General features: G+C 65.0%; 51 protein-coding genes (2 of these 51 running past the window's edge). 22 read left to right on the top strand and 29 right to left on the bottom strand.

The window, feature by feature from the left end; genetic code table 11:
* From V3388_RS02525 to sufB, 5 genes are all read right to left on the bottom strand, one after another.
* On the bottom strand, positions 1–170 hold the 5' end (the start) of the coding sequence (locus tag V3388_RS02525; RefSeq protein WP_336365942.1) for a HesB/IscA family protein. It extends 190 nt beyond the left edge of the window; 170 of the gene's 360 nt are visible here — the first part of the coding sequence; it begins with the start codon at positions 168–170; its stop codon lies off the left edge, out of view.
* A gap of 13 nt (positions 171–183) precedes the next feature.
* Positions 184–1,437: an aminotransferase class V-fold PLP-dependent enzyme gene (locus tag V3388_RS02530; protein ID WP_442915599.1), complete on the bottom strand. Its 1,254-nt coding sequence runs from the start codon at positions 1,435–1,437 to the stop codon at positions 184–186.
* A gap of 5 nt (positions 1,438–1,442) precedes the next feature.
* Complete coding sequence (gene sufD / locus V3388_RS02535; RefSeq protein WP_336365943.1) at positions 1,443–2,729, bottom strand: Fe-S cluster assembly protein SufD; 1,287 nt, start codon at positions 2,727–2,729, stop codon at positions 1,443–1,445.
* A 10-nt stretch (positions 2,730–2,739) separates the two neighbouring features.
* Positions 2,740–3,513 (bottom strand): Fe-S cluster assembly ATPase SufC, encoded by a 774-nt coding sequence (sufC, locus tag V3388_RS02540; protein ID WP_336365944.1) that lies wholly within the window; start codon positions 3,511–3,513, stop codon positions 2,740–2,742.
* A 211-nt stretch (positions 3,514–3,724) separates the two neighbouring features.
* On the bottom strand, positions 3,725–5,173 hold the full coding sequence (sufB, locus tag V3388_RS02545) for a Fe-S cluster assembly protein SufB (RefSeq protein WP_336365945.1): 1,449 nt from the start codon (positions 5,171–5,173) through the stop codon (positions 3,725–3,727).
* A 493-nt stretch (positions 5,174–5,666) separates the two neighbouring features.
* On the opposite strand from sufB, the gene V3388_RS02550 reads away from it, so the two are divergent.
* Positions 5,667–5,981: a helix-turn-helix transcriptional regulator gene (locus tag V3388_RS02550; RefSeq protein ID WP_336365946.1), complete on the top strand. Its 315-nt coding sequence runs from the start codon at positions 5,667–5,669 to the stop codon at positions 5,979–5,981.
* 4 nt (positions 5,982–5,985) lie between these two features.
* Here V3388_RS02550 and fabB read toward each other — a convergent pair whose 3' ends face one another.
* From fabB to V3388_RS02570, 4 genes are all read right to left on the bottom strand, one after another.
* A complete protein-coding gene (gene fabB, locus V3388_RS02555; RefSeq protein WP_336365947.1) occupies positions 5,986–7,197 on the bottom strand; it encodes a beta-ketoacyl-ACP synthase I in 1,212 nt (403 codons plus the stop codon).
* 11 nt (positions 7,198–7,208) lie between these two features.
* On the bottom strand, positions 7,209–7,718 hold the full coding sequence (fabA, locus tag V3388_RS02560; protein WP_336365948.1) for a bifunctional 3-hydroxydecanoyl-ACP dehydratase/trans-2-decenoyl-ACP isomerase: 510 nt from the start codon (positions 7,716–7,718) through the stop codon (positions 7,209–7,211).
* A 105-nt stretch (positions 7,719–7,823) separates the two neighbouring features.
* Positions 7,824–8,975 carry an NnrS family protein gene (locus V3388_RS02565; protein WP_336365949.1) on the bottom strand — a complete coding sequence of 384 codons (1,152 nt, stop codon included), beginning with the start codon at positions 8,973–8,975 and terminating at the stop codon, positions 7,824–7,826.
* A gap of 25 nt (positions 8,976–9,000) precedes the next feature.
* The gene (locus V3388_RS02570) at positions 9,001–10,632 is read right to left on the bottom strand and encodes an antiporter (protein WP_336365950.1); all 1,632 of its coding nucleotides are present in this window, start codon (positions 10,630–10,632) and stop codon (positions 9,001–9,003) included.
* Positions 10,633–10,935: 303 nt separating this feature from the next.
* Between V3388_RS02570 and V3388_RS02575 the strand changes: the two genes are divergently transcribed.
* On the top strand, positions 10,936–11,499 hold the full coding sequence (locus V3388_RS02575) for a Yip1 family protein (RefSeq protein ID WP_336365951.1): 564 nt from the start codon (positions 10,936–10,938) through the stop codon (positions 11,497–11,499).
* A gap of 7 nt (positions 11,500–11,506) precedes the next feature.
* Here the strand turns inward: V3388_RS02575 and trhA are convergent, their stop codons facing one another.
* Positions 11,507–12,199, bottom strand: coding sequence for a PAQR family membrane homeostasis protein TrhA (gene trhA, locus V3388_RS02580; RefSeq protein ID WP_336365952.1), 693 nt, complete (start codon positions 12,197–12,199; stop codon positions 11,507–11,509).
* A 246-nt stretch (positions 12,200–12,445) separates the two neighbouring features.
* Between trhA and wrbA the strand changes: the two genes are divergently transcribed.
* The gene (gene wrbA / locus V3388_RS02585; protein WP_336365953.1) at positions 12,446–13,045 is read left to right on the top strand and encodes an NAD(P)H:quinone oxidoreductase; all 600 of its coding nucleotides are present in this window, start codon (positions 12,446–12,448) and stop codon (positions 13,043–13,045) included.
* Between the two features lie 70 nt (positions 13,046–13,115).
* Here wrbA and V3388_RS02590 read toward each other — a convergent pair whose 3' ends face one another.
* A complete protein-coding gene (locus V3388_RS02590; protein ID WP_336365954.1) occupies positions 13,116–13,826 on the bottom strand; it encodes a Crp/Fnr family transcriptional regulator in 711 nt (236 codons plus the stop codon).
* 212 nt (positions 13,827–14,038) lie between these two features.
* Here V3388_RS02590 and V3388_RS02595 point away from each other — a divergent pair, with 212 nt between their 5' ends.
* Positions 14,039–14,965: an AEC family transporter gene (locus tag V3388_RS02595; RefSeq protein WP_336365955.1), complete on the top strand. Its 927-nt coding sequence runs from the start codon at positions 14,039–14,041 to the stop codon at positions 14,963–14,965.
* A 7-nt stretch (positions 14,966–14,972) separates the two neighbouring features.
* On the opposite strand, the gene cadR is transcribed toward V3388_RS02595, so the two are convergent.
* The 6 genes from cadR to V3388_RS02620 form a co-directional block, all read right to left on the bottom strand.
* On the bottom strand, positions 14,973–15,437 hold the full coding sequence (cadR, locus tag V3388_RS02600; protein ID WP_336365956.1) for a Cd(II)/Pb(II)-responsive transcriptional regulator: 465 nt from the start codon (positions 15,435–15,437) through the stop codon (positions 14,973–14,975).
* A 102-nt stretch (positions 15,438–15,539) separates the two neighbouring features.
* Positions 15,540–17,069, bottom strand: a complete 1,530-nt coding sequence (locus V3388_RS02605; RefSeq protein WP_442915600.1) for an FAD-binding domain-containing protein — start codon at positions 17,067–17,069, stop codon at positions 15,540–15,542.
* Positions 17,066–17,224: a DUF2256 domain-containing protein gene (locus V3388_RS16375; RefSeq protein WP_442915601.1), complete on the bottom strand. Its 159-nt coding sequence runs from the start codon at positions 17,222–17,224 to the stop codon at positions 17,066–17,068. Before V3388_RS16375 ends, V3388_RS02605 begins: the two co-directional genes overlap by 4 nt.
* A gap of 91 nt (positions 17,225–17,315) precedes the next feature.
* A complete protein-coding gene (locus V3388_RS02610) occupies positions 17,316–18,257 on the bottom strand; it encodes a cation diffusion facilitator family transporter (protein WP_336365958.1) in 942 nt (313 codons plus the stop codon).
* Positions 18,258–18,357: 100 nt separating this feature from the next.
* Complete coding sequence (locus V3388_RS02615; protein ID WP_336365959.1) at positions 18,358–19,020, bottom strand: SCO family protein; 663 nt, start codon at positions 19,018–19,020, stop codon at positions 18,358–18,360.
* Positions 19,017–19,874, bottom strand: coding sequence for a cytochrome c oxidase assembly protein (locus V3388_RS02620; RefSeq protein ID WP_336365960.1), 858 nt, complete (start codon positions 19,872–19,874; stop codon positions 19,017–19,019). Before V3388_RS02620 ends, V3388_RS02615 begins: the two co-directional genes overlap by 4 nt.
* A 118-nt stretch (positions 19,875–19,992) precedes the next feature.
* Between V3388_RS02620 and V3388_RS02625 the strand changes: the two genes are divergently transcribed.
* The 7 genes from V3388_RS02625 (at position 19,993) to V3388_RS02655 (ending at position 28,488) form a co-directional block, all read left to right on the top strand.
* The gene (locus tag V3388_RS02625; protein WP_336365961.1) at positions 19,993–21,681 is read left to right on the top strand and encodes an HAD family hydrolase; all 1,689 of its coding nucleotides are present in this window, start codon (positions 19,993–19,995) and stop codon (positions 21,679–21,681) included.
* Positions 21,682–21,909: 228 nt separating this feature from the next.
* Positions 21,910–22,626, top strand: a complete 717-nt coding sequence (locus V3388_RS02630; protein ID WP_336365962.1) for a response regulator transcription factor — start codon at positions 21,910–21,912, stop codon at positions 22,624–22,626.
* 8 nt (positions 22,627–22,634) lie between these two features.
* The gene (locus V3388_RS02635) at positions 22,635–24,089 is read left to right on the top strand and encodes an ATP-binding protein (RefSeq protein WP_336365963.1); all 1,455 of its coding nucleotides are present in this window, start codon (positions 22,635–22,637) and stop codon (positions 24,087–24,089) included.
* A gap of 160 nt (positions 24,090–24,249) precedes the next feature.
* Positions 24,250–25,509 (top strand): ABC transporter substrate-binding protein, encoded by a 1,260-nt coding sequence (locus V3388_RS02640; protein WP_336365964.1) that lies wholly within the window; start codon positions 24,250–24,252, stop codon positions 25,507–25,509.
* A 53-nt stretch (positions 25,510–25,562) separates the two neighbouring features.
* Entirely contained in the window at positions 25,563–26,489 is a 927-nt protein-coding gene (locus V3388_RS02645; RefSeq protein WP_336365965.1) for a carbohydrate ABC transporter permease, read from the top strand.
* Positions 26,482–27,351 (top strand): carbohydrate ABC transporter permease, encoded by an 870-nt coding sequence (locus V3388_RS02650; protein ID WP_336365966.1) that lies wholly within the window; start codon positions 26,482–26,484, stop codon positions 27,349–27,351. The genes V3388_RS02645 and V3388_RS02650 overlap by 8 nt, the downstream gene beginning before the upstream one ends.
* A gap of 18 nt (positions 27,352–27,369) precedes the next feature.
* On the top strand, positions 27,370–28,488 hold the full coding sequence (locus V3388_RS02655; protein WP_336365967.1) for an ABC transporter ATP-binding protein: 1,119 nt from the start codon (positions 27,370–27,372) through the stop codon (positions 28,486–28,488).
* Between the two features lie 42 nt (positions 28,489–28,530).
* Here V3388_RS02655 and V3388_RS02660 read toward each other — a convergent pair whose 3' ends face one another.
* Together V3388_RS02660 and V3388_RS02665 are read right to left on the bottom strand one after the other, a co-directional pair.
* Positions 28,531–29,811, bottom strand: coding sequence for a transporter substrate-binding domain-containing protein (locus V3388_RS02660; protein WP_336365968.1), 1,281 nt, complete (start codon positions 29,809–29,811; stop codon positions 28,531–28,533).
* Positions 29,812–29,865: 54 nt separating this feature from the next.
* Complete coding sequence (locus V3388_RS02665) at positions 29,866–31,398, bottom strand: cryptochrome/photolyase family protein (protein ID WP_336365969.1); 1,533 nt, start codon at positions 31,396–31,398, stop codon at positions 29,866–29,868.
* A gap of 144 nt (positions 31,399–31,542) precedes the next feature.
* Here V3388_RS02665 and V3388_RS02670 point away from each other — a divergent pair, with 144 nt between their 5' ends.
* On the top strand, positions 31,543–31,920 hold the full coding sequence (locus V3388_RS02670) for a DUF488 domain-containing protein (RefSeq protein ID WP_336365970.1): 378 nt from the start codon (positions 31,543–31,545) through the stop codon (positions 31,918–31,920).
* A 3-nt stretch (positions 31,921–31,923) separates the two neighbouring features.
* On the opposite strand, the gene V3388_RS02675 is transcribed toward V3388_RS02670, so the two are convergent.
* Positions 31,924–32,640 carry a succinate dehydrogenase iron-sulfur subunit gene (locus V3388_RS02675; protein ID WP_336365971.1) on the bottom strand — a complete coding sequence of 239 codons (717 nt, stop codon included), beginning with the start codon at positions 32,638–32,640 and terminating at the stop codon, positions 31,924–31,926.
* Between the two features lie 246 nt (positions 32,641–32,886).
* Between V3388_RS02675 and V3388_RS02680 the strand changes: the two genes are divergently transcribed.
* Positions 32,887–33,915, top strand: a complete 1,029-nt coding sequence (locus V3388_RS02680) for a tellurite resistance/C4-dicarboxylate transporter family protein (RefSeq protein WP_336365972.1) — start codon at positions 32,887–32,889, stop codon at positions 33,913–33,915.
* Positions 33,916–33,933: 18 nt separating this feature from the next.
* Here V3388_RS02680 and narL read toward each other — a convergent pair whose 3' ends face one another.
* Complete coding sequence (narL, locus tag V3388_RS02685; RefSeq protein ID WP_336365973.1) at positions 33,934–34,593, bottom strand: two-component system response regulator NarL; 660 nt, start codon at positions 34,591–34,593, stop codon at positions 33,934–33,936.
* Between the two features lie 67 nt (positions 34,594–34,660).
* Positions 34,661–36,547 (bottom strand): ATP-binding protein, encoded by a 1,887-nt coding sequence (locus tag V3388_RS02690; RefSeq protein ID WP_336366454.1) that lies wholly within the window; start codon positions 36,545–36,547, stop codon positions 34,661–34,663.
* Between the two features lie 332 nt (positions 36,548–36,879).
* Between V3388_RS02690 and V3388_RS02695 the strand changes: the two genes are divergently transcribed.
* The 5 genes from V3388_RS02695 to V3388_RS02715 all read left to right on the top strand — a co-directional run bounded on the left by V3388_RS02695 (position 36,880) and on the right by V3388_RS02715 (position 44,647).
* Complete coding sequence (locus V3388_RS02695) at positions 36,880–40,620, top strand: nitrate reductase subunit alpha (protein ID WP_336365974.1); 3,741 nt, start codon at positions 36,880–36,882, stop codon at positions 40,618–40,620.
* Positions 40,617–42,176 (top strand): nitrate reductase subunit beta, encoded by a 1,560-nt coding sequence (gene narH / locus V3388_RS02700; protein ID WP_336365975.1) that lies wholly within the window; start codon positions 40,617–40,619, stop codon positions 42,174–42,176. The genes V3388_RS02695 and narH overlap by 4 nt, the downstream gene beginning before the upstream one ends.
* 10 nt (positions 42,177–42,186) lie before the next feature.
* Positions 42,187–42,900, top strand: coding sequence for a nitrate reductase molybdenum cofactor assembly chaperone (narJ, locus tag V3388_RS02705; protein WP_336365976.1), 714 nt, complete (start codon positions 42,187–42,189; stop codon positions 42,898–42,900).
* 20 nt (positions 42,901–42,920) lie between these two features.
* The gene (narI, locus tag V3388_RS02710; protein WP_336365977.1) at positions 42,921–43,598 is read left to right on the top strand and encodes a respiratory nitrate reductase subunit gamma; all 678 of its coding nucleotides are present in this window, start codon (positions 42,921–42,923) and stop codon (positions 43,596–43,598) included.
* Between the two features lie 242 nt (positions 43,599–43,840).
* Positions 43,841–44,647, top strand: a complete 807-nt coding sequence (locus V3388_RS02715; RefSeq protein ID WP_336365978.1) for a peptidylprolyl isomerase — start codon at positions 43,841–43,843, stop codon at positions 44,645–44,647.
* Between the two features lie 97 nt (positions 44,648–44,744).
* Here the strand turns inward: V3388_RS02715 and moaA are convergent, their stop codons facing one another.
* Positions 44,745–45,737 carry a GTP 3',8-cyclase MoaA gene (gene moaA / locus V3388_RS02720; RefSeq protein ID WP_336365979.1) on the bottom strand — a complete coding sequence of 331 codons (993 nt, stop codon included), beginning with the start codon at positions 45,735–45,737 and terminating at the stop codon, positions 44,745–44,747.
* Between the two features lie 220 nt (positions 45,738–45,957).
* Between moaA and V3388_RS02725 the strand changes: the two genes are divergently transcribed.
* Positions 45,958–46,398, top strand: coding sequence for an Rrf2 family transcriptional regulator (locus V3388_RS02725; RefSeq protein ID WP_336365980.1), 441 nt, complete (start codon positions 45,958–45,960; stop codon positions 46,396–46,398).
* Here the strand turns inward: V3388_RS02725 and V3388_RS02730 are convergent.
* Together V3388_RS02730 and V3388_RS02735 are read right to left on the bottom strand one after the other, a co-directional pair.
* Complete coding sequence (locus V3388_RS02730; RefSeq protein ID WP_336365981.1) at positions 46,386–47,480, bottom strand: fatty acid desaturase family protein; 1,095 nt, start codon at positions 47,478–47,480, stop codon at positions 46,386–46,388. The genes V3388_RS02725 and V3388_RS02730 overlap by 13 nt on opposite strands.
* A gap of 48 nt (positions 47,481–47,528) precedes the next feature.
* Positions 47,529–48,641, bottom strand: a complete 1,113-nt coding sequence (locus V3388_RS02735) for a ferredoxin reductase (protein WP_336365982.1) — start codon at positions 48,639–48,641, stop codon at positions 47,529–47,531.
* Between the two features lie 211 nt (positions 48,642–48,852).
* Here V3388_RS02735 and V3388_RS02740 point away from each other — a divergent pair, with 211 nt between their 5' ends.
* Complete coding sequence (locus V3388_RS02740; RefSeq protein WP_336365983.1) at positions 48,853–49,482, top strand: TetR family transcriptional regulator; 630 nt, start codon at positions 48,853–48,855, stop codon at positions 49,480–49,482.
* On the opposite strand, the gene V3388_RS02745 is transcribed toward V3388_RS02740, so the two are convergent.
* Positions 49,421–50,968 (bottom strand): WS/DGAT/MGAT family O-acyltransferase, encoded by a 1,548-nt coding sequence (locus V3388_RS02745; RefSeq protein WP_336365984.1) that lies wholly within the window; start codon positions 50,966–50,968, stop codon positions 49,421–49,423. The two genes, V3388_RS02740 and V3388_RS02745, sit on opposite strands and share 62 nt — an antisense overlap.
* Positions 50,969–51,101: 133 nt before the next feature.
* Between V3388_RS02745 and V3388_RS02750 the strand changes: the two genes are divergently transcribed.
* Both V3388_RS02750 and V3388_RS02755 read left to right on the top strand, forming a co-directional pair.
* Complete coding sequence (locus V3388_RS02750) at positions 51,102–51,497, top strand: CidA/LrgA family protein (RefSeq protein ID WP_336365985.1); 396 nt, start codon at positions 51,102–51,104, stop codon at positions 51,495–51,497.
* Positions 51,490–52,221, top strand: a complete 732-nt coding sequence (locus V3388_RS02755; protein ID WP_336365986.1) for an LrgB family protein — start codon at positions 51,490–51,492, stop codon at positions 52,219–52,221. The genes V3388_RS02750 and V3388_RS02755 overlap by 8 nt, the downstream gene beginning before the upstream one ends.
* A 34-nt stretch (positions 52,222–52,255) precedes the next feature.
* Here V3388_RS02755 and V3388_RS02760 read toward each other — a convergent pair whose 3' ends face one another.
* The 3 genes in view from V3388_RS02760 to V3388_RS02770 are tightly spaced (at most 39 nt apart) and all read right to left on the bottom strand, a layout consistent with a single transcriptional unit that may run on beyond the window.
* On the bottom strand, positions 52,256–53,809 hold the full coding sequence (locus V3388_RS02760) for a SpoVR family protein (protein ID WP_336365987.1): 1,554 nt from the start codon (positions 53,807–53,809) through the stop codon (positions 52,256–52,258).
* Positions 53,806–55,095 (bottom strand): YeaH/YhbH family protein, encoded by a 1,290-nt coding sequence (locus V3388_RS02765; RefSeq protein WP_336366455.1) that lies wholly within the window; start codon positions 55,093–55,095, stop codon positions 53,806–53,808. The genes V3388_RS02760 and V3388_RS02765 overlap by 4 nt, the downstream gene beginning before the upstream one ends.
* 39 nt (positions 55,096–55,134) lie before the next feature.
* Positions 55,135–56,680, bottom strand: the 3' portion of a protein-coding gene (locus V3388_RS02770) for a PrkA family serine protein kinase (RefSeq protein ID WP_336365988.1). It continues 377 nt past the right edge of the window; only the last 1,546 of its 1,923 coding nucleotides appear in the window; its start codon lies off the right edge, out of view; its stop codon occupies positions 55,135–55,137.

Here is a 56,680-nt window from a genome sequence, read left to right on the forward strand (position 1 = left end):
TGTACCCACTGGGTTTCGTACTTGAAGCCGGAGCAGCCGCTTTTCTTGATGGCCAGGCGGATGCCCAGGGCGCCCGGGGTCCTGTCGAGCTGGCGGCGCACATGGCGCACGGCGCTCGGCGTCATGGTGACGGTGATCGAGGCGTCCGGGGTGAAGACTTCGGCTGTCATGATTCCACCTCCCTCAGGCAAACAGGCGCTGGATCTTCTGCAGGCCGGCAAACAGCCGGTCCACTTCTTCCAGCGTATTGTAGAACGCGAATGAGGCCCGGGCTGTACCGGGTACTCCGTAGAGATCCATCAGCGGCATGGCGCAATGGTGGCCGGTGCGGATGGCAATGCCCTGCTGATCCAGCAACGTACCAATATCACTGGGGTGCAGGCCATCGATTTTAAAGGACATCACCGGCACTTTCTGGCGGGCGGTGCCAATCACGCTCATGCCCGGTACGGTCTCGACAAGCTGGTTGGCGCGGTCCAGAAGCGCCCGCTCGGCGGCTTCCAGGGCCGCCCGGTCCAGGCTATCCACATAATCGATGGCCGCGGCCAGGCCAATTGCCTCGGCGATGGCCGGGGTGCCGGCTTCGAATTTGTAGGGCAGCACGTTCCAGGTGGTGCGCTCGAACGAGACCCGCTCGATCATCTCGCCGCCACCCTGCCACGGCGGCATGGCCTCCAGCAGCTCGGCGCGGCCGTACAGCACGCCAATGCCGGTGGGGCCGAACAGCTTGTGGGATGAGAACACGTAGAAATCGCAGCCCAGGGCCTGCACGTCCGGCCGGAAGTGGGGCACGGCCTGGGCGCCGTCGAGCAGGGTAATCACGCCGCGCGCCCGGGCCCGGGCCACCAGGTCCGCCACCGGGTTGATGGTACCGAGCACGTTGGACACGTGTGTCAGCGCCAGAATGCGGGTCCGGTCCGTCAGGGCCGCGTCGAAGGAGGCCAGGTCCAGCTCGCCGGATTCGGTGATCTCCACTGGCACAACGCGGGCGCCGGTGCGTTCCGCCAGCATCTGCCAGGGCACGATGTTGGCGTGGTGCTCCATGCGGGTCACCAGAATTTCATCGCCTTCGGCCAGGCGCGACGCCAGGCCGTTGGCCACCAGGTTGATGGCCTCGGTGGTGCCCCGGGTCCAGATGATTTCCCGGGTGCTGCCGGCGTTCAGGAACCGGCGAACGGTCTCCCGGGCACCTTCAAACGCGCCGGTGGCCTCGTCCCCCAGGGTGTGGGCGCCCCGGTGAACGTTCGAGTGCATGGTCCGGTAGTAGCGGTCCATGGCGTCCAGAACGGCGATCGGCTTCTGGGCAGAGGCGCCGTTATCCAGGTACACCAGGGGCTTGCCGTGCACCTCCCGGGACAGGATCGGGAAATCCCTTCGGATGGCCTCGACGTCCAGCGCCGGCGCCATCGGTTGTGCGGTCTGGGTCGAATTCGCCATGGCCCTCAGGCCTCCTCGAACGTCTGGTCAAAGAACTGGTTGAGCCGCGCCTGCGTGGTGTCCCGCACGCTGCCCACGGGGATGCGGTCCACCAGCTCGTTGATGAACGCCATGGTCAGCAGTACGTTGGCTTCGCGACGGCCAATACCCCGGGACACAAGATAGAACAGCGATGTCTTGTCCAACTGGCCGATGGTGGCGCCGTGAGCGCACTTGACGTCGTCGGCGTAGATTTCCAGCTCCGGCTTGGTGTCGATTTCCGCGCCGGTGGACAGCAGCAGGTTCTTGTTGCTCATGTCCGCACTGGATTTCTGGGCGTCCTGATGAATGTGGATGCGCCCGTTGAACACCGCGTGGGACTTGTCCGCCGCGATGTTGCGATAGGTTTCGTCGCTGGTGCAGTGGGGTGCCACGTGCTCAATGTTGGTGTGGTTGTCGTAGTGCTGCTTGCCCTGGGTAACCACCACGCCATTGAGAGAGCACTCGGCGCCTTCGCCTTCGAGACGAACCCGCAAATCGTGACGACGCAGGTGGCCGCCGAAGCCGACGCAGTGGCTCTCGAACCGGGAGCTGCGCTGCTGGCGCACGCCGGTGGCCCCGATGTGCTGGACCGCCTCGCCTTCCATATTCAGACGCACGCTGGTGACCTGGGCGCCGTCGGCCAGCAGGAATTCGGTGACGGTGTTGACCATCACCGGCGCATCGCCCTGGGAAATGTACTCTTCCACCAGGGTGATGCGGCTGTTCCGGCCGGCGTCCACGAAAATGCGCGGGAACGCGGAGCCGCTGGCGTCTGCGGAAACCTCGTGCACGATAAACAGCGGCTGGTCCAGCACCGCATCGGGCGCGAGACGGATCAGCAGGCCGTCCTCGAAACGGGCGGTATTCAGCCGGGACATCTGCACCGCGCTGGCGTCCAGGGTGCTGTCGAGCTGGCCGGCCAGGCGCCGGGCCTCGTCCTCGGACAGGTCGTCGAAACTGGTGATGTGTATGCCCTTCAGGTCCGGATAGTCGCTCGCCTCGGGCAGCATGACGCCATTCAGAAACGCCACCTTGTAGCCGGGCACGGCGAGGCTGGTGCCGGTCTTGCCTTCAGCAGGCAGGGACAGGGCCATGCCGTCGGTGAGGGACAGGTGCCGGCTGGAATATTTCCAGTTTTCGGTTTTCCGGGTCGGCAACGGCATGTCCACCAGCGCGGTGCCGGCTTCCTGGCGCAGGGCCAGAAGCGGCGCCGGCAGCGACTGGCCGGTGGCGTGAAGGAAGGCGGTAGGGAGTGTCGGTGCTGCTTTCATTCCGATCTCCTCAGTTGGCACCGCTGTCGGCGGTGCTCTCATCGCGAATGCCCAGCCAGCCGTAGCCTTTCTCTTCCAGCTCCAGGGCCAGCTCCCGGCCGCCGGACTTGATGATCTGGCCGTTCGCCAGCACGTGCACGTAATCCGGCACGATGTGGTCCAGCAGCCGCTGGTAGTGGGTGACCATCAGGATCGCCCGGTCCTGGGCGCGCAGGGCGTTCACGCCGTCTGCGACGACCTTCAGGGCGTCAATGTCCAGGCCGGAGTCGGTTTCATCCAGGATCGCCAGCTTCGGTTGCAGCAGCAAGGCCTGCATGATCTCGTTGCGCTTTTTCTCGCCGCCGGAGAAGCCTTCGTTGACGCCGCGCTTGAGAAAGGCCGGGTCCAGGTCCACCTGCTTGGAGACCTCTTTGGCCAGCTTCATGAACTCGGCCGCGTTCATTTCGTCCTGGCCGTGGTGCTTGCGCATGGCGTTTACCGCGGTGCGCAGGAACTGCAGGTTGCTGACGCCGGGAATCTCCACCGGGTACTGGAACGCCAGGAAGATGCCTTCCCGGGCCCGCTCTTCGGTTTCCAGTTCCAGCAGGTTGTCGCCATTCAGGGTGATCTCACCCTCGGTGACCTCAAACGCATCGTTGCCGGCCAGGACCTGCGAAAGGGTGCTCTTGCCGGAGCCGTTCGGGCCCATGATGGCGTGAACTTCCCCGGCCTTGATCTCCAGGTTGATGCCTTTGAGAATCTCTTTGCCCTCAACCGAGGCGTGCAGGTTCTTGATGCTCAGCATGTGTTGCGTCTCTCTCGTTTAGCCGTCTGAATTCTGTTGCCCGCCCCTCGCTCGGGGGAGTCAGCCGTCGGGCGGGCCCTTCCGGGATACGCTGTGAATACGTCCCTGTACGCTCGACAAAATCATCCCTGATTTCGACGATCCCGAAAGGGCCCGCCCGACGGCTTCCGCAATACTTGGGTGCTTGCCGTCCTGATGGCCTGGGCTGGCGTCAGCCCACGGACCCCTCGAGGCTGACCTCAAGCAGCTTGCCCGCCTCAACCGCAAATTCCATCGGCAGCTCCTTGAACACCTCTTTGCAGAAGCCGTTCACGATCATCGAGACCGCCTGCTCCGGGTCGATGCCGCGCTGGCGGCACAGGAACATCTGCTCGTCGCTGACCTTGGAGGTGGTGGCCTCGTGCTCGACGATGGCGGATTTGTTCTGGCTCTCGATGTACGGAAACGTGTGGGCGCCGCAGCGGTCGCCGATCAGCAGGGAGTCGCACTGCGTGTAGTTGCGCGCGCCCTCCGCACCGGGGCCGAACTTCACCAGACCCCGGTAGGCGTTGGAGCTTTTGCCAGCGGAAATGCCCTTGGAGATGATGGTGCTCCGGGTATTTTTGCCCAGATGGATCATCTTGGTGCCGGTGTCCGCCTGCTGGTAGTTGTGGGTGAGGGCGACGGAGTAAAACTCGCCGACGCTGTTGTCACCGCGCAACACGCAGCTGGGGTACTTCCAGGTGACGGCGGAGCCGGTTTCCACCTGGGTCCATGAAATCTTGGAGTTGCGGCCGATGCAGGCGCCGCGTTTGGTGACGAAGTTGTAGATGCCACCCTTGCCGTTCTCGTCCCCCGGGTACCAGTTCTGCACGGTGGAGTACTTGATCTGGGCGTCGTCCAGTGCCACCAGTTCGACCACCGCCGCGTGCAGCTGGTTCTCGTCCCGCATGGGTGCGGTACAGCCTTCCAGGTAGCTCACATAGCTGCCCTCATCGGCGATGATCAGCGTGCGCTCGAACTGGCCGGTGTTGGCGGCGTTGATGCGGAAATAGGTGGACAGCTCCATCGGGCAGCGAACGCCCTTGGGCACATACACGAAGGTACCGTCGGAAAAGACCGCCGAGTTCAGGCCGGCGAAGAAGTTGTCGCCGTGGGGCACCACGGAACCCAGGTATTTCTTCACCAGGTCCGGATAGTCGCGAACGGCCTCGGAAATGGAACAGAAGATCACGCCGGCCTTGGCCAGCGGCTCTTTGAAGGTGGTGGCTACGGACACGGAATCAAACACCGCGTCGACGGCCACGCCCGCCAGTTTTTCCCGTTCATGCAGGGGAATGCCCAGTTTTTCATAGGTTTTCAACAGCTCCGGATCGACCTCGTCGAGGCTCTGGGGCATGTCTTCCCTGCGCTTGGGCGCGGAGTAATAGGAAATCGAGTTGTAGTCGACTTTCGGATAGCCAACGTGGGCCCAGTCGGGCTCCTGCATGTCGAGCCAGCGACGGTAGGCTTTCAGGCGCCATTCCAGCATCCACTCCGGTTCTTTCTTGATCGCGGAGAGGCGGGCGATGACGTCTTCGTTCAGGCCGGGCTCGAACGTATCGGCTTCGATTTCGGTCACGAAACCGTGCTCGTATTCCCGTTTGATCAGCTCTTTCACCTCGTTATCGGTGGTCGCCATGATCTGCTCCGTCATTCTCTCATCGTGGGCTCGTGGCCCTTGTTGGCCCTGCCGGACTCGTGCGGCAGGCTGGCGATTGGGGCTCGCGCAACAGGGACTCTTATTGGTGAGCGATTATACAATACCAGAGTAAATTAGTCAGGTATTTCGCCGGACGTGTGCGGATTATACCGTAATCCGGGGGCGGTAGACTAAGGCAACGCCGTTGATGGCCAGGCCGCTGCCTGGACCCACTCCCGGCTTCGGTGTCTCGCCCAACTGTGCCCGAACTTACGCGGTCCGGGTGTCTGCGGATCAAGCGCTCAGGGCGTTGAGACAATCGGTTCCCACGAGCATGGCTTGAAGTCACTCGGCGAACATGTGTACGCTCTGCCCTGTCTGTGCATTCTCTATGCACGCTCACCGCCATCAGCGAGGTCTGGCCGTGTCCTTTCCGTCCAACGCACCGTCACCGAGATCCACCGATTCTGCCGGGGCTGCAGGCCGGGCGCCGTTGGGCGTCCGTGTAAGGGGGCTCATCGCCGCGCAGCTGGATCGCGGGCGGGTGGGCGTCGAGGCGGTGGCGGCGCAGCTGCACATGAGCCGGTACACGCTGCACAAGAAGCTGAGACGGGAAGGGGTTACCTTTGCCCGGCTGCTGGAGGACGTGCGTCGCAAGCAGGCGCTGACCTACCTGCAGGACAAAACCAAGCCGCTGGTGGAAATCGCCGAGCAGCTTGGCTTCTCAGAGCTGAGCGCGTTCAGCCGGGCGTTCAAGCGCTGGATGGGCAAGTCCCCGGCGGAATACCGCGCCCTTCGATACTCCTGAACGATCAGACCTTCTTGAACACCAGCGTGGCGTTGGTGCCGCCGAAGCCGAAACTGTTGCTCATCACCAGGTCCAGGTTCTGGTTGTCCATGCGCTCACGGACAATCGGGAAGCCTTCGGCGCCCGGGTCCAGGTTCTGGATGTTGGCGGACGGCGCGATAAAGCCCTCCCGCTGCATCAGCAGGCAGTAGATGGCCTCGTGCACGCCGGCGGCGCCCAGGGCGTGGCCGCACAGGGGCTTGGTGGAGCTGACCGGCGGAATGCTGTCGCCGAAGGTTTCCCGGAGTGCCTTCAGTTCGGTGATGTCCCCGGCCGGCGTGCTGGTGCCGTGGGTGTTCACGTAGCTGATGTCGCCGTCCAGATTTTTCATGGCCTGCTTCATACAGCGCACCGCGCCTTCACCGCTCGGGGCCACCATATCGGCGCCATCCGAGGTGGCGCCAAACCCGACGATTTCCGCCAGGATGTTGGCGCCGCGGGCCTCCGCATGCTCCAGGGCTTCCAGCACCAGCACACCGCCGCCGCCGGAAATCACGAAGCCGTCCCGGTCCGCATCGTAGGTGCGGGAGGCCAGCTCCGGGGTGTCGTTGTACTTGGTGGAGAGGGCGCCCATGGCGTCGAACATCAGGCTCAACGTCCAGTGGATGTCCTCACCGCCGCCGGCAAACATCACGTCTTGGCGGCCCAGGGCAATCAGGTCCGCCGCGTGGCCAATCGCGTGGGCGCTGGTGGCGCAGGCGGAGGTAATGCCGTAGTTGATGCCGCGAATGCCGTAGGCGGTGGCCAGGGACGCGTTGATGGCGCTGCCCATGGTGCGGGGCACCCGGTAGGGGCCAACCCGGCGAATGCCCTTGTTCCGGTGCGTATCGATGGAGTCCAGCAGCTCCAGGGTGGAGGCGCCGCCCTGGCCGAAGATCAGGCCGGTGGTGTCCGCCTTGATGTGCTGGTCGTTCAGGCCGGACTGCTCGATGGCTTCCTGCATCGCCAGGTAGGTATAGCCGGAGGCCGGGCACATGAAACGCCAGATCTTGCGGTCGATCAGCTCCGGCAGGTTCAGGTTGATCTGCCCGGTGATGTGGCTGCGCAGCCCGTTGTCCCGGGCTTCTTCACTGAAGCCGATTCCGGACTTGGAATGCCGGAGGGAGTCGGTGACTTCTTTCTGGTTGGTGCCCAGGCTGGAGACAATCCCCATGCCGGTAATCACAACGCGACGCATCCTGTTAACTCCTAAAAATCATCGGTCGAGGTGAACATGCCCACCCGCAGGTCTTTGGCCGTGTAGATCTCCCGGCCATCCACTTCCATTCGGCCGTCGGCGATGGCCATGGTCAGCTTCCGCCGGATCACACGTTTCAGGTCCAGGCGATACGTGACCTTTTTGGCCGTTGGCAGCACCTGGCCGGTGAATTTCACTTCGCCGGCGCCCAGTGCGCGGCCCTTGCCTTCGCCGCCTCCCCAGGCCAGAAAGAACCCGACCAGTTGCCACATGGCATCGAGGCCGAGGCAGCCCGGCATCACCGGGTCATCCACAAAGTGTACCTTAAAGAACCAGAGGTCCGGGTTGATGTCCAGCTCCGCCACCAGGCTGCCCTTGCCGAACAGGCCGTCGTCATCGGCGATGTGGGTGACGCGGTCGATCATCAGCATTTCGTTGATGGGCAGACGCATGTCGCCGGGGAACAGTTTGCCGTGACCACACCGGATCAGGTCGTCTTTGTCAAAATGATCAGGTTTCATAATGCCTGTGTCTCGGTTACAGAATGATTTCCTCATACTTTACCGCGTATTTGTGTCAGGGCTATTGACCTTTAGTGGATGATTGTCCGCCATCGGGCGGCGGGATCAGCCCTCTCGGCCGTCCACCCGGGGCGACACCAGAACAATGCTGTAGCGCAGCAGGAACAGGGCGAAGGCCAGGCACCAGAGCACCGCGCTGGTGGTAACGCCCGGTGTCCAGGGCAGGGCCCCGAAGGCCGTTGCCACGCGAATCAAGGCGGCCAGATGAAGGCTGACGAACGCCGTGACCATGCCAGGGGGCAGCGTCAGCGGTCGGCCGGTATGGCCCAGGGATACCCGGGCCATCACGCCGAGGATCATCGCGCCGATGGCGCCGGTACCGGCAGCGTGGCTCCAGGCGCTGGCGGGCCAGCCGGCCAGGGCGGTGCCGGCCAAAAGCACCAGGGCCACGGGAATCCACAGCATGGACAGATGCAGAATCCACAGCAACGGCTCGGCCCGCACCCGCCACCCCTGCCAGCCGGCAAGTCGGGTGAGCATCAGCGCGGCGGCCACCAGAGCCAGCGCCGCCTGAGCCACCGGCCGGTGAGCGAGGGTGGCCACCAGCACCAGCAGCAGGCTGACCAGACTGGCCATATCCAACCTCGGGTGCACCCGCACCCCGGCCGGATCCAGCCCCCGCTGGCGCAGCCACCCCGCGGAGAAAGCGGGTGTGATCCGGCCGCCAATCACGCCGATCAGGGCCAGGGCAAGGATCAGCGCCCCCTGGGTGTAGCGGGTATCGAAAGTCAGCAGGAAGCCCGCCTGCATCAGCCACAGCAGGGCCAGTACCAGCAGGATGGGCAGTTGCCGCCACTGGTGGGCGCGGACAACGCGCCAGCCGGCGTCGGCCATCACCAGGGGCAGGAAAGCCAGGTTAATGGCTGTCGCCCACTCGGCGAACCCCGGCCCGCCAAACGCCAACGCCAGGCGGCCGGCCAGCCAGACGAGCCAGAGCCCGAACAGCGGGAAACCGTGCAGCCGGTTGGTCTGGGTCCACACGCACACGGCGGTAAGCAGGAAGCCGGCGATGGCGGCGGACAGCACGCCGAACAGCATTTCGTGCTGGTGCCAGAACAGGCCCGGCAGAGCCAGGGGCAGCGACCACTGGCCGGTGACCGCCAGCACCCACGCCGGTATGGCCAGCACGGCCAGGGCTGCGAGGGACAGGAAGAAGGCCCGAAACGGGTAGGCAAATACGGGGTATCGCGGTTTCACGGAGATCGGCTCCTGTTGGTTTGTCCTAGGGGTTGCGGATAGCGGCCCCCCGCCTCAGGTAAAACCCGTAATTGACCCCCATGCAGACCGCATAGAACACGGCGAAGCCGTACATCGCCAGTTCCGGCGTACCCGCCTGGATTTGCTCGCCCATCACCCGGGGCGCGATAAAAGCCCCATAGGCGGCCACGGCGGAGGTCCAGCCGAGCACCGGGCCTTTCTGCTGGGCGTCGAAGATCACTCCGATACTGCGGAAGGTGGAGCCGTTGCCGATGCCGCTGGCGGCGAACAGGACGATGAACAGGATCAGGAAGAGGGCGAAGTAGCCGGTCGGGTCCGGCGCATTGTAGGCCAGCATCATCACATAGCCGGTGGCCACGGACGCCACCACCATCACGGCGGAAATGAGTTGGGTGACGATGGCGCCGCCCATCTGATCGGCAATCCAGCCGCCGACCGGGCGGATCAGGGCGCCGACGAACGGCCCCATCCAGGCCCAGGTGAGGGCGCTGGGGGCGTTCGGGTTGGCCACACGCACCAGGGTGCCGTCGGCGCCGGCTTCGTTCAGGTGCCCGAAGATGATGCTGATGGACAGGGGGAGGGCGGCAGAGAACCCGATGAACGAGCCGAAGGTCAGAATGTACAGGATGGTCATGGCCCAGGTGTGGCGGTTGCGGAAGATCGCAAACTGGTTGCGGATGTTGGGGCGGATGTCACCGGGGATCAGCCGCAGCAAGCCCAGGGTGAGGGCGATGGTCAGCGGCAGCGCCAGCCACTGGCTCATCACCGAGAGCGCCCAGACTCCGGCCACGGAGGTCAGCAGGCCGACCCCGTAGAGGCCCAGGATCTTGCCGAACGCGGTCACGGGGCGCCCGGGATTGGGGGTCACCAGTCTCAGGTTGTTCATGCCGAACCAGCCGGCGAAGGCCAGGGGCACCAGGAACACCAGCCAGATAAAACCGGCGTTCTGTATCCAGGTGTCGGTGCCAGCGTCGATGCGGCCAATCAGCGTGCCGCTGGGGCTTTGCAATGCCAGCGGGTCACCTGCCAGAGCGCCGAACACGCCGGCGGTCATCACCAGGGGAATCAGGATCTGCATGGTGGTGACGCCAAAGTTGCCGAGCCCCGCGTTCATGCCCAGGCCGTAGCCCTGCTTGCTGCGGGGATAGAACCCGCTGATGTTGCTCATGGAGCAGGCAAAATTGCCGCCGCCGATGCCGGACAGCAGCGCCAGCCCCTGGAACACCACGAACGGCGTATCCGGCGTCATCAACGCCAGGCCGGTGCCCAGGGCCGGGAGCATCAGGAGAGCGGTGGTAAGAAAGATGGTGTTGCGGCCGCCGGCAATCTTGATCATGAACGAGGCCGGAATGCGCAGGGTGGCGCCGGACAGTCCGGCGATGGCGCTCAGGGTGAACAGTTGCTCCACCGAGAACGGAAAGCCCAGGTTCTGCATTTGTGCGGTGATCATGCCCCACATCATCCAGATGGCAAAGCCCATCAGCAGGCTGGGAATGGAGATCCACAGGTTGCGGCTGGCGATGCGCTTGCCGTCGGCCTCCCAGAAGGCCTCGTTCTCCACGTCCCAGTGTTCAATATCGGCGTTGAGCCTGCGCCGGGTCGGTGTGACTGCACTGTCGTATGCGCTTTTGGCCATGGCCCGAGCTCCCTGGTGGTCGATGCGTGCCGGTCGCTGGCACGGAGTCTGTTGGCCAATTGTGCAAAGTGATGCCCCCGCAAAAAATTGAGCTGGATCAAGGCGCCGGCCAATAAGTGCCGTTCTATACCCAAAGAGGTATGCCCCGGCGCCCGCTGGCGCATTAGGGGTAACTCTCTGTTATGAGGCGATTTTTTCGGTGATCGTGGCATCATGGGTGATGCTTGACCGGCCGGGACGGCCGGGCTAAAACCAACAGGAACCCGCCCTGGGGCGGTTCGCGATCAGACAGGAAGGTGGGTTATGACACTGACACAGATCCTTCGCCTGCCGTTTTCCGGCAATGGCCCGTGGTCCGAGCTCCGGCGCCTGAATCTCTCGGTGCCCTTTCTGGCGTGGGTGGTGGTGGTGCCCATGTCGTTCCTGCCGCCCGTGTTGCTCTACTACGCAGGCACTCACTACGGCGACGGTTTCCTGGCCGGCTTCGGCGGGAAGGAGTGGCGGTTTATCACCACCATCCTGTTTCTGGCGGAGCTGCTGACGTTCTTCGCCATGGGCTGGCTGATCCACGCGGTGCTGGCCGCCCATAAGCTGGAGGTGAGTTACCAGGACGCCTACACCCTGGCGGCGATGGCGCCGTTGCCCCTGTGGCTGTCGTCGCTGGCGCTGCTGGTGCCGGTGCTGGCGGTCAGCGTAGTGGCGGTGTTCGCGGGGCTGTTTCTATCCTGCGCGCTGGTGTATCAGGGGGTTCGCTCGATGACCCGGCGCAGTCAGAACGATGTGGTGGCCATGTCCGCCACCTACACCGTCATGGCCGCTTCCCTGCTGGCCTGGGGCATCCTGATGGCGATGGTCTGGGCGTTCTGACCGTGGCTCAGGCGCCGGTGTAGGGCAGTACGCCATAGTAGATGGCGCTGAAATGGCAGGCGCTGCCGCCGATGACGAACAGGTGCCAGACCGCGTGCATATAGGGAATGCGATCGGCCAGGTAGAAGATGACCCCGGCGGTGTAGACGATGCCGCCGGCAATGGTCAGATGCAGGGCCAGGGGGCTTAGGTTGGCCACCAGATCTGAGGACGCGAAGGTAATCAGCCAGCCCATGGCAACGTAGATGCCTACCCGTGCCAGTTTGAAACGGTTTTTGAAAATCACCTTCAGGACCACGCCCGTCAGGGCCAGCGACCAGATCACCGCGAACAGGGTCCAGCCGACGGTGCCGCGCATGTTCACCAGAAGAAACGGTGTGTAGGTGCCGGCAATCAGCAGGAAAATCGCGCAATGGTCCAGGGTCTTGAAGGCCCGTTTGAGCCCGGGGTGTCGGGTGCCGTGGTACAGGGCCGAGGCCAGGTACAGCAGGATCAGCGAGGCGCCGAAAATACTGAAGCTGACAATCTTCCAAACGTCGCCCAGCTGGCTGGCGGCGACAATCAGCGCCACCGTGCCGATCACGCTCAGCAGAGCGCCCAGCCCGTGGGTGGCGCTGTTCAGCCACTCCTCAATGCGGTCGTGCAGGGACTCTATCGTGCCGGGATGCGGGGGTGTGGCAGTGGGGTGTGTATCAGCCATGATCAATATCCGTGTTCGGAAGTGACTCGGGGTGGGCGGGGCTCGTCCATCGGTTGAGCGGACAGCCAGGCCGCCGACGCCGTTCAACTAAGGTACGTCAGCGTACACCTGTACGCAATGCTTCAGGATGAACATCCTGTGACCATGTTCAGAAATTCTGACAGAGCTGTCGGAAATCTTCCGGTTTCCCCGTTCGCCCGCGCGGACTAGTCTGAGAACCATACCTAACAGACAGGAGGTTTACCGATGGCGAAAATTCTTGTGCTCTATCATTCCATGTACGGCCACATCGAAACCATGGCGAACACCGTTGCCGAAGGCGCCCGCAGCGTCGACGGCACGGAAGTGGTCGTTAAACGGGTTCCGGAAACCATGCCGGACGAGGCGTTCCGCAACGCCGGCGGTAAGACCGACCAGGCCGCGCCGGTGGCCAAACCAGAAGAGCTGGCCGAGTACGATGCGGTGATTTTCGGCACGCCCACCCGGTTCGGCAACATGTCCGGCCAGATGCGTACTTTCCTGGACCAGACCGGCGGCCTGTGGGCCAACGGCAAACTGCACGGCAAGGTGGCCAGCGTATTCGCCTCCACCGGCACCGGTGGCGGCCAGGAGCAGACCATTACGTCCTTCTGGACCACGCTGGCCCACCACGGCATGGTGCTGGTGCCGCTGGGCTACGGCATTCCCGAGTTCTTTGACATCTCCGAGGTGAACGGCGGCACGCCCTACGGCGCCACCACCATCGCCGGCGGTGACGGCTCTCGCCAGCCCAGCGAGAAGGAGCGGACCATCGCCCGCTTCCAGGGCAAGCACGTGGCCGAGGTGGCCAAGCGCCTGCACGGCTGACCGAAGCCTGATTAACGGCTCATTTCGCCGCTTGCACCTCTCAGGGCGTCCCATTCGGGGCGCCCTGTTTTTATGTGTCCTTGCGCCGCCGGGCGCCGCTTTTCAGCCGGGAGAAGGTCGCCGGTACAACGCCGAGCCACGAGGCCAACTGGTTGTCCGGTACCCGCTTGACCAGCTCCGGATATTCCTCCACCAGCAGTTGATATCGCTCCGACGCCGACATGGTGTGCTTGCGGTATTCCCGCATACTGGTGAGTTCCGCAAGCTCTTCCGTCAGCGCCAGGGCAAACCGTGGCCACAGGGCCTCACCGTGGCTCTGCACGGCGGCGCGGAAATCGGCAAAGCTGGCCACCCAGACGGTGGCCGGCGTGGTCGATGAGAGACACAGGGTGTTGCGCACTGTCCGGGAGCGCCCGAACACCGGCCACACGAGGTCCCCCTCGGAGAAAAAGTGGTGGATGGCGGTTTTGCCGGCGGGGGACTCCCGAAACAGCCGCAAGATGCCGTACTGAATCAGGTAGACGTTGGCCCAGGGCTCGTCGTGGCGCTCCAGCGCGGTATCGGTTTCCACCCGGCGCTGGTGGAACAGGCGGCCGAGATCCGCCAGGAAACGGGCTTCCGGGGTGTGGGTTTTGTCCGAGGGACGGATGCCGAATACCCGGCTGAGTCCGTTCATCAAGGCGACTTCGGCGGGCGCGCTGGGCTGCTCCAGAATGTCCGGATGCCGTTCGCCCAGCAGGCAAGGCGCGGAAGCCAGATCAGAGCCGAACACGTCGTTCATCGTGCGCTTTCCCCCAGAAATGGTGCCAGAAACGGTGGTCGAAAAAAGTGGATACGGCTGATCCTATCAGAAACGCGAGCCGGCCATGACCTAAATCATTCGCCTAGGTCAAGTTACCGTCGGGGTGGCCTGCGCCGTTTGTCGGAATCGCTCGGCGCCGGGTCGACAGGGTACACTTACCGGCTTTACGAGCCCGCCTGCCCGGAGATGCCATGGCCGCCGCCCTCGCGTTGTTTCTCAAGCTGATTCCGCTGTACGTCACCGTGGCCCTGGGGTGGGTGGCCGGGCGCTACCTGGAGGCCAGCGGCCGGCACATCGCCGGCATCATGCTGTACATTGTGACGCCCTCGGTGGTGTTCTCCGGGGTCATGGCGGCGCCGCTGTCGCCGGAAGTGATCCTGCTACCGTTCATCACCTTCGGCTTTTCCTCGGTGCTCGGGCTGGTGCAGCTTCGCCTGGCCCGCCGGGTGATCCACGATGGCAGCGCCAGCCTGATCCCGCTGTGCGTGGGCTCCGGCAACACCGGGTATTTCGGTGTGCCGGTGGCCCTGCTGCTGTTCGGGCAGGAGGGCCTGGGGCTGTACATCGTGTGTATGCTGGGCACCACCCTGTTCGAGAACTCTGTCGGCTTCTATTTGGCCGCCCGGGGCCGGTATGACCTGAAAGACGCGCTCTGGCGCGTGGTCAAACTGCCCTCGGTGTACGCGTTCCTGGCGGCGGTGGCGCTCAACCTGTCCGGCGTGCGTATACCGGAGATCTTCGTGCCTCTGTTCGATAACCTTCGGGGCGCCTACAGCATCCTCGGCATGATGATCATCGGCATGAGCATCACCAGTTTCCGGGGGTTGGCGGGCAACCTGCGGTTTACCGGGCTGGCGTTCTTCGGCAAATTCGTGATCTGGCCGCTGGTGGCCATTGCCTTCTGGTGGCTGGATGCCAACGTATTCGGCATCTACGGCGAGGCGGTGCACCAGGCCATGTTCCTGATTTCCATTACCCCCATTGCCGCCAACACCGTGGTGATTGCCACCCTGCTGGACACCTCGCCCCGGCAGGCGGCGGGCACGGTTATGCTCACCACCCTGTTCGCCCTGGCGTTCATTCCGGTGATGATTTCGCTGGCGTTCCCGGCACCCTGACCCGGCCCTAGTGGCCGTGGCTGCCGGGAATGTGGTTGTCCCTGGCCGCCTGGTCGGCGGCTTCCTTATCCAGAGCGTCCAGCTCGGAATTCAAGCCATCCAGAATGCCGCACTCGGCCACCGTGCGCGGGTCTGAGCAGGCGTCTTTCAGGCGGGTCAGCACCCGCTCCAGGCTTTGCAACTCACCAATGCGGGCGCGAACGTGCTGCAGATGCCGGGCAATCAGCGCGTCCACCCCATGGCAGTCGGCGTCCGGCTGGTTGGTCAGTTGGATCAGCTCACGGATTTCGTCCTGGGCCATGTCCAGAGTGCGGCAGCGCTTGATGAACAGCAGCCGGTCCAGATGGGCGGGGCGGTAGTCCCGGTAACCGTTCGGGAGCCGGTCCGGTTCTGGCAGCAGGCCGATTTTCTCGTAGTAGCGCACGGTTTCCACGGGCACGCCGGCGCGGCGGGACATGTCTCCGATTTTCATAACGGCCTCGGGGTTCTCAACCTTGGATTCTCTCTCCGGCTCATGGCAGGCGCTCGGTATTCCAGCATACGTTGGCAGCCGGCGCGTGTCGTCTCCGCGCGCTCAGTCATCTCCGAACAGGGACATCTGGCCGCTGTCAACGGCGGGCTTGGGCGGTTTGGGGCGCCGCTGCACCGGTCCTTTTCGGCTGCCGTGTCGCTGCAGGACCCGGTCCGTCTCGGCCTGGCTGACGTGCCGCTGGCGGAACTCGCCAATGGCCCGGCGGGCGGCGCGGGCGGCCTGCTCGTGGTCGCACACCGGCGCCGGGTAGGTGTTACCACCGTAGCGATCCTGCTGGGCGCGGGTCATCAGCCAGGGGGTGTGGATCAGCTCGGCGGGCACGCCCGCCAGTTCCGGCAGCCATCGCCGCAGGAAGGTCCCGTCCGGGTCCAGCTTCCGGCTCTGCATCACCGGGTTGTAGATGCGCAGGGCATTGATGCCGGTCAGGCCGGACTGCATCTGGGCCTGGGGATAATGAATGCCGGGCTCAAAATCGGTGAACTGCCGGGCCAGGTGCAGGGCCGGTTCGCGCCAGTGCAGCCAGAGCTGGTAGCTGGCCACCGCCATCATCATGGCGCGCATGCGGAAGTTGATCCAGCCGTCGTGTCGCAGCGCCCGCATGCAGGCGTCCACCAGCGGCCAGCCCGTTTCGCCCTGGCACCAGCGGTCCAGTCGCTCGCGGTCGTTGGGGCCCGATTTCAGCCCTTCCAGCTCCCGGTGCATGGCCCGTAATTCCAGTTCCGGTTCGTCCTCCAGCTTCTGAATAAAGTGGCAGTGCCAGTGCAGACGGGAGCGGAAGCTGGTCAGGCTCTTCTGCTTGCGGGGCAGGGTGTTGCGGTGTTGCCCGGTGGCCTTGGCCTGCTGGTAAACCGTTCGCAGGCTCAGGGTGCCGAACGCCAGGTGGGGGCTAAGCCGGGAGCAGGCGCGTACGGCGGTCTCCGGGCTCGACATGTTGTACTGATAGCCCACGCAGCGGCGGTCCAGGAAAGACGCCAGCAGGCGCTCGGCCCGGGCGCTGCCGCCGGCCTGCCGGCCCGGGCAGGGGGCCGGGTCGGCCATCGCCGGTGCGGCCCAGCCGTCATCGGTTGGGGGCAGGCCCGCGGGCAGCGGTGGCAGGGCCTTGGGGGCCCGGGTCGGCGTCGCCGACATCAGCGATTGCCAGGCCCGGTCCCACCGGTCCCGGTCCGCCAGGCGTCGGACCACGCCAAACTGTTGCCACTCCTGCCAGTCGACGCCGTGGGACCGGCACCAGGCCTGCACCCGGCGGTCCCGGTCAAAGGTCCACTGGCCGCCCGTTTCCTCATGGCTGAACAGCCGTGTCATACCGGTGGTTCGATGGAGGCGCTCAAGCACCTCCGTGACCTCGCCGGTGGCCAGCCATAGATCACTGCCCAGGGCCCGGAGCTGACGGCGCAGGTCCTGCAGCGACTCGTTCAGGAAGTGCCACTGCCGGGCCGAGGTGTCTGGCAGTTGCCAATAGGCGGGCTCGATCACGTACAGGGGAATCAGGGGCTCACCCACGCGGGCGGCGGCGAGCAGGGGCTCGTGGTCCTGCACCCGCAGGTCACGCTTGAACCAGACCACAGTGGTCATGGGCGGTCGGCCTCGGCGCGGGTGCGCTGGCGCCGGCAGCGTTCGCTGCAATAGCGCACGTTGTCCCAGTCCTTCGCCCATTTGCGCCGCCAGGTAAACGGGCGCTGGCAAACCGGGCACTCTTTGCTGGGCAGGTGGGGTTTGTGGTGTGCCATGGCTGGGGTTCCGCTACCGGAGATTCCGTGACCGCTGTTGACGCAGGTTACGTGCAACGGCGGCCGCGGGATCACCCGGCCCCACGACGGCTCAGCAGTGCGCCGCGTTCGGGCAGCCGCTGGGCGCGCGCTCCCACTGGATGGTGGTGTGGCGGATGTTGAAATCGTGGGCGAGCAGGTGGTTGGCCTGTTCAATGACCTCGTCATCCTTGGCCGGGTCGGGCTTGACCAGATGCACGGTCAGGGCATTTTCCGTAGTGCTCAGGGCCCAGATGTGCAGGTGGTGCACCGAGTCCACGCCGGGCAGCTCGTTCAGGGCAGTGGACACGGCGTCCGGATCAATACCCCGGGGCACCGCATCCACCGCCAGGTTCACGGAGTCCTTCAGCAACTGCCAGGTACCAATGAAGATCACGGCGGCGATGGCCAGGCTGACCACCGGGTCAATCCAGTTCAGGCCGGTGCCCATGATCAGCAGGCCGGCAATCACCACGCCGACGGAGACGGCGGTGTCCGCGGCCATGTGCAGGAACGCGCCCCGAATGTTGAGGTCGCCCTCCTGGCCCTTCATGAACAGCACCATGGTCAGGCCGTTGATCAGCACGCCGATGCCGGCCACCACGATCACCGTGGTACCCGCCACCGGCGCCGGTTCCGCGAATCGGCGGATGGCTTCCCAGGCAATGCCGCCGATGGCCACCATCAGGAACAGGGCGTTGAACAGGGCCGCCAGAATGGTGCTCTTCTTGAGGCCGTAGGTGTTGCGATCGGTGGCCTTGCGGCTGGCCAGCCAACTGGCCACCCAGGCCATCAGCAGGCCGAGGACGTCACTCAGGTTATGGCCGGCGTCCGCCAGCAGGGCCAGGGAATTCGACAGCACGCCGTAGACCGCCTCAATCACCACAAAGGTGATGTTCAGGAGGACGGCGATGGCAAACGCCTTGTTGTAGGACGTGAAATGATCGGCGTGGCTGTGGCCGAGGCCATGACTATGGCCGTGATCGTGGCTGTGCCCGTGGTTGTGACTGTGCATGGCGCCTCCGGTGGTTGGGTCTGCACACGGTGTTGAATGGATGGCGCCGATTAAAAACCCTGTAGTTGATACAGAGTCAACCGGTAGGCGGTGCGGAGTATCAGCGTCGCGCCAGCGTCGCCAGATCTTCCTGTAATGCCTTCGAGCCCAGCCTGGCTGGCTGCAGCAACAGGCGGGCCTTGCCCTGGCCGTCGAAGGCGTACACCGCGCTGCTGTGGGAGACCTCGTACTGGCCGGCGGCATCGGCGTCCCCGTAGCCGAAGGTGGTGCGGTAGCGCCGGGCCAGGGCCCGAAGCTGGGCATCGGTGCCGGTCAGGCCCTGAATGCCCGGGCCAAACGCGCCGGTGTAGGCAGCCAGCCGGGCTGGGGTGTCGCGGTTGGGGTCCACGCTGACAAACAGCACCCGGTAGCGCGCCCGCTGGGCCTCCGGTAATGCTCGCAGGGCGCCCTGAAGGTCCGCCAGGGTGGTCGGGCACACGTCAGGGCAACTGGTGTACCCGAAGAACAGAAGGCGCAGCTGCCCGGCGCTGTCCGATGCGGTGACGGTGCGGCCCTGGGTGTCGGTGAGTTCAAATGCCAGCGGCGGCATCAGGCCATCCAGCCGGGTGCCGTGCCAGGTGGCTTCCTGGCCGGAACAGCCCGCCAGGGCCAACAGCAGAATCAGGCCGAGTCCAGAGCCACACCCAAACCCGGCCCGCCAACGGGATAGCCCCGGGCGCGCCGTGTGTTCAGGGGTGGGAAACCGGGTGATCGGTTTGGTCATGGCAGAGGCGCCTCCGTCAGGTAAGGGGCGTGGCGTCGGGCGTCGTCGTGGAGGGCGCGGCGCACCAGCAGCAGAATGCCCAGCACGCTCATCATCGCCGGTGGAATCCAGGTCAGCAGCCCGCCCAATAGCTGGTCTGTCGCCGGGGCCATGGGCCAGGCCCGGCCGCACACTTCGTAGACGTCATAGACGGTGCCCTGACTGAACACAATCCAGGCCCCCAGGGCCATTTGCGGAATGGCCACCAGGGCGAGAATCAGAATGCGCCGGCCATAGCCCAAGACGCCGGCCACCCGTTGGCCGGTGGCGGACCAGGGCGAGCGCGGGTCCAGCACCAGCCACCAGAACAGCAGGCCGTCCACCAGCATGCTCGTGTTCATCAGCCAGTACAGCGGCCGGGACAGCATGGCGACAAAATGCACCGGCGGCCACAGCCACAGGTAAATCAGCCCGACAAACAGCACCGGCGCCACCACCGGATGCTGCAACACCCGGTACGCCAGGATCAGCGGGCGGGCGCGACGGCGCAGGCCCGCTGGCAGCCGCCCGTGCCAGTAACGCAACACGGGCAAAGGGTTGGACAGCACCATCAGGAATGGGCCGAGGTGATGGAGCACCAGGTGCTGACCCCGGTGCACGAAGAACATGTATTGGGCGTAGTAATCAAACCGGGTCTGCATCACGGCGTAGCACAGCGCCAGGCCCAGCCAGAAGGTGAGCTGGCGCAGCCATCCCGGGCCCGCGCCGGGCGGCAGGTTCGCCGCGGCCCAGGCGTAGCCGGCGGCGGTGAGGGCAAACGCCACCAGCGCCAGGGGAGAGGGGTCGTAGGGCAGAATCCAGGCCAGGTCCGGCATCGGTCATGTCCCGTGTGCAATCCCGCCCGAGCGGCGGTATCTTCTGGAACAGATACCCTGAGTCTTGACCCGGGCCCGCCGTAATGCAAGAACGGCCCGCCCCGCAATGGAGGCGCCCATGGCGCGATTCAACGATTCGGTCCCGGTGCCGTCGGTGCTGATGTTCGACTGGCACGGCACCCTGGTGGACACCCACGACGCCATGTTCAGCGCCATGGAAGACATGCTGCCTCAGCTGGAAGACCTGGGGCTGGTGTCTCGCCTGCTGCCGGAAGACCAGTGCCGCACCCCGGACGACGCCCGCCTGGTGCGTTACATCCGCCTGTTCCGCCGCCTGCACCCGCGCATTCTGGCCGAGCGCCGGGTGTCCCGCACCGACATCTTCAACGCCATCTTCGGCGACGACCGGGAGGCCCGGCTGATTGCCCACCGGGCCTACAACGCCGCTTATCGCAAATATTTCGGCCAGGTCCGGCCATTCCAGCCTGGTGCCTATGAGTACCTGCGGGCGCTCAAGGCCATGGGCTTCCGGCTGGCGGTGTGCACCAACCGCAACCGGGAGTTCCTCGACCAGGAGTTGCGCACGGTTGACGAAGGCCGCTGGCAGGGGCTGTTTGACGCCACCGTCTGCGCCGACGACGTGACCGAATACAAGCCGGACCCGGAGGTGATCCTCCGGGGCCTGGCGCAGCTCGGCCTGCCCGCCGACGCCCGGGCCTGGTACGTGGGCGACAGCTTCGTGGACATGCGCACCGCCTACAACGCTGGCGTCAGCGGCGTGTTCTTCAACGGCGCCGGCTGGCCCCAGGACCGGATTGACGGATGGTTCACCCGCCGGGACGCCCCCGCCGCCATCCTCGACACTTTCGAGGACCTGATGGACCTGCTCGCCCTGCTCGAACGCCAGCACCCGGCGGCGTTTGCCGACACCCCGGCCCGGGTCCGGCCCCGGGCCTTCCCGCCACCGGAGCGGCCGGAACCCCGCATAGAACCAGACTGGCACCCGGCCGTGGCCCGGTTGATCCGGCCCTCGGTGATCCTGTTCGACTGGCACGCCACCCTGGTGGACACCCTGGACGCCATGTACCACGCCGTGGACGACATGCTGCCGGAGTTCCACACCCTGGGGCTGATGGAGCGCATGCTCGCCCCGGAGGACAGCAAAACCCCGGAAGATGCCCGCCTGGTGGCTTACGTGCGGGAATTTGCCCGCCTGCACCCCAAGGTACGCACCGACCGGAAAATCTCCCGCACCGACATCTTCGAAGTGCTGTTCGGCGAAGACCAGGCCGCCAAACAGGTAGCCCACGAGGCCTTCAACCGGCATTACCGGAACCACTACGGCACCGTGGAAGCCTTCGAACCCCGGGTCCGGGACGTGCTCGAAGGCCTGCGCCAGATGCGCATCCAGGTGGGAGTGATCACCAACCGGGACCGGGAGTTCTTCGAACACGAGCTGGACGCGGTGGACGGCACCGGCTGGACCGACCTGTTTGACGTGGGCGTGTGCGGCGATGACACACCCCTGCGCAAGCCGCACCCGGACCAGCTCCTGCTGGCGGTGCAGAAACTCGGCTACCCGGCGGACCCCAGCGTCTGGTACGTGGGCGACAGCACCACCGACGTGATCGCCGCCAAACGGGCGGGTTTGACCTCGGTGTTCTTCAACGGCGCCCAGTGGGACCAGCCCTGGCTCAACCGCATCTTCCCCGGCACCCACAAACACCCGGACAAGCCCGATGTGGTGGTCAACGATTTCTCCGAGTTCTGGGCGCTGGTGCTGGCCTGTGACGTGGGACCGCCGTAACATGCGGACTGTCACAGAGCCATCGGACAGGCCTTTCCAGAACCGTCCTCCGCCAAGGGTGGAGTGCGAAGCACTTCACGGGCAAGTCAGGGACGACTTGCCCAGGACCATTGGCGCGACGCAGGAGCGATTAGCGCCAAAGGGCGGAGGCCGAGCTTACATGGACGTATTTACAGCGGGTTCTGGAAAGGCCTGTCCGATGGCGCTTCCACGGATGAGTAGGGGCCTATGACTGACCAGAAAGCGTCCATTCTGGTGGTGGACGACGACGCCGCCATCCGCGAACTGCTGCACGAACACCTCACCCGGGTGGGCTACGACGTGCGCACCGCCGCCGACGGCGACGCCATGCGCGAAGCCCTGGCGGCCCAGAACGCCGACCTGCTGGTGCTGGACGTCATGATGCCCGGGGACGACGGCTTTACCCTGTGCCGGCAGATCCGTGAGCACTCCCAGGTGCCCATCATCATGCTCACCGCCAGCTCCGACGAAACCGACCGGGTGGTTGGCCTGGAACTGGGCGCCGACGACTACCTGGCCAAACCCTTCAGCGCCCGGGAACTGCAGGCCCGCATCAAGGCCCTGCTGCGCCGGGCCCGCTTTGCCCAATCGGACAACCCACGGTTCCTGCAGTTCGACCGCTGGCGCCTGGACACCCTCGCCCACGAACTGATCGACCGGGACGGCAACGCCACGCCCCTGTCCGGTGCCGACTTTGCCCTGCTCAGCCTGTTCCTGCGCCACCCCAACCAGGTGCTCGACCGGGACACCATCTCCGACGTCACCCGGGGCCGGGAATCCTTGCCCCTGGACCGGGTGGTGGACGTGGCCGTCAGCCGGCTGCGTCAACGCCTCGGCGACCAGGGCCGCAACCCGAAACTGATCAAGACCGTACGCGGCGCCGGCTACCTGCTGGCGGCCACGGTCAGCCCCGGGAGCGAATAGCCGTGCCGATGGGCCAGAGACTGGCCGCCCTGTGGCGCCGCTGGCTGCCGTCGTCCCTGCTGGGCCGGGTGCTGCTGCTGACCCTGCTGGCCATGGCCGCCGCCCAGATTGTCTCGAGTGCCGCCTGGATTGCCACCTTCCGGGCCCAGCAGGTGGAAGGCCTGGTGGCCACCACCCGCAACCTGGCCCAATCCGCCGCCGCCACCGCCCGGTTCTTCAACTCCCTGCCCACCGAGTACCGGCACATCGTGCTGGACCAGCTGCGCAACATGGGTGGCACCCGCTTCTTCGTGTCCCTGAACGACAAGCTCATTGCCATGAAACCGCTGCCGGACAGCGACCGCAAACGGCTGGTGACCGCGGAAGTCCGCTCCGTACTGCACCGTCGCCTGGGCAACCAGATCAACCTGCACGTGGAGTTTGTGGACCCGGCGGACGTGCGCATCCTCAACAGTGAACTGCCCCTGGACGCCCTGCCGCCCTCCTGGGCCCACTACGCGCTCACCCTGGAGCCCCTGAACCCGCCGGTGCTGGTGACCCAGATTGAAGTGTCCGAGGGCGAGTGGCTGTATCTGGCGGCCGCGCTGCCGGCACCCTATGTATCGCTGGATGACGAAAGTGTGCCGGACCAGCAGATCCTGTTCCTGGTGGTGATGATTGCCGTACTGTTCCCGGTGCTGGCCTGGCTGATCCGCCAGCAGACCCGGCCCCTGCGCAAGCTGGCCAAAGCCACCCGGGACCTGCCCCTGGACGACAGCCAGCCGCCTCTGGCGGAGCAGGGCAGCGCCGAGATTGTCGCGGTCACCCGCAGCTTCAACGCCATGCGCCGGCGCCTGCACAGCCACATGCGGGACCGGGAGCAGCTGTTCCGGGCCATTTCCCACGACCTGAAAACCCCCATCACCCGCCTGCGCCTGCGGGCCGACCTGATTGACGACGACACCATGCGCGCCCGGCTGGAGGGCGACCTGATGGAGCTGGAGCTGCTGGTAAAGGGCGCCCTGCAGTCCCTGAAGGACACCGACATTCACGAGAACGTCGAATCGGTGGACATCGAACGGCTGGTGGCCCGCATGGCCGAGGCCTACCGGGACGGCGACGAGGCCCTCGTGACCGTCCGCGGCCACAGCCTGCCTTACCGGGGCAAACCCCTGGCCCTGTCCCGCTGCCTGGGCAACCTGCTGGACAACGCCGTCAAATACGGCGAGCGGGCGGTGATTACCCTGGAGGATTCCGCCGACCGACTGCGCATCCGGGTGGACGACCGGGGCCCGGGCATCCCGGAATCCGCGCTGCCCCACATTTTTGATCCCTACTATCGCCTCGACCGCCAACACCAGGAAGGCCATGGACTCGGGCTTGGCATTGCCCGCAACATCGCCCACAACCACGGCGGCGAACTGGCGGTGGACAACCGCCCCGGCGGCGGCCTGCGGGTGACCCTGGACCTGCCCCGGCGCTGAACCGTCGGCCGCCCGCGCCCCTCATGTAACAGGACGGTTACATGGGTTTTTCAGTTTGATACGTCCGCCGCCCGCGCCTTGCCCTAGACTCGCTGTGTGATCCTTGACCGGTTGCCCTCGCGCTGCCGGTCGTCGCTGACAAAAATAACAAGGAGTCTGTATGAACCGCATGACCCGTACCCTTGGCGCTCTCGCGCTGACCTCCGCCCTGCTGCCGGTTGGCAACGCCCAGGCCGGTGAGGTGGAAGTGCTGCACTGGTGGACCTCCGGCGGCGAGGCCCGCGCGGCCGCCGCCCTCAAGGAGATGATGGAAGAGCAGGGCCACACCTGGAAAGATTTCGCCGTGGCCGGCGGTGGCGGTGAGGCCGCCATGACCGTGCTCAAGACCCGAGCCGTCTCCGGCAACCCGCCCGCCGCCGCCCAGATCAAGGGCCTGGATATCCAGGAGTGGGCCAAACTCGGCTTCCTGACCAACCTGGACGACGTGGCCCAGCAGGAAAACTGGGACCAGCTGATTCCCCCGCGCATCGCCGACGTGATGAAGTACGAAGGCCACTACGTGGCGGTGCCGGTGAACGTGCACCGGGTCAACTGGCTGTGGGTGAATCCGGAGGCGCTGGCCAAAGTCGACGCCAAGGTACCCACCACCCTGGACGAATTCTTTGCCACCGCGGACAAGCTCAAGGCCGCCGGCATCATCCCCCTGGCCCACGGCGGCCAGCCGTGGCAGGACGCCACCGTGTTTGAGGCCGTGGCGCTGGCGGTGCTCGGCGCCGAGGACTACAGCCGTGCGTTCGTGGACAACGACATGGACGTGATCAACAGCCCGAAGATGGAAGAGACCTTCGCTCAGTTCGCCAAGGTCATGAGCTACGTGGATGACAACGCCGCCGGCCGTGACTGGAACACCGCCACCGGCATGGTGATCAAGGGCGAAGCGGCCATGCAGATCATGGGCGACTGGGCCAAGGGCGAGTTCACGGCGGCTGGCCTGACCGCGGGCAAGGATTACCTGTGCGCGCCGGCGCCGGGCACCGCCGGTATCTTCAGCTTCAACGTCGATTCCTTCGCCATGTTCAAGCTGAACAACGAAGACAACGTGAAGGCCCAGAAGGACCTCGCCCGCACCATTCTCTCGCCCAAGTTCCAGGCCGTGTTCAACAAGGCCAAGGGTTCCATCCCCGTGCGCACGGACATGGACATGGCGAGCTTTGACGCCTGCGCCCAGGATTCCATGGACGCCTTCAAGTCTACTGCCAAGAGCGGGGGGCTGGTGCCCAGCGTGGCCCACGGCCTGGCCAATACCAGCTACGTGCAGGGTCAGATTTTCGATGTGGTGACCAACTTCGCCAACTCGGACAATCCGGACCCGGCCGAAGCCACCAACCAGCTGGCGGCCGCCATCCAGGCTGCCCTGTGACCTGACCGGGGCCACCGCAACGGTGGCCCCGCTGATGCTTCCGGAGAACCCCCATGGAACACATCCAACGTCATCCCGCGCGGGTGGCCAGGGCGCCGTCGCGCCTGCTGGACGGGCTCCAGCGCTGGCTGCCCAAGCTGGTGGTGGCCCCCACGTTTGTGCTGGTGGGCATCGGCGTGTACGCCTTCATGCTGTGGACCGGCGTGCTCTCGTTCACCAGCTCCAGCTTCCTGCCGGTGTACGACTTCGTCGGGCTCGACCAGTACGCCAAACTCATGAACAACGACCGCTGGCTGACCGCTTCTGCCAACCTGGGCATCTTTGGCGGGTTGTTCATCCTGAGCTGCCTGGTGATCGGCGTGCTGCTGGCTATCTTCCTGGACCAGAAGATCCGCCAGGAAGGCGCCATCCGCACCATTTACCTCTACCCCATGGCGCTGTCGATGATCGTCACCGGCACCGTCTGGAAGTGGATTCTCAACCCGGGCCTGGGCCTGGAAAAGCTCGTGCACGACTGGGGCTGGACGTCGTTCAGCTTCGACTGGCTGGTGAACTCGGACATGGCCATCTACACCATCGTGATCGCCGCCGTCTGGCAGGCGTCCGGGTTCGTCATGGCGCTGTTCCTGGCGGGCCTGCGGGGGGTGGATCCCGCCATCATCCGGGCCGCCCGGGTGGACGGCGCCAGTCTGCCGCTGATCTACCGCAAGATCATCCTGCCCAGCCTGCGGCCGGTGTTTTTCAGCGCCATCATGGTGCTGTCCCACATTGCCATCAAGAGCTTTGACCTGGTGATGGCGATGACCGCTGGCGGCCCGGGTTACTCCACCGACCTACCCGCCGTGTTCATGTACGCCAACACCTTCACCCGGGGCCAGATGGGCCTGGGCTCCGCCAGCGCCATGCTGATGCTGGGCGCCTTCCTGGCGCTGCTGGTGCCGTACCTGTACTCCGAGCTGAGGGAGAAACGCCATGACTGACGCCACCCGTTCCGGCCTGCGGCTCAGCCGCATCGGCATCTACGCGGTGCTGCTGCTGGCGGCCCTGGTGTACCTGGTGCCCCTGTTCGTGATGCTGCTCACCAGCTTCAAGACGCCCCTGGATATCCGCACCGGCAACCTACTCGCCCTGCCCACCGACTGGACCACGGTCGGCTGGAGCAAGGCCTGGTCCAGCGCCTGTACCGGCGTGGAATGCGAGGGCGTGCGCGGCTACTTCTGGAATTCGTTCAAGATGACGGTACCGGCGGTGCTGATCTCCACCCTGCTGGGGGCATTCAACGGCTACGTGCTGTCGAAGTGGAAGTTCCGGGGTTCGGACCTGTTTTTCGCCATGTTGCTGTTCGGTTGCTTTGTGCCCTTCCAGGTGGTGCTGCTGCCCATGGCCGCGACCCTGGGCAAGCTGGGCCTGGCCAACACCACCGCCGGCCTGGTGCTGGTGCACGTGATCTACGGCGTGGCCTTCACCACGCTGTTTTTCCGCAACTATTACGTGGCCATTCCGGACGCGCTGGTGAAGGCGGCGCGGCTGGACGGCGCCGGCTTCTTCACCATTTTCTTCCGCATCCTGCTGCCCATGTCGACGCCCATTTTCATGGTGTCGCTGATCTGGCAGTTCACCCAGATCTGGAACGACTTCCTGTTCGGCGTGGTGTTCGCCAGCGGCGACAGCCAGCCCATTACCGTGGCCCTGAACAACCTGGTGAACACCAGCACCGGGGTCAAGGAATACAACGTGGACATGGCCGCGGCCATGATCGCCGCGCTGCCGACCCTGGTGGTCTATGTGGTGGCGGGCAAATACTTCATCCGGGGGCTGACCGCCGGATCTGTCAAAGGTTGATCTGAAAGGACCCTCATCATGTCTGAACTGGCACTGCGAAGCATCCGCAAAACCTATCCCGGGGCGGCCGAAGAAACCCTCAAGGGCATCGACATCGAGATCGCCTCCGGGGAGTTCCTGATCCTGGTCGGCCCCTCCGGCTGCGGCAAGTCCACCCTGATGAACACCATCGCCGGCCTGGAATCCATTACCGACGGCGCGATTGTGCTGGATGGCACCGACATTTCCGGGGTGGAGCCCAAGGACCGGGACATCGCCATGGTGTTCCAGTCCTACGCCCTGTATCCGACCATGTCCGTGCGGGAGAACATCGCTTTCGGCCTGAAAATCCGGGGCCTGCCCAAGGACGACATTGAGCAGGAAGTGCAGCGGGTGGCGGACTTGCTGCAGATCTCCCACCTGCTGGACAAGAAGCCGGCCCGGCTGTCCGGCGGCCAGCAGCAGCGGGTTGCCATGGGCCGGGCCCTGGCCCGCCGTCCGCGCATCTACCTGTTCGACGAACCGCTGTCGAACCTGGACGCCAAACTGCGGGTGGAGATGCGCACCGAAATCAAAAAACTGCACCAGCGCCTGAAAACCACCATCGTCTATGTGACCCACGACCAGATCGAAGCCATGACCCTGGCCGACCGCATCGCGGTGCTCAAGGACGGCGAACTGCAGCAGCTGGGTACCCCGAAAGAGGTCTACGACACCCCGGCCAACCTGTTCGTGGCGGGCTTCATGGGCTCCCCGGCCATGAGCTTCGTGCCGGTAACCGTGGCCCAGGGCGAGCAGGGGCTGTACGGCGAGGTGATCGGGGACGACGGCGCCCGCACCGCGCTGCCGCTGCCGGCCTATCTGGCGGACCGGGTCGGGCAGACGGTCACCCTGGGCATCCGCCCGGAACACATCACCCAGCCCCAGGACCAGAAGAACGGACAGGCCCTGGTGACCACCGGCCGCTTTACCATCGAGGTGACCGAGCCCACCGGTCCGGACGTGATCGCACTGATTCGCCTGAACGACACCGGCGTGCACTGCCGGATTGACCCGGAGCACCCGGTCACCTGGGGTGAGAGCGCCGATCTGATGTTTGATATGAAAAAGGTGGTGTTCTTTGATCCGGACAGCGGCTTGCGCATTCCGCCGCAATGACGGTCGCCGGGCGCTGGCCTGGCTTCCCGGGCAAGGCCGGCGCTAATCGAGGGTGGTGGCTCTCAGGGCGTCTTCCACGTCCAGCCCCAGCGCGACTGCCCCCAGCACCTGGCCGGTTGCAGGCGAGACAATCCGCCCGCTGACGGTCACCTGGAAGCGCCCGGTGGAGGCGTCGTAGCGGATGGGCGAGACATAGACGTCCAGCGCGGTCTGCCTGGCGGCCGGGCCCATCAGCTGCTGGAACTTGGGCTCGTCACCCTGCCAGTAGTCGGAGGTCAGGCGGCTGATGGCCGAGAGGGCACCCAGGTCATTGATCACCATGGCCTCGGTGACCATCGGCTGCTGCTGGCGCGCCCAGTCGGCCAGGGCGCGGGACGCGGGCAGATCAAGCAGGGTGGTTGCCAGCGCGGTGGGCGCCAGGGGTGCCAGGGCCTGCCACTGGCTGTCCTGGGTCAGGATCTCTGCCATGTCGGTGATGTACGGCGCGTCGTTGATGGCCGCCTCCAGGTTCAGGCGCTGACCAAGATCCGCCATCAAGGCCCGGGCGTGGGTGCGGAGCCGGGCGCGTTCGTCGTCGTTCAGGGCGAGCTGGGGCCCCATGCAATCCGGCAGGGCGCGATTGAACGTGTTCAGGAAGCTTGGATGGCGGGAGACAAAGGCTTTGTCGAGATACAGGTAAAGCGGGGCGTAGCGCAGGAAGCGCCGTTCCAGGGCCGCGGGGGCCAGGTGAGCATGGTCCTGCAGGTAGGCCATCAGCCGTTCATCCATCAGTACCACGTCAATGCGCCCCCGTTCCAGCAGGGCCAGCAGCTGGGTCGGGCTGCCAACCGTCAGGTAGGAGGCTTTTCGCCGGGCGGCCAGCCAGGCCTGTTCGTTGCTGCCGGCCACCGTGCCGATGTGGGACTCGGACAGGTCCGCCATGGCGGTGCGGCTGTACAGGTACCATTTCTCCAGCGCCACCGGGTTGCTGCGCCGGGCCATGTCATCGAGTTCCTGGGACGGATCAATCGCGAAGTAGCCGTCTGCCCAGTGGGTTTTCAAGGCGTGCAGGGCCCGTTTCTGGGGCGTGAGGTAGATGCGGGTCTGCCAGCCGGCCTGAACGGCGGCGCAGCGCACGGTGTCCACCGTTTCGCCGGTGACGGCGTGGGGCGGCGGACCGACGTTGTCCAGCACCTGGTAGGGCGGTGCCTCAAAGGCATACAGCGTCAGGGTGCGGGGAGCGTTGTCGGGTATCGGTCCGGGCGCGCCCCCGCTCGGGGTCGCCCCAACCGGCGATGACAGGGCCCATGGCAACATCAGAAGCAGAAGCCACCGTTTGCCCATGATGATCGCATCGTCCCTGTAAGTAAGGTGTACGGTGCAGGTTATCAGGCTTTGCTAGAGCTGCTCAAGCCGTTCCAGCAGGTGTTCGGCGTGTCGGATCAGGCCTTCCCGCTTGTCCGCGGACTGCCGGTCCCAGTTGCGGTACATCATGGTCATGCGGGGATTTTTCGCAAAATCGGCCCGATGTCGATCGATAAAATGCCAGTAAAGCGAGTTGAACGGGCAGGCCTTCTCGCCGGTAGCTTCGCTCACGTTGTAGTGGCAACCGGCGCAGTGATCGGACATGCGCTGGATATACTTGCCGCTGGCCGCGTAGGGCTTGGAGCCCAGATAGCCGCCGTCCGCGTGCATTACCATGCCCAGCACGTTGGGCAGTTCTACCCAGTCGTAGGCGTCTGCGTAGACCGCCAGGTACCAGTCGCAAATGGCCTCCGGGCGAACGCCGGCGAGCAGAGCAAAGTTGCCGGTGACCATCAGCCGCTGGATGTGGTGGGCGTAGGCGTTGCGGCGGGTGGCGTCGATGGCCTTGTGCATGCAGCGCATCCGAGTGTCCCCGGTCCAGTAGAACCAGGGTAGATCCCGGGTATTGCCCAGCCGGTTCTCCTTGGCATAGCCGGGCATCAGCAGCCAGTAGATGCCCCGCACGAACTCCCGCCAGCCCAGAATCTGCCGGATGAACCCCTCCACCGCGTTGATCGGCGCCCGGCCGGAATACCAGGCCTGGGCGGCGGCCTCGCACACCGCCAGCGGGTCCAGCAGGCCGCAGTTGATGTAGGGCGAGAGAATCGAGTGGAACAGCCAGTCTTCGGTATCGGAGATGGCGTCCTGGTAATCGCCGAAGCAGGGCAGGGCGTAGTCGATGAAGTGCACCAGGGCGGCCTGGGCGTCGTCCGCCGTGACCGCGAAATGAAAATCCTCGGTGGTGCCGAAATGGTCGCCAAAGTGCTCGTCCACCAGCGCGATCACCTCCCGGGTAACCTCGTCCGGTTCCACCCGGAACGGCGCCGGTGCCGGGGGCTTGCCGGTCCATTTCTTGCGGTTGTCCGCATCAAAGTTCCACTGGCCGCCCTCGGGGGTGCCGTCGGCGGTCATCAGCAGGCCGGTTTTCTTGCGCATCTCCCGGTAAAAGAACTCCATGCGCAGCTGTTTCTTGCCCTTGGCCCAGTCGGCGAACTCGTCCTTGCGGGCGATGAATCGGGTGTCCGGGCAGATCTCCACGGGCACCCCCAGCCGCTCGTGCCACTGGCTGATCTGCTCGTGCAGGCGCCATTCGCCGCATTCGGTGGTGATGATCATGTCGGCACCGGTGGCGGCGAGCTGGTCGGCAAGGACGGCCTCCAGGCTCTGGTGCGGGTTGTCCGGGTGATAGCGCTGGTAGTGCACGGTCCAGCCGTCGGCCTCCAGCCGCCGGGCGAAGTGGCGCATGGCGCTGAACAGCAGCACCAGCTTCTTTTTGTGGTGGTTGGTGTAGCTGGCCTCGTCGTGGACTTCCGCCATCACGACCCGATCCCGCTGGCGGTCCGCGTCCTCCAGGGCGGAGAGGGTGTCGGTGAGCTGGTCGCCGAGGATCAGGATGAGGTTGGCCATGGGTAAACGCCTGTGATGGGGAGTCAGAGATGGGCTTTGCCGTGAATACGCCGGCGCCGCCGGGGCGGTTCAGCCCGGAGGTTTTGAAGGCCCGGGCACGCAGGCGTACCCTCGGGGAAACGTTGCGCCAAAGGAGCACCGCCCATGGACATTCGACTCAAGCGCGCCTACGACGCCCCGGCTCGGTCCGACGGCCCCCGGATCCTGGTGGACCGGATCTGGCCCCGGGGCGTGGCCAAGGCGGACGCGGACATTGCCCACTGGCTCAAGGGGCTGGCGCCGTCCACGGAGCTGCGCCAGTGGTTCGGGCACGATCCGGATAAGTGGCTGGCGTTCCGGGAACGTTACCGGCAGGAGCTTCACGGCGAGGCGGCCCGGGCTGATCTGGACGCGCTGCGGGCCCTGTTGCACGAGCATCGCCGGCTGACCCTGGTGTTCGCCGCCCGGGATACGGAGCACAACAACGCGGTGGCGCTGAGGCAGTTTCTGCAGGACGACGAGCTGCCCGGCGGCGAGGTTTAAGGTCTACAGCCGCCGTTTGAACAGCATCGTCTTGATGTGCCCGATGGCCTTCATTGGGTTCAGGCCCTTGGGGCAATAGGCGGTGCAGTTGCCGATCCCGCGGCAGCGGAACACGCTAAAGGGGTCTTCCAGGGCCGCCAGCCGCTCCTCAACGCCATCGTCCCGGGAATCGGACAGGAACCGGTAGGCCTGCAGCAGGCCGGACGGCCCGATGTACTTCTCCGGGTTCCACCACCAGGACGGGCAGGCCGAGGTGCAGCAGGCGCATAGGATGCACTCGTAGAGGCCGTCGAGCTTGGCCCGGTCCTCCGGGCTTTGCAGGCGCTCGATGGCCGGGGCCCGCTCGCGGTTGATCAGCCAGGGCTGTACCCGGGCGTACTGGCGAAAGAACAGGGACTGGTCCACCACCAGATCCCGGATAATGGGCATCCCAGGCAGGGGGCGGATCTCCAGCCGGTGGCCGGAGCCGAGTATGTCCGAGACCCGGGTGATGCAGCCCAAGCCGTTGCGGCCGTTCATGCTGAGGCCATCGGAGCCGCACACACCCTCCCGGCAGGAGCGCCGGAAGCTCAGGGTTGGGTCGCGGGTTTTCAGGTGCTCCAGCACATCCAGCACCATGCGGTTCCGGAACTCGCCGCTGACGGTGACGTCCTCGGGGTAGGGGGCATTGTCCTGTTTCGGGTTGTAGCGCAGCAGCCGGACGGTAAAGTCGGCGCCCATGGGTAACCTCCCGGTGAACCACCATTCAATATGGATGTTTAAACCCTAGACAATGTAACGGCTGTCTGCCGATCAGAGATGATCTGAGTCAACCCGCGCGGGGTGGGCTGGCCGGTCAGGCCGGCGCGATGTCGGTACACTGCGGTGTCCCAGACCTCGAACGCTGTTCCGGACATGACCCAGACGCCCCCCGAAAAACACGTTTCTCCCAACGACCCTGGCGCTCGCAGCCCCCTCGGCCCGATTATGGCCGCCGCCCAAGGCCTGTTCCCCGGCTATTTCGCGGTGGTGATGGCCACCGGTGCCACGTCCATTGCCTCGGGCCTGCTGGGGTATCGCATCGCGGCGCTGGCTCTGCTGGCGGCAAACGGTCTGGCCTACGGGGTGCTGTGCCTGCTGACGGTGATCCGGGTGCTCCGGTTTCCCCGCCAGGTGCTGGCGGATCTGATTGATCACGCCCGGGGCCCGGGCTTTTTCACGCTGGTGGCGGGCACCTGCATTCTAGGGGCGCAGTGCCAGATCCTGCTGGATCAGCCCTTCGTGGCGGCGGTGTTCTGGTGGCTGGGGGTGGTGCTGTGGGCGCTGGTGATGTACCTGTTCTTTTTGTCCGTGACCACCCACCGGGACAAGCCGTCCCTGGATGCCGGCCTCAATGGCGCCTGGCTGCTGGCGGCGGTGAGCACCCAGTCGGTGGCGATCCTGACCGCGCTGGTGCCCTGGAGCGGCCCGGAGGACCTGCGCCTCTTCTTCGCCCTGTGCATGTTCATGGTCGGCTGCATGCTGTACCTGTCGATCATCACCCTGATCTTCTACCGGCTGTCGTTCCTGCCCCTGAACGCCGCCGCGCTGAGCCCGCCCTACTGGATCAACATGGGGGCGGTGGCGATCACCACCCTGGCGGGATCGATCCTGATTGTCCGGGGCGAGCAGGGTTCGCTGCTGGCGGATTTCCTGCCGTTCCTTCGCGGCTTTACCCTGTTCTTCTGGGCGGTGGCGAGCTGGTGGATACCATTGCTGGCGGGGCTGACGCTCTGGCGCCACCTGATCCAGCGGCACCGGTTTCACTACGAACCACAGGTATGGAGCATGGTGTTTCCCATCGCCATGTACACCACCGGTACGCTGCGGTTGATTGACGCGCTGGACACGCCGTTCCTGATGGTGATTCCCCAGATCACCCTTTGGGTGGCCTGGGCCGGCTGGCTGCTGGCCAGCGTGGGCCTTGGGCGGCATGTGCTGAGGGGGTTGCGGGCCTCGGCGCCGCCGGCGGGCTGATACCCGGGCCAGGGCCCGTCAGTGGCGGTGCAGGCCTTCCTCCACCGCCCACACCGCCACTTCCACCCGCGAGCGCAGGTTCAGTTTTTTCAGCAGGTGCTTGACGTGGACCTTCACCGTGCCGTCGCTGATGTCCAGCCGCCGGCCGATCATCTTGTTGGACAGGCCTTCGGCGATCAGGCGCAGGATGTCTTTCTCCCGGGGCGTCAGGGTGTGAAAATCCGGGCGCTGGGCGGGGCTGGTGCGGCTGGCCCGCAGCGCTTCGGCCAGCAGGGTGGTCAGCCGTTCGCTGATCACCAGCTTGCCGGTGGCGGCCTGTCGCAGCTGGCGGACCATGTCCTCCGGCTCCATATCTTTGAGCAGATAGCCGTCGGCGCCGGCGCGCAGGGCGGCCACCACGTCCTGCTCATGGTCGGAGACGGTGAACATTACGATGCGGGCGGCGCTGTGCTGGTCCCGCAGGGCCTTCAGGGTTTCCAGGCCGTCCATCTCCGGCATGTTCAGGTCCATGAGAATCAGATCCGGGTCCAGCTCGGCGGCCAGTCGGAGCCCTTCGCGGCCGGTACTGGCCTCGCCGACGATGTCGAGGTCGTCCTCCAGTTCCACCAGTTGCCGGATGCCCCGGCGCAGCAGCGGGTGGTCGTCAATCAGCATCAGCGTGGCGGGGGTCTCTGCCATGGTGGCTCCTGTTCTACGGGGCGTGGCCCGTGTCTGTGATAAACGTTGAATGCCCGGCGTTCTGCGGTCAGTTGGGCGTCGCCGGGATCAGGTTCCGGGCCTTGGGCACGAACGCGAGATCGACGTGGACGCCGCCGTGATCGCGGTTCTCCACCCGGATCTCTCCGCCAAGGGTGCGGGCGCGATCCTGCATAATGATCAGCCCGTAGTGATCCATCGGCTGGCCGCTGTCCGGCAGGCCGCGGCCGTTGTCCCGAACCCGCACCCGTACCTGCGGTGAATCAAACCGCACCTCCACGTCGATGTCCGTCGCCTCGGCGTGCTTGACCGCGTTGGCCAGGGCCTCCCGCACGATTTGCAGGGTGTGGATTTCCTCGTTTGGCGACAGGGTGTGGGGTGGCAGGTTGTAGTGCAGGGGAATGGGCCGCCCGTGGCGTTCGGAAAATTCGTCAATGGTCTTGCCCAGGGCGGTGGCCAGATCCGGCGTGTCCAGCTTGAGCCGGAACGTGGCCAGCAATTCCCGCAGTTGACGGTAGGCGCTGTTCAGACCGGTGCTCAGTTCATTCAGAATGTCGTCGTGGGCCGGTTTTTGCGGGCTGTCCAGGTCCAGCCGGCGCAGGCGGGCCACCTGCATCTTCAGGTACGACAGCGACTGGGCCAGGGAGTCGTGCAATTCACGGGCAATCACCGTGCGCTCCTCCGCCAGGGTCAACTGCTGTTCCTCGGTAATCTGCCGCTCCAGGAACAGGGCGGTGGCCAGTTGGTCGCTCAGGGTTTCCAGCAGGCGCCGTTCGCCGTGGGACAACGGGCGGTCCGCCGGATACCAGACTTCCAGGGTACCCAGCAGGGCGCCCGGGGTGCGGATGGGCAGCAGCAGCCGGTGGCCGTCGTGGGCAGCGCCCTGCACCGCCTCGGTCGGGTGCTGGGTGGCCGTCAAGCAGGCGTTGCAGTTGTGGTCCCGGCAGTAGAACGGGCGTTCGCGGCTGGCGGTGGTCACGGCCTGGACCGGCTCGGAGAAGTGGCGGTCGTGCAGGTACAGGTGGATGGGGCCGATGCCCAGCAGGCGCTCCAGCTGCTGCAGCATGGGCACCGCGCCCCGGCACAGGTCGTGGTTGGCAAACAGGTTGCGGCTGGCCGAATGCAGCAGTTCCAGGGCTTGCCGGCTCTTTTCCAGCTCCTCGGTCTTGTGGCGCACCCGGGCTTCAAGATCCTGGTAGGTCAGCGCCAGTTCGCCACTCATCTGATCCATGGCGCCGCCCAGTTCTGCCAGCTCGTCGGCACCCCGCAGGCCGGCGCGCCGGGAAAAGTCCCCCTCCGAGACCGCCCGGGCAATGCCGACCAGGGTTCGCAGTGGCCGCAGAACCCGCCGCTTCACGCCAACGGTGAGTGCCAGCAGGCTGATAACGGCCAGAACCAGGCACACGGTCTGTAGCAGGTGCAAGCGCCGGACCTGCTGCTCGGTGCGCTGTTCCAGGGCGCTCACCAGCCCGTCCACCTGTGTCACGAACCGGTCGGCCCCTGCGGTGAGGGCCTGTGGCAACGGAGTGCCCGGGGTGTGCCGGCGCAGGGCCGGTTCCAGCCCGGACTGCCAGGTGGAGATCAGGGTGGTGTAGGCGTCGGCCCGGCTAAGACCCTCGAACCGGGCCCGCAGCGCCGGGCCTTGCAGTTGCTGGCTGTACTGATCAATCCGGGTGTTCAGGGTGGCCGCGCCCGTATCCCCGGCGGTCGTCTCGCTGGCCTGGGCCAACAGCCGGTAAAGGCCCATGCGCAGCGCCCCTGCCTGGTTGATGGCGGTGGCGTTGCCCTCCAGGCTGCGGGACATGGCCAGGGTGACCGCCAGGCTGACCACCGCCGCCAGGGCAATGGCGCCGACCACCAGAGCCAGGCGGAACACCAGTGACTGCCGGTGGGGGGGTGTCCGGGCCGGCTGGTCGCTGGCGGTGTGGGCGCCCATATCAAGGGGGGTGCGTGTGTTGACCGACGTGTCCATATCCGTCTTCGCTCCGGGGTTTGCAATGGTGCTGCGGCCGTGCTGCGAGGGTTCGTCAGGGTGGCTGCGAGATGGTTTCGTTGCGCCCGGCCGATGATCGTGCCTGATCCCGGTCATGCCCCACCATCATAGTGCCTGTCCGGCATGCTGGCAAAAGCGGACGATGAGATGCGCCTTTGCCCGGAACGGGTTACCTCCAGGGGGGTAGGGGGTGGGTCTGTGGGAGTAACCCCGCAGATTTGTGCGTTCGGGGCTCTCACAATGGCGGTCACTGGCATCCGATCCGGAGACACGCAATGAGCCATTTGATCGACAAGCTGAACTACTTCCGGAAAACCCGGGAGCCGTTCGCCAACGGCCACGGTGAGACCCACGACGTCAACCGCGACTGGGAAGACGGTTACCGGCAGCGCTGGCAGCACGACAAGATCGTACGCTCGACCCACGGGGTGAACTGCACCGGCTCCTGCAGCTGGAAAATCTACGTCAAGAACGGCCTGGTTACCTGGGAAACCCAGCAGACCGATTACCCCCGCACCCGGCCGGACCTCCCCAACCACGAACCCCGTGGTTGTCCCCGGGGCGCCAGCTATTCCTGGTATCTGTACTCGGCGAACCGCCTGAAGTATCCGCTGATGCGCACCCACCTGCTGAAGCTCTGGCGCGAGGCCCGGGCCCGGCACGATGACCCGGTGGACGCCTGGGCCTCCATTGTGGAAGACCCGGCCAAGACCGCCCAGTACAAGCCCCGGCGTGGTCTGGGTGGTTTCGTGCGTTCGACCTGGGATGAGGTTAACGAGCTGATCGGCGCCGCCAACGTGTACACCGCCAAGACCGTTGGCCCGGACCGCATCGTCGGGTTCTCGCCGATTCCGGCCATGTCCATGGTGTCCTACGCCTCGGGCGCCCGTTACCTGTCGCTGATCGGAGGGGTCTGCCTGAGCTTCTACGACTGGTATTGCGACCTGCCGCCGTCGTCACCGCAGACCTGGGGCGAGCAGACGGACGTGCCCGAATCCGCCGACTGGTACAACTCCGGCTACATCATCGCCTGGGGCTCCAACGTGCCCCAGACCCGTACCCCGGACGCCCACTTTTTTACCGAAGTGCGCTACAAGGGCACCAAGACCGTTGCCATCACCCCGGACTACGCCGAGGTCTCGAAGCTTTCCGACGAGTGGCTGAACCCCAAACAGGGCACCGACGCGGCCCTGGGCATGGCCATGGGCCACGTGATTCTCAGGGAGTTTCACGTGGACAAGCCGAGCACCTACTTTACCGATTACGTGCGCCGCTACACCGACATGCCGTACCTGGTGATGCTGGAGGAGAAGGACGGCCGCCTGGTGCCGGGCCGCTTCCTGCGGGCCAGTGACCTGGTGGACGGCCTGGGCGAGACCAACAACCCGGACTGGAAAACCGTGGCCATCGACGAACACACCGATGAGCTGACCGCGCCCAATGGCTCCATCGGCTACCGCTGGGGCCAGAAGGGTAAGTGGAACCTCAAGCAGACCGCCGGCGAGCGGGAGGTTCAACTGCGGCTGTCGTTGGTAGAGCACCACGATGAGGTGATGAAGGTGGCCTTCCCGTACTTCGGCGGCGTGGCCCACGACCACTTCCCCCACGTCACCGTCAAGGACGTTCTGGAGCATTACCTGGGCGTGCGTAAGGTGCGCCTGACGGATGGCTCGGAGGCCCGGGTGGTCACCGTGTTTGACCTGATGGTGGCCAACTACGGCATCAGCCGGGGCCTGGGCGAGGACGATGGCGCCACCGGCTACGATCAGGTGCGGCCCTACACTCCGGCCTGGCAGGAAAAGATCACCGGCGTGCCCGCCGAGAAGGTGATCCGTATTGCCCGGGAATTTGCTGACAACGCCGACAAGACCCGGGGCCGCTCCATGGTGATTGTCGGTGCCGGCATGAACCACTGGTACCACATGGACATGAACTACCGCAGCCTGATCAACATGCTGATCCTGTGCGGTTGCGTTGGCCAGAGCGGTGGCGGCTGGTGCCACTACGTGGGCCAGGAAAAACTGCGTCCGCAGACCGGCTGGCAGCCGCTGGCGTTCGGGCTGGACTGGCAGCGCCCGCCCAGACAGATGAACGGCACCTCGTTCTTCTATGCGCATTCCGGCCAGTGGCGCTACGAAAAACTCGGCGTCAGCGAGCTGCTGTCGCCGCTGGCGGACCCCAAGCGTTACGGCGGCAGCCTGATTGACTTCAACGTGCGGGCCGAGCGGATGGGTTGGCTTCCGTCGGCCCCGCAGCTCAACCGCAACCCGCTGACCATTGCCGACGAGGCTCGTCGCGCCGGCCTGAGCGTGCCGGATTACGTCACCGGCGCTCTCAAGGACGGGTCCCTGCGTTTCGCCAGCGAGGACCCGGAGGCCCGGGAGAACCATCCCCGCAACCTGTTCATCTGGCGCTCCAACCTGCTGGGGTCGTCCGGCAAGGGCCATGAGTACATGCTCAAGTATCTGCTGGGTACCAAGAACGGCCTGCAGGGCAAGGACCTGGGCGCCCAGGGTAAGGCCAAGCCGGAAGAAGTGGTGTGGCACGAGCCGGCCCCGGAAGGCAAGCTCGATCTGCTGGTGACCCTGGATTTCCGCATGTCCACCACCTGCCTGTACTCGGACATCGTGCTTCCAACGGCCACCTGGTACGAGAAGGACGACCTGAACACCTCCGACATGCACCCGTTCATCCACCCGCTCACCGCCGCCACCGACCCGGCCTGGGAAGCCCGCAGCGACTGGGAGATCTACAAGGGCATTGCCCGCAGCTTCTCCCACGCCGCCAGCGGCCACCTGGGCATCGAACAGGACGTGGTGACCGTGCCGCTGCTGCACGATGCCCCGGCGGAGCTGGGCCAGGCCCTGGGGGTGCGGGACTGGAAGAAAGGCGAGTGCGAGCTGGTGCCGGGCAAAACCGCGCCGTCGATCGTTACTGTGGAGCGGGACTACCCCAACACCTACGCCCGCTTTACCTCCCTGGGCCCGCTGCTGGACAGCCTGGGCAACGGCGGCAAGGGCATCAATTGGGAAACCCACAAGGAAATCGAGCTGCTTGGCAAGCTCAACCGCCGCCACGCCGAGGGCGCCAACGCCGGCCGGCCGAAAATTGAAACGGCCATCGACGCTGCGGAGGTCATCCTCACCCTCGCGCCGGAGACCAACGGCCAGGTGGCGGTGAAAGCCTGGGCCGCGCTCTCTGAGTTCACCGGGCTGGACCACACCCATCTGGCCACCAACAAGGAAGACGAGAAAATCCGCTTCCGGGACATCGTGGCGCAGCCCCGGAAGATCATCTCCAGCCCCACCTGGTCGGGTCTGGAAGACGAACACGTGTCCTACAACGCGGGTTACACCAACGTGCATGAGCTGATTCCCTGGCGCACCCTCACCGGCCGCCAGCAGTTCTACCAGGACCACGAGTGGATGCGCGCCTTCGGCGAAAGCCTGCTGGTGTACCGCCCGCCCATCAACACCAAAACGGCGGCCCCCATGCTCGGGGCCAAGCCCAACGGCAACCCGGAAAAGGCGCTGAACTGGATTACGCCGCACCAAAAATGGGGCATCCACAGCACCTACAGCGACAACCTGCTGATGCAGACCCTGTCCCGGGGCGGGCCGATTGTCTGGCTGAGTGAAACCGACGCGGGGGAACTGGGCATCGAGGACAACGACTGGATCGAACTGTTCAACGTCAACGGCGCCATTGCCGCCCGGGCGGTGGTCAGCCAGCGGGTGATGCCCGGCATGGTGATGATGTACCACGCCCAGGAGCGGCTGGTGAATATCCCCGGTTCGGAAATCACCGGCACCCGTGGAGGCATCCACAACTCAGTCACCCGGGTGTGCCCCAAGCCCACCCACATGATTGGCGGCTACGCCCAGTATGCCTATGGCTTCAACTACTACGGCACCGTGGGCGCCAACCGGGACGAGTTCGTGGTGGTGCGCAAGATGAAGCGGGTCGACTGGCTCGATGGTGAAGGCAACGACGACGTGCAGGAGGCCGTGCAATGAAAATCCGTTCCCAAGTCGGCATGGTGCTGAATCTGGACAAATGCATCGGGTGCCACACCTGCTCGGTGACCTGCAAGAACGTCTGGACCAGCCGGGAAGGCATGGAATACGCCTGGTTCAACAACGTCGAGACCAAGCCCGGTATCGGCTACCCCAAGGAGTGGGAGAACCAGGATAAGTGGAAAGGCGGCTGGCTGCGGGACAGCAACGGCCGCATCCGCCCGCGCATTGGCGGGCGCTTCCGGGTGCTGGCCAACATTTTTGCCAACCCGGACCTGCCGGAAATCGACGACTACTACGAGCCGTTCGATTTTGACTACCAGCACCTGCACACCGCCCCGGACAGCCAGCACCAGCCCATTGCCCGGCCCCGCTCGCTGATCTCCGGCGAGCGCATGAAAAAAATCGAATGGGGCCCCAACTGGGAGGAAATCCTCGGCACCGAGTTTGCCAAGCGCCGCAAGGACAGGAACTTCGACCAGGTGCAGGCGGACATCTACGGGCAGTTCGAAAACACCTTCATGATGTACCTGCCGCGCCTGTGCGAACACTGCCTGAACCCCGCCTGCGTGGCCAGCTGCCCCAGCGGCGCCATCTACAAGCGCGAGGAAGACGGCATTGTGCTGATCGACCAGGACAAATGCCGGGGCTGGCGCATGTGCGTGTCCGGCTGCCCCTACAAAAAGATCTACTACAACTGGAAGACCGGCAAATCCGAGAAGTGCATCTTCTGCTACCCGCGCATCGAAGCCGGCCAGCCCACCGTGTGCTCGGAAACCTGCGTGGGACGCATCCGCTACCTCGGCGTGCTCCTGTACGACGCCGACCGCATCGAGGAAGTGGCCAGCACCGCGAGCGAGCAGGACCTGTACCAGAAGCAGTTGGAGATCTTCCTGGACCCGTTCGATCCCGCAGTGATCGAGCAGGCCCGCCGGGATGGTGTGCCCATGAACGTGATTGAAGCGGCCCAGCAGAGCCCGGTCTACAAGATGGCCGTGGACTGGCAACTGGCGCTGCCCCTGCACCCGGAGTACCGGACCCTGCCGATGGTGTGGTACGTGCCGCCCCTGAGCCCGATCCAGTCCGCCGCCGAGGCCGGCAAGATCGAGTTCGACGGCGTGCTGCCGAAAATCGAGAGCCTGCGCATCCCGGTGAAGTACCTGGCCAACCTCCTCACCGCCGGTGACGAGAAACCGGTCATCCGGGCGCTCAAGCGGATCATGGCCATGCGGGTGTACAAGCGGGCCCAGACCGTTGAGGGGCGGGACGATCTGCGGGCGCTTGAGAAAGCCGGGCTGAGCCGGGCCCAGGCCGAGGAGATGTACCGCTACCTGGCCATTGCCAACTACGAGGACCGCTTTGTGATTCCCACCAGCCACCGGGAACTGGCCCGGGAGGCCTTCCCGGAGCGGGGCGGCTGCGGGTTCACCTTCGGCAACGGCTGCCAGGGCGGCGACAGCGACTTCAGCCTGTTTGGCGGGCGCAAGCAGACCACCACCATGGTGGAGAAGCTGGCCACCGTGCGCCAGGTCGATCCGAAACAACTGCAGGAATGAGGACCCGCCCATGCAACTGATGACCGTACTGGCGCGCATGCTGGAATACCCCACTACCGAGCTTCAGGCGGCCCGGGACGATCTGGTGGCGGTGGTGCTGGAAGACAGCCGGCTGCCACGGCGCCATAAGGAGCAGCTTCTGGAAACCCTGGACCGGCTGTGCGCCGTTGACGTGATGGACCTGCAAGAGGCCTACGTGGGGTTGTTCGATCGGGGCCGGGCCACGTCCCTGCTGTTGTTCGAACACGTGCACGGCGAATCCCGGGACCGGGGCCAGGCCATGGTGGACCTGATGGACACCTACCGGCGCAATGGGCTGGACATTGACGCCCGGGAACTGCCGGATTATCTGCCGTTGTTCCTGGAGTACCTCTCCACCCGGCCCTGGGACGAGATCCGCCCCTGGCTGGAGGATATCCACCACATCCTCGGGCTGCTCGGGGAACGTTTGTATCAGCGCCAGAGCCATTACCACGTGGTGATGGACGCCCTGCTGGCGCTGTCTGGCCGGAACGCCGACCGCCAGGCCCTTGCAAAACTCGTGGCCGCCGAGGCCCGGGACGACACGCCGGAGGCCCTGGACAAGGTCTGGGAAGAGGAAATGGTGAAATTTGTGGACGACCAGGGCAGTTCCTGCGGCCAGGGCGAGATGGTGGGCCAGCGTCGCCGGGAACTGGACCAGGTACAGGTACTGCACCTGAACGACCCGGGCCAGCCCGCCTGAGCCCACTGGAGGAAATGGCAATGGACTATCTCAACACCCTGTTGTTTGGCATTTATCCCTACCTGGCCCTGACCATCCTGGTGGTGGGCACCTGGGCCCGGTACGACCACGGCCAGTTCACCTGGCGGGCCCAGTCCAGCCAGATGCTGCGCAAGCGCCGGTTTGTGTTCGCCTCGGTGATGTTCCACATCGGCGTTCTGGTGATCCTGTTTGGCCACCTGGTGGGCCTGCTCACGCCCCACTGGGCTTACCAATGGCTGATCACCGCCGGCCAGAAGCAGGTGCTGGCGATCGTGGTGGGCGGCATCGCCGGGGTGATGACGCTGATCGGCGGCAGCATGCTGGCCTGGCGCCGCTTTACCGATCCGAGGGTGCGGGCCAGCAGCAGCGTGGCGGATGACCTGATCATCACCGTGCTGGTGGTGCAGGTGGCCCTCGGCCTGGCCACCATTCCGCCGACCCTCCACCACCTGGACGGCGGCAACATGCTGGAGTTGGCGGCATGGGCCCAGGGCATCTTCACCTTCCAGGGTGACGCCGCCGCCCATCTGGTGAACGTGGGCTGGATCTACAAGATCCACATCGTGCTCGGCCTGACCATTTTCGTGCTGTTTCCGTTCACTCGGTTGGTGCACATGCTCAGCGCGCCGCTGGAGTACATCGGCCGGAACTATCAGATTGTCCGGCGCCGGGCGTAAAGCAGGGGTCAGATGAAAACCTTCATCTGACCCCGGGGGTTGGCTCGGGCTTGGCGGGTATGGCCGGGGTCAGATGAAAGCGTTCATCTGACCCCGGAGGTTGGCTCGGGCTTGGCGGGTATGGCGGGGGTCAGATGAAAGCGTTCATCTGACCCCGGAGGTTGGCTCGGGTTTGGCGGGTATGGCGGGGGTCAGATGAAAGCGTTCATCTGACCCCACCTTTAAGAACGGAGGTGGCGGTTATGCAGAGAATTCCGGTTGGTCATGTGGATGGCGCCGCGCCGGCGTTTGCGGCGGTTAGCGTAGGAAACCGGGTGATTCCAGAAGAGGACATTGCCCGGGAGATGCCCCATCACCCGGCGGAGGGCCTGGAGCAGGCGCGGGCGCAGGCGGCGCGCAGCTTGGTGATACGGGCGTTGTTGCTAGACCAGGCGGAGCGCCTGGCGCTGGCGGCAGAGAGCGACGAGGAAGCCCGGATCGCCCGGGTGCTGGAGCAGGAGCTGCGGGTGCCGGAACCCACGGACGAGGACGTACGGCGGGTGTACCAGGCCAACCCGGACCGGTTTCGCAGCCCAACGTTACTGGCGGTGAGCCACATCCTGCTGGCGGCGGCCCCGGACGACCCGGAAGAGCGGCTGCGTCAGCAGGACGCGGGGCGCGCGTTGCTGGCGCAGATTGCTGCCGGCGGGCTGACGTTCGAAGCCGCCGCCCGATCTCATTCCGCCTGTGACTCCCGGCACCAGGGTGGCAGCCTCGGGCAGATCAGTCGGGGCCAGACGGTACCGGAATTCGAGCGGCCGGTGCTGGCGCTGCCGGAGGGCCTGCACCCGCAGCTGGTAGAAAGCCGCTACGGCTGGCACCTGGTGCGCGTGGACCAGCGCATTGAGGGCGAGCGCCTGCCGTTCGGCCACGTGTGCGAGGGTATCCGGCACTACCTGAGGGAAAGCGTGACCCGGCGGGCCCTGCGCCAGTACCTGCAGGTGCTGGCGGCGGAAGCCGGCGTGACGGGGGTGGATCTGGAGCTGCCGGATTCGCCGCTGATGCAGTAACCCGTGCCGCCGGTCCTATGACCGGCGTCGGCGACATCCCGGCAGGCCGCATTCCCGCGGGCAGAACACCTCGCGGGGCAGCGGTAAGCGACGGGTTTCAGCCGCCGGTCATGTTCATGAAGCGCAGGATCTGCACGTCGCCGTTGCTGGAGAAATGGTGCCGCTCCGGCTTCAGGTCCATGGCCTGGGTAATCGCTTCCCGCAGCGGCTCGTCCGAGGTGGGGTTGGCCCGCAGCACCCGCCGCAGGTCCATGGAGTGCTCGTTGCCCAGGCACAGCAGCAGCCGGCCCTCCACAGTGACCCGAACCCGGTTGCAGGTCGAGCAGAAGTTGTGGGAATGGGGCGATATAAAGCCCACCCGGGTGTCGCTGTCCGGCATCCGGTAATAGCGGGCGGGCCCGCCGGAATCCTCGGTGGTGGCCACCAGGTCATAGTGCCGGCTCAGAATCTGCCGCACTTCGTCGCTGGTGCACAGGGCAAGGCCCCGGTCGTGCTCGGAAATCTCCCCCAGGGGCATCTCCTCGATAAAGGTGATGTCCACGCCTTTTTGCCGGGCGAAGTTCACCAGCCCCGGAATCTCATCGTCGTTGCGGCCTTTCATCACCACCGCGTTCAGCTTGATACCCTCGAAACCCGCTTCCCGAGCGGCGTCGATGCCGTCCAGCACCTGTTGCAAGCGGCCGGTGCGGGTGAGGGTGCGAAAGCGTTCCGGGTCCAGGGAATCGAGGCTGATGTTCAATCGCTTGAGCCCGGCTTTGCGCAGATCGTCGGCCAGGGCGGGCAGTTGGCTGCCGTTGGTGGTCATGGCGAAGTCCCGAAGGCCCAGCCCGCCAATCTCCCGGACCAGCGAGAGGATATCCCGCCGAACCAGCGGTTCGCCCCCGGTCAGGCGAATCTTGCGGGTGCCCAGCGCCACGAAATTGCGGGCGAGGCGGGCGATTTCCTCAAGGGTCAGTACCTGCTGGCGGGGCAGGAACGTCATGTCCTCCGCCATGCAGTACACGCAGCGAAAATCACAGCGATCGGTCACGGACAGGCGCACGTAATCGACGGTGCGACCGAACCGGTCGGTGAGTCTGTTTGAGGCCATCGGCGGTGTTCCAGTCGGTTGCCAGGGATCAGCAGTCAGACGCCAGAGGCGTCAGTACTCATAGGGTCAGTATTGCAGATTGGATCGGTGAATCCGATACCCCCCGGTGAGTATTACGACCTTGGTGCAACAAGCGGCGGGAGACAGAACCAGACCTGTTTTTTACACGTATGTTCTCCATCGCGCCCGTGCGGCGGCGTTCATCAAACCGGAGTTCTGAATGCACATCACCCGTTACACAGACTTTTCCCTGCGCGTGCTGATTTACCTGGCCGTCCAGGAAGACGATCGTCTGGCCACCATTCAGGAAATTGCAGACAGCTACGACATTTCCAAAAACCATCTGATGAAGGTGGTGCACCAGCTCAACAAGAAGGGCTACATCGAGACGATCCGGGGCAAGAAGGGCGGCATGCGGCTGCAGATGGCGCCGGAGGATATCAACATTGGCATCCTGGTGCGGGAAACCGAGCAGGACCTGAGCCTGGTGGAGTGCTTCACCTCCAAGGAAGCCTGTGCCATTACCCCGGTGTGTGGCCTGCGCGCCATGCTCGGCGAAGCGCTGGCGGCCTTCCTTGGCACGTTGGAAAAATACACGCTGGCCGACGTTATCCAGGATAACCATCGGCCGCAGCTGCTGCGCCTGCTTCAGATCGCCTGAGGCAGGTTCGATCGCCGTTCCAGCGTCGCCCGCAGCCGGTCCGGGAGAGAGTAGCGCAGGATGCGCTTGACCACGGTGCCGTACTGGCGGGAGAACGTGCCGGTGTTGTAGTGAATGCCGTACTTACGGCACACCGCCTCCACCTGCGGGGCAATCTCCGGGTACCGATGGGCCGGCAGGTCCGGGAACACGTGGTGCTCAATCTGATAGCTCAGGTGCCCGCTCAGAATGTGCAGCCAGCGCCCACCGGTAAAGTTGGATGAGCCGGACAGCTGGCGAAGATACCAGTGGCCTTTGCTTTCCCCCTCACACTCTTCCTCGGTAAAGGTTTCCGCATCCTGGGTGAAGTGTCCGCAGAAAATGATCGTGGATGACCACAGGTTGCGGATCAGGTTCGCCCCCAGGTTGCCGGCGAACACAATGGGTGCCACAGGGAAGGTCAGCAACGGAAAGAACACGTAGTCCTTGAACGCCTGGCGGCCGCCTTTCCGGGCCGCTTCCCGCAGGAACGGCAGCTTGTCGCGCAGGCGAATCTCGCGCCGATGCAGCTTCTCGGTTTCCAGTTCGTGCAGGCCCACCCCCCACTGGAACAGGACCGTCAACAGCACGTAGTTGATGAACTGCAACGTGTGCCAGGGGCGCCAGCGCACGTCATCGCTCAGCCGGAGCACCGCGTAGCCGTAATCCCGGTCCTTACCGATGATGTTGGTGTAGGTGTGGTGCTCGTAGTTGTGGGTGCGGCGCCAGGAATCGCTCGAACAGGCGGTATCCCATTCGTAGGTCTGGGAGTGCAGGGAGGGGTCATTCATCCAGTCGTACTGGCCGTGCATGACGTTGTGGCCAATCTCCATGTTCTCCAGGATCTTGGCGATGCCCAGGGACGCGGTGGCGGCGACGAATACCGGCGGCAGGAAGCCGAAGGGCATCATCACCCGGCCCCCCACTTCCAGGGTGCGATGCAGGCGCACGATGCGGCGGATGTAGCGGGCGTCCCGCTCGCCGCGGTCGGCCAGCACCTGGTCGCGGATGGCGTCCAGATCCCGGGCCAGGTCGTTCAGTTGGGTCTCGTTCAGTGCCTTCATGGCGTACTCCTTGCGGCGATCGGTCGCCGCGTCAATGCGTTCGTTGGGTCAGACGTCCACCGTGACGGGGCCACGGGGGACGGAAATGCACAATTGGATGGTGTCTTCGCCCGGGCTGGAGACCTCGCCGGTGAGGCGGTTCACCACCGTGCCCTCGGTCTTGCGGCAACTGCACTGGTGGCAGATGCCCATGCGGCAGCCGTGGCGCGGCGACAGGCCGGCGGCTTCGGCAATCTCCAGCAGGGTGGCGTCGCCCTCGGTGCTTACCCGGGTGTCGGACCGGCCGAAAGTTACGTCTCCCCCCAGATCGCTGGCGTCCAGGGTCGCCGGGGCCGGCGCTGAAAAGAAGGTGCTGTGACGCTGGCCGGCGGGGACCTTACGGTCATCCAGCTGCTGGTTGGCCAGGTCCATCAGCCCTTTAGGGCCGCACAGGTAGACCTCCCGGTTGGCCAGGCCCGGAACCGTGTCCAGGTCCTCGCCCCGCAGGAACCGGGGCTCGCCGCCGGTGTCGGTGGCGATGATCGTCAGGGTCAGCTGCGGCAACTGCTGCGCGATGGCGTCCAGGGCCTGGTGGGCAATCACATCCTCCCGGCTGCGAACAAAATACAGCAGGGTGGCCCGGGGCCGCTCGGTCGCCGGCCGCGCCGCCAGGGTGGCGAGCTGGCTCAGGATGGGGGTAATGCCGCTGCCGCCGGCGATGTACAACAGGGGCCTGGACGCGTTCGGCAGCAGGAAATCGCCGAAGGCGTCACCCAGGGCCAGCAGCTGGCCGGGCCGGGCCTGGTCGTGCAGCCAGTTGGTGACCCGGCCGCCGGGCAGGCGTTTGATGGTCAGGGTGACGCGGCCTTCGCGGGCCCAGCGCTCCGGGGTGCTGGACAGGCTGAAGGTGCGCTGGTGGCGCGTGCCGTCAATGTCCACGCCCAGGGTGACGTGCTGGCCAGCCCGGAAGCCCGCCCATCGGCGTGCCGGTCGCAGCACGAAGGTGCGGGTATCGTGGGTCTCGTCAATGATCTGCTCAAGCCGGGCGGGTGTGTACGCTTGTACCCACAGGGGGTTGATGCTGGCCAGCAGCGGGTCCAGCCACGCGGCCGGTTGTGACTGATTGGCCAGTTGTTGGCCGAGCCAGTGCAGGGCTCGGCGAGGTGTCTGTTGTGACAGCATGTCGTGGTCTCCGTGACGGTTGGCAGCGTGGAAAAGGAGAAATCTTGCTGCCCTTGTGTACAACTGTTCACTAATGTGTACGACTGTACACACGGAGTGTTGCGTCGGCAATCGGCCCCGGTGGACTGGCGCAATATGACAAGGCGGCGGGACAGGTCACCCGGCTTCTGTGTACACTTGTTTCCCGCGAACACAGCAAGGCAGGGCAGAGATGGCGGAGCGACAACGGCGCAGGCCGGGCGAGACCCGGGAAAAACTCATGGGCGCCGCCTTGGAACTGGTGGGCAAGGGCCGGCACTTTGCCAGCCTGGGCATACGGGAGGTGACCCGGCAGGCGGGGGTGGTGCCCACGTCGTTCTACCGGCACTTCCGGAACATGGACGACCTGGGTCTACAACTGGTGGACGAGCTGGGCCTGGTGCTCCGGCGCATGATGCGGGAAGCCCGGGCCAACGTGCTGCAGGCGGATAAGTTGATCGAGGAGTCCGTGGGGATCTTCACCGCCCACGCCCAGGCCAACCGCAGTTTCTTTCTGTTCATGGCGCAGGGGTTGGCCGGGGAGAGCCGGGCGGTCCAGGACGGTATCCGAGGCGAAATGCGCTTCTTTGCCAGCGAGCTGGCCAACGATCTGCGCCGGCTGCGGCTGGTGGATCACCTGAACGACGGCGACCTGGACCTGACCTGTGATCTTGTGGTGCGCACCGTGGCGTTCAGCCTGACCGACCTGCTTAGCATCGCTCCGGATGACGACTACCAGATCGGCCAGGTGCGCCAGCGCACTACCGGTTTTTTGCAGATGATTTTCGTGGGCGCCGCCCACTGGCAGCGACCGGAGGCTTAGGCTTGGGGGCCTTCGTGGAACGGCGGCGGGCGCTGGGTTTGTCCAGGCTCCCGGGGGCCTCACCCACACTGGCGCCGTTGCCCTTTCGAACGGGCGCCACCACCAGTTGCTCCAACTCGTCCAGCGCTTCCCCGGTGTAGACTGCCAGCTTCTGCATACTCGGCAGGGTATCCCGGCAGCCGGTAAAGCCAAAGTTCAGGGACCCGTTGTAGCTCAGGCAGGTGATATTGAGCGCCCCGCCGTGGGCGATCAGCGATACCGGGTACATGGCTTCCAGCTTCGCGCCCTCGTAATACAGCGTGTGCTCCGGCCCGGGTACGTTGGAGATGGTGACGTTGAACACCGGCCGCATGCGCCCGCCCATGCCGGACATCAGTTGCAGGATGTACGGCGACATCAGCAACATGGTGTACTGGTTGAGGGCGCTTTTGGGCAGTTTCTGCAGATGCTCCTTGGCCCGGCGGGACGACGCCTTGATGCTTTGCAGGCGGCTCAGCGGATCGGGCTCGTCGGTGGCCAGGGAGGCGATCATGAAGCTGATCTGGGTGCCGGTGCCTTCGTCGTCCGCCGGCCGGATGTTCACGGGAATGCCGGCAGTCAGCGGCTGGTCCGGAAGCTCGCCCTGTTCCAGCAGAAACCGGCGCAGGGCGGTGCCGCACAGGTACAGCACAACGTCGTTCAGGGAGCCTTGGGAGGCCTTGGCCACCGCTTTCAGGCGATCCAGCTGGTAATGCTGGGTGGCGAGGCGGCGCTGGCCGGTGACCCGGTGGTTGAGCATGGACTGGGGGCCGGTAAACGGGGCCGTCAGGCCATCTTCCGGGTGGCGCACGGAATGCACCAGACGGTTGCCCGCCTGCCACAGGCGCGGCGCCATGTCCGCCTGGAGTTTGAGGGCGTCCATGGCCTGGGAGAGCGCGGCAGGAATGCTGGCCTCCCGGTCGGATTTGCTGCCCCGGCGGCTTTCCGGGCGCACCGTCCAGGGCGGCGGCATGTGTCGGCGGTCCGGATCGGTGGTCAGTACCCGCTGCATGAGGCGGACGCCGCTGATGCCGTCGATCATGCAGTGGTGCATTTTGGTGTACAGGGCAAACCGGTTGTTTTCCAGCCCCTCAATCACGTGGCACTCCCAGAGCGGGCGGGCCAGGTCCAGCGGATTGGAGTGCAGGCGGCTGACAAGCACCCCCAGTTCCCGCTCTCCGCCGGGCCGGGGCAGGGCGGAGTGGCGTACGTGATAGTCCAGGTCGATGGCTTTATCCTCGACCCAGTAGGGCGCGATCAGCCGGCGCAGAAAGCCCGGCCAGGCGAGCTTGTAGCCCCAGGGTGCGGCGACATCGCCGGCGGCTTTCATACGCTCGACCATGTCGCGCAGAAAGGTTTCGGGAGCGTCCTCGGGCAGCGAGAAAATCTGCAGGTTACCGACGTGCATCGGGGTATCTTCAGATTCCACTGCCAGCCATGAGGCATCCAGTGTTCCCAGACGTTTCATTCCTTGATTCACTCCACCAATAAAAGACGTTAATAACGAGCCTACAAGTATACTGATAACCGACCCGCCACACGATCATGGGGATGCTAAAGTGTCGGGTTGTTAACGACCCAAACAGCAGACGGAGGCACTCATGCAGTTCCTGAATGGCATTACCCTGCTCCTGGTGTACCAGCTTGTGGGTGAGATCATCGTCAGGCTGCTGGGTGTGCCCATCCCCGGGCCGGTACTGGGCATGGTCATGCTGTTTCTCACGCTGATGGTGCGTGGGGCGGTTCCCGCGGCGCTGGATCAGGCCTCCGGTGCCCTGCTCAGTCACCTGTCCCTGCTGTTTGTGCCCGCCGGCGTTGGCATGATGGTGCATTTCCACCGTATCGCCGCGGAGTGGGTTCCCATTACGCTATCGCTGCTGTTGAGCACCGCCATTACCCTGGTGGCGACGGCGCTGATCATGCAGTTCACCACCCGGTGGCTGGTGCGGTCCCCCGAGGCGGACGACGCCGAACAGGGAGGGCGCCCGAATGCCTGAGACCGGCCTGAAGAACATCTGGGTGTACCTGTCGGCGACGCCGCTGCTGGGGCTGACCATCACGCTCGTGGCCTATGGGCTGGCGTACCGGCTTTACCTGCGCAGCCATTCCAACCCGCTGCTGAACCCGGTGGTCACCTCGGTGGCGCTGCTGATCGCTCTGCTGATGCTCACCGGCACGTCCTACGACGACTATTTCGAGGGCGGCCAGTTTGTGCACTTTCTTCTGGGTCCGGCCACGGTGGCGCTTGCGGTGCCGTTGTACCAGCAGTTCTCCCGGCTGCGGCGGCTGTGGCTGCCGGTGACCCTTTCCCTGCTCAGCGGCGTGGTGATTGCCGCCGGTAGCTCCGTGTGGCTGGCCCGGCTGTTCGGCGGCTCCCTGGAGATCCAGCTGTCGCTTGCACCGAAATCCGCCACCGCGCCGGTGGCCATGGGCATTTCCGAGAAAATCGGCGGGCTGCCGTCGCTGACGGCGGTGCTGGTGGTGATTACCGGCATTACCGGTGCGGTGCTGGGCACCAAGCTGTTCGACTGGTTTCGGGTGAAGGACGATACGGCCCGGGGCATCGCCATGGGCGTGGCGGCCCACGGCATTGGCACGGCACGGGCGTTCCAGGTCAGCCCGCGCATGGGGGCCTTTTCTGGCCTGGCGATGGCCCTCTCCGCGTTTGCCACGGCGGTTATCGTTCCGCCCATGGTGGACTGGCTGCAGGGGTGGTTCTAGGCCCCGAACCCCGGGTTCGGGGCGGCGCCCCTCGTCACTCTTCGTCCGGCGGCGACGGGCAGTGGTATTCCTCCACCACGGTGCCGTCGTCCACGCTTTCCAGGTGCACGTCAAAACCCCACAGCCGGTGCACGTGGCGAATCACCTCGGCGGTATCTTCCCCCAGTGGCACGCGATCCACCGGAATGTGCCGCAGGGTCAGTGATCGGTCGCCACGCACGTCCACGTTCCACACCTGAATGTTCGGTTCCCGGTAGCTGAGGTTGTACTGGCGGGCCAGCTTCTCCCGCAGCGGCCGGTAGCCCGGGTCGTCGTGGATGGCGGTGATGGTGTAATGGTCTTCCTGATCGTCGTTCTCGATGGCGAACAGCTTGAGATCTCGCATCACCTTGGGCGAGAGGAACTGCTGGATGAAACTCTCGTCCTTGAAGTTGCGCATGGCGAAGTGCAGCGTCTCCAGCCAGTTGGAGCCGGCGATGTCCGGGAACCAGGCCCGGTCCTCGTCGGTGGGTTTCTCACAGATGCGGCGCAGGTCGGTGAAGATGGAAAAACCCAGGGTGTAGGGGTTGATGCCGGAGTACCACGGGCTGTTGAACGGCGGCTGGTACACCACCGCGGAATGGCTTTGGAGGAACTCCAGCATGAAGCCGTCGTTGACCAGGCCCTTATCGTACATCCGGTGCAGCAGGGTGTAGTGCCAGAAGGTGGCCCAGCCCTCGTTCATCACCTGGGTCTGGCGCTGGGGGTAGAAGTACTGGCCGAGCTTGCGCACGATGCGGATGATCTCCCGCTGCCAGGTTTCCAGCAGGGGCGCGTTCTTTTCGATGAAGTACAGCAGGTTCTCCTGGGGCTCCTCCGGGAAGCGCTTCTTCTGGTGCGCCCGATCGTCGGCGTCCTCCGGCCGGGGAATGGTGCGCCAGAGGTCGTTGATGCGCCGCTGCTGGTACTCTTCACGCTCCTTCTGCCGGCGGATTTCTTCCGTGGCGGAAATGGGCGCCGGCCGCTTGTAGCGGTCCACGCCATAGTTCATCAGGGCGTGGCAGGAATCGAGGATTTCCTCCACCGCGTCCACCCCGTGACGCTCCTCGCACTCGGCCACGTAGTTCCGCGCGAACACCAGGTAATCGATGATCGCGCTGGCGTCGGTCCAGGTGCGGAACAGGTAGTTACCCTTGAAGAACGAGTTGTGGCCGTAGCAGGCGTGGGCAATCACCAGCGCCTGCATGGTCAGGGTGTTCTCCTCCATCAGGTAGGCAATGCAGGGATTGGAGTTGATGACAATCTCGTAGGCCAGGCCCATCTGGCCCCGCTGGTAGCCCTTGGCCGTACTCAGGAACTGCTTGCCGAAGGACCAGTGGTGATACCCCACGGGCATACCGACGGAGCTGTACGCGTCCATCATCTGCTCGGCGCTGATCACCTCCACCTGGTTGGGGTAGGTGTCCAGCCCGAACTCGGCGGCACACTTGGCGATTTCCTCGTCGTACCGCTGGATCAGTTCGAAGGTCCACTCCGAGCTGGTGGATATGGGCGCCTCGGCGCGGCCCTCCGGGTTCTGAGTGTCGGGATGATCGGCAATCTGGCTCATGCGGCTTTCCTCTCGAACAGCTGGCGGAACACCGGATAGATTTCCCCCGGGTCGGCGATCTGCTGCATGGCAAAACTTTCGGGGAAGCGCTCCAGGATTTTCTCGTACTCGTACCAGAGCATCTGGTGGTCCTGGGGCGTGATTTCCACATAGGCGTAATACTGCACCAGGGGCAGCAGGCTCTCGGCCAGCAGCTTGCCGCACACCGGGGAGTCGTCGTTCCAGTTATCGCCATCGGAGGCCTGGGCGGCGTAGATGTTCCACTCCGAGGGCGGATAACGGGATTCGATGATCTTCTGCATCAGCTTGAGCGCGCTGGAGACAATGGTGCCCCCGGTCTCCCGGCTGTAAAAGAACTCCTCCTCATCCACTTCCTTGGCGCTGGTGTGGTGGCGGATGAAGACCACTTCGATCTTCTTGTAGTTCTTCTTCAGGAACAGGTAGAGCAGGATGAAGAAGCGCTTGGCGATGTCCTTGTGCATCTGGGTCATGGAGCCGGACACGTCCATCAGGCAGAACATCACGGCGCTGGTGGCCGGTTTGGGCTGCTTGACGTGCTGCCGGTAGCGAAGGTCGATGTCGTCCAGGAACGGAATGCGCCGGACGTTGGCTTTCAGCCGGGCAATTTCCGCCTCCAGCGCCTGGATCTGGTCGTCGTGGCTGAAGGCGGCGTCCAGGTCTTCCGGGGCCTCCTTCAGGGCCGCCAGCTCCCGTTCCAGTTCACGGATCTTGCGCTTGCGGGCGCCGCCCAGGCCCAGCCGGCGCGCATGGGCGCCCCGCAGGGAGCGCACCACGTCCAGCTTGGCGGGCACGCCCTGGCTGGTGAACCCCGCCCGCACGTATTTGAAGGCTTCCGTATCCCGCAGTTTCTTGCGGGCCAGGTTGGGCAGGGCCAGGTCGTCAAACAGGAATTCCAGGAATTCCTCCTGGGTAATCTGGAAGGCGAACTCGTCCATGCCTTCGCCGTCCGGGCTGGCCTTGCCCTGGCCGCCGCCCTGGCCACCGCCGCCCTGGGGCTTGGCGACGGTGTCCCCGGCCACAAATTCCTTGTTGCCCGGGTGGACCATCTCCCGGCGCCCGCCCTGGCCGTGATGGAACACCGGTTCGTCAATGTCCCGGGTCGGGATGCTGACTTTCTCCCCCCGCTCAACATCGGTGATAGAGCGTTTCTGCACCGCTTCGGACACCGCCTTCTTGATGTGGTGCCGGTAGCGGCGCAGGAACCGTTCCCGGTTCACCGCGCTCTTGTTCTTGCCGTTCAGTCGTCGGTCGACAATGTGGGTCATGCCCATACCACTGCTCCTCCAGCGCCCGTCAGACGGGGCTTAGTGCGACTTGCGAACCCGCAGGTACCACTCGGCCAGCAGCCGGACCTGCTTCTCGGTATAGCCTCGCTCGACCATGCGCTCGACGAACTGCTTGTGCTTCTTCTGGTCTTCCTGACTGGCTTTGGGGTTGAAGGAGATCACCGGCAGCAGGTCCTCGGTGTTCGAGAACATTTTCTTCTCGATCACGCTGCGCAGCTTTTCGTAGCTGAGCCAGGACGGGTTCCGGCCCTGATTGTTGGCCCGGGCCCGCAGCACGAAGTTGACCACCTCGTTGCGGAAGTCTTTCGGGTTGGAGATGCCCGCCGGCTTCTCGATTTTTTCCAGCTCGTCGTTGATGGACCCCCGGTCGAGGATCTCGCCGGTTTCCGGATCCCGGTATTCCTGGTCCTGGATCCAGAAATCGGCGTAGGTCACGTAGCGATCGAACAGGTTCTGGCCGTACTCGCTGTAGCTCTCCAGATAGGCCGTCTGGATCTCCTTGCCGATGAACTGCACGTAGTGGGGCGCCAGGTATTCCTTGATGAACCGGAGGTAGCGTTCCTGCTGCTCCGCCGGGAACTGCTCCTGCTCAATCTGCTTCTCCAGCACGTACAGCAGGTGCACCGGGTTAGCGGCGATTTCGGTGGTGTCGAAGTTGAACACCTTGGACAGGATCTTGAACGCGAAGCGGGTCGAGAGGCCATCCATACCTTCCATGACGCCGGCGGCGTCCCGGTATTCCTGGATCGACTTCGCCTTCGGGTCGGTGTCCTTGATGTTCTGGCCGTCGTAGACCTTCATCTTGGAGAAAATGCTGGAGTTTTCAGGTTCCTTGATCCGGGAGAGCACCGAGAACTGCGCCAGCATGTCCAGGGTGTCCGGGGCGCAGGGGGCGCCGGCCAGGGAACTGTTGGTGAGCAGCTTGCGGTAGATCTGGATCTCCTCGGTGACCCGCAGGCAATAGGGCACTTTGACGATGTAGACCCGGTCAAGAAAGGCCTCGTTGTGCTTGTTGTTGCGGAAGGTCTGCCATTCGGATTCGTTGGAGTGGGCCAGGATGATGCCGTCAAAGGGCACCGAACCCATGCCTTCGGTGGTGTTGTAGTTGCCTTCCTGGGTGGCGGTCAGCAGCGGATGGAGGACTTTGATCGGCGCCTTGAACATCTCGACGAACTCCATCAGCCCCTGGTTGGCCTTGCACAGGCCGCCGGAGAAACTGTAGGCGTCCGGATCATCCTGGGAGTAATCCTCCAGCATGCGGATGTTCACCTTGCCCACCAGGGCAGAAATGTCCTGGTTGTTGTCGTCGCCGGGCTCGGTCTTGGACACGGCGATCTGATCCAGCACGGACGGGTAGCGTTTGACCACCCGGAACTGGCTGACGTCGCCGCCAAACTCGTGCAGGCGCTTGACCGCCCAGGGCGACATGATGGAGTGCAGGTAGCGCCGGGGAATGCCGTATTCCTCTTCCAGGATCTGGGCGTCCTCGGACGGGTCAAACAGGCCAAGCGGCGATTCGTTCACCGGTGAGCCCTTGATGGCATAGAAGGGTACCTTCTGCATC

Source organism: Marinobacter sp. C2H3 (assembly GCF_037080155.1).
Classification (GTDB): Bacteria; Pseudomonadota; Gammaproteobacteria; order Pseudomonadales; family Oleiphilaceae; genus Marinobacter.

Coding starts and splice junctions, on each gene's coding strand:
- V3388_RS02530 (WP_442915599.1), bottom strand. CDS start 1,437: ATGGCGAATTCGACCCAGACCGCACAACCGATGGCGCCGGCGCTGGAC.
- sufD (WP_336365943.1), bottom strand. CDS start 2,729: ATGAAAGCAGCACCGACACTCCCTACCGCCTTCCTTCACGCCACCGGC.
- sufC (WP_336365944.1), bottom strand. CDS start 3,513: ATGCTGAGCATCAAGAACCTGCACGCCTCGGTTGAGGGCAAAGAGATT.
- sufB (WP_336365945.1), bottom strand. CDS start 5,173: ATGGCGACCACCGATAACGAGGTGAAAGAGCTGATCAAACGGGAATAC.
- fabB (WP_336365947.1), bottom strand. CDS start 7,197: ATGCGTCGCGTTGTGATTACCGGCATGGGGATTGTCTCCAGCCTGGGC.
- fabA (WP_336365948.1), bottom strand. CDS start 7,718: ATGAAACCTGATCATTTTGACAAAGACGACCTGATCCGGTGTGGTCAC.
- V3388_RS02570 (WP_336365950.1), bottom strand. CDS start 10,632: ATGGCCAAAAGCGCATACGACAGTGCAGTCACACCGACCCGGCGCAGG.
- V3388_RS02575 (WP_336365951.1), top strand. CDS start 10,936: ATGACACTGACACAGATCCTTCGCCTGCCGTTTTCCGGCAATGGCCCG.
- trhA (WP_336365952.1), bottom strand. CDS start 12,199: ATGGCTGATACACACCCCACTGCCACACCCCCGCATCCCGGCACGATA.
- wrbA (WP_336365953.1), top strand. CDS start 12,446: ATGGCGAAAATTCTTGTGCTCTATCATTCCATGTACGGCCACATCGAA.
- V3388_RS02590 (WP_336365954.1), bottom strand. CDS start 13,826: ATGAACGACGTGTTCGGCTCTGATCTGGCTTCCGCGCCTTGCCTGCTG.
- V3388_RS02595 (WP_336365955.1), top strand. CDS start 14,039: ATGGCCGCCGCCCTCGCGTTGTTTCTCAAGCTGATTCCGCTGTACGTC.
- cadR (WP_336365956.1), bottom strand. CDS start 15,437: ATGAAAATCGGAGACATGTCCCGCCGCGCCGGCGTGCCCGTGGAAACC.
- V3388_RS02605 (WP_442915600.1), bottom strand. CDS start 17,069: ATGACCACTGTGGTCTGGTTCAAGCGTGACCTGCGGGTGCAGGACCAC.
- V3388_RS16375 (WP_442915601.1), bottom strand. CDS start 17,224: ATGGCACACCACAAACCCCACCTGCCCAGCAAAGAGTGCCCGGTTTGC.
- V3388_RS02610 (WP_336365958.1), bottom strand. CDS start 18,257: ATGCACAGTCACAACCACGGGCACAGCCACGATCACGGCCATAGTCAT.
- V3388_RS02615 (WP_336365959.1), bottom strand. CDS start 19,020: ATGACCAAACCGATCACCCGGTTTCCCACCCCTGAACACACGGCGCGC.
- V3388_RS02620 (WP_336365960.1), bottom strand. CDS start 19,874: ATGCCGGACCTGGCCTGGATTCTGCCCTACGACCCCTCTCCCCTGGCG.
- V3388_RS02625 (WP_336365961.1), top strand. CDS start 19,993: ATGGCGCGATTCAACGATTCGGTCCCGGTGCCGTCGGTGCTGATGTTC.
- V3388_RS02630 (WP_336365962.1), top strand. CDS start 21,910: ATGACTGACCAGAAAGCGTCCATTCTGGTGGTGGACGACGACGCCGCC.
- V3388_RS02635 (WP_336365963.1), top strand. CDS start 22,635: ATGGGCCAGAGACTGGCCGCCCTGTGGCGCCGCTGGCTGCCGTCGTCC.
- V3388_RS02640 (WP_336365964.1), top strand. CDS start 24,250: ATGAACCGCATGACCCGTACCCTTGGCGCTCTCGCGCTGACCTCCGCC.
- V3388_RS02645 (WP_336365965.1), top strand. CDS start 25,563: ATGGAACACATCCAACGTCATCCCGCGCGGGTGGCCAGGGCGCCGTCG.
- V3388_RS02650 (WP_336365966.1), top strand. CDS start 26,482: ATGACTGACGCCACCCGTTCCGGCCTGCGGCTCAGCCGCATCGGCATC.
- V3388_RS02655 (WP_336365967.1), top strand. CDS start 27,370: ATGTCTGAACTGGCACTGCGAAGCATCCGCAAAACCTATCCCGGGGCG.
- V3388_RS02660 (WP_336365968.1), bottom strand. CDS start 29,811: ATGGGCAAACGGTGGCTTCTGCTTCTGATGTTGCCATGGGCCCTGTCA.
- V3388_RS02665 (WP_336365969.1), bottom strand. CDS start 31,398: ATGGCCAACCTCATCCTGATCCTCGGCGACCAGCTCACCGACACCCTC.
- V3388_RS02670 (WP_336365970.1), top strand. CDS start 31,543: ATGGACATTCGACTCAAGCGCGCCTACGACGCCCCGGCTCGGTCCGAC.
- V3388_RS02675 (WP_336365971.1), bottom strand. CDS start 32,640: ATGGGCGCCGACTTTACCGTCCGGCTGCTGCGCTACAACCCGAAACAG.
- V3388_RS02680 (WP_336365972.1), top strand. CDS start 32,887: ATGGCCGCCGCCCAAGGCCTGTTCCCCGGCTATTTCGCGGTGGTGATG.
- narL (WP_336365973.1), bottom strand. CDS start 34,593: ATGGCAGAGACCCCCGCCACGCTGATGCTGATTGACGACCACCCGCTG.
- V3388_RS02690 (WP_336366454.1), bottom strand. CDS start 36,547: ATGGGCGCCCACACCGCCAGCGACCAGCCGGCCCGGACACCCCCCCAC.
- V3388_RS02695 (WP_336365974.1), top strand. CDS start 36,880: ATGAGCCATTTGATCGACAAGCTGAACTACTTCCGGAAAACCCGGGAG.
- narH (WP_336365975.1), top strand. CDS start 40,617: ATGAAAATCCGTTCCCAAGTCGGCATGGTGCTGAATCTGGACAAATGC.
- narJ (WP_336365976.1), top strand. CDS start 42,187: ATGCAACTGATGACCGTACTGGCGCGCATGCTGGAATACCCCACTACC.
- narI (WP_336365977.1), top strand. CDS start 42,921: ATGGACTATCTCAACACCCTGTTGTTTGGCATTTATCCCTACCTGGCC.
- V3388_RS02715 (WP_336365978.1), top strand. CDS start 43,841: ATGCAGAGAATTCCGGTTGGTCATGTGGATGGCGCCGCGCCGGCGTTT.
- moaA (WP_336365979.1), bottom strand. CDS start 45,737: ATGGCCTCAAACAGACTCACCGACCGGTTCGGTCGCACCGTCGATTAC.
- V3388_RS02725 (WP_336365980.1), top strand. CDS start 45,958: ATGCACATCACCCGTTACACAGACTTTTCCCTGCGCGTGCTGATTTAC.
- V3388_RS02730 (WP_336365981.1), bottom strand. CDS start 47,480: ATGAAGGCACTGAACGAGACCCAACTGAACGACCTGGCCCGGGATCTG.
- V3388_RS02735 (WP_336365982.1), bottom strand. CDS start 48,641: ATGCTGTCACAACAGACACCTCGCCGAGCCCTGCACTGGCTCGGCCAA.
- V3388_RS02740 (WP_336365983.1), top strand. CDS start 48,853: ATGGCGGAGCGACAACGGCGCAGGCCGGGCGAGACCCGGGAAAAACTC.
- V3388_RS02745 (WP_336365984.1), bottom strand. CDS start 50,968: ATGAAACGTCTGGGAACACTGGATGCCTCATGGCTGGCAGTGGAATCT.
- V3388_RS02750 (WP_336365985.1), top strand. CDS start 51,102: ATGCAGTTCCTGAATGGCATTACCCTGCTCCTGGTGTACCAGCTTGTG.
- V3388_RS02755 (WP_336365986.1), top strand. CDS start 51,490: ATGCCTGAGACCGGCCTGAAGAACATCTGGGTGTACCTGTCGGCGACG.
- V3388_RS02760 (WP_336365987.1), bottom strand. CDS start 53,809: ATGAGCCAGATTGCCGATCATCCCGACACTCAGAACCCGGAGGGCCGC.
- V3388_RS02765 (WP_336366455.1), bottom strand. CDS start 55,095: ATGACCCACATTGTCGACCGACGACTGAACGGCAAGAACAAGAGCGCG.